Raw genomic sequence first — 54157 nt, 5'->3', positions numbered from 1 at the left:
TTCTCTCCCCGGAACCCATCCGGCCCGTACTACGGGATCATCGGGCGGAATACGCCGGTGCGCGTGTCCGTGCCGGACGGCATGGGCGGAAAGAGCTACCGCATCTGGGGCGAGGCCTCGGAGTGGGTACCGAACTGGGACACGAGTGGCACCGACGTGTGGACGGACCTGTCTGCCAGCGGCATCCTGCGCCGCCTCGCTCAGGCCCCTACCCCGGAGCGGAGCCCCATCTACGAGGCCATCGCCAACCCGCCGCTCAGCGGTCTCGTCGCGTACTGGCCGTGCGAGGACACTTCAGGCGCGACGTCCGTCGCGGCAGCCCTCCCCGCCGGCGGCAGCCCCATGAAGTTCACCGGCAGCCCGACCCTGGCCGCCTACACCGGGTTCGTCGCATCCGATCCGCTACCGACCTTCACCGGAGCTTCCCTGACGGGTGGCGTCTTCAAGTACGGCATCACCACCGTCACCCAGTACCAGATGCGGTTCTTCCTCGCCGTCCCGACCGCCGGGCTGTCCAACGGCGACATCATCGCCCGCGTCCGTGTCACGCCGGCCGTGGTCGGCGACGTGCAGTACTTCGACATCGAGTACAACGACCCGCCGGGTGGCGTGGGTTCGTTCGGTGGGCCGGGCACCATTTCGGTTCTGCCGTACAACAGCGAGGAATCTCTCCTCGGCTACAGCGGCATCGAATCCATCACCATGGACGTGCGCAGCAGGCTGCTCCGCGTGTCCCTGGAGGTCGCGAACAACGGCACCGCCCTGTCGGTGACGCTCCGCACCCTGGACATCAACACCGGCGCTACGGACGCCACCACCATCGGGCTGACCAGCACCAACGTCACCCAGGTCGAATCGATCGCGCTCGCCCCGTCCACGCTGGCCCAGACGGTTGGTGCCACCGGTATGGCGGCCGGGCACGTCACGCTCCAGACCACGATCACCCCGATCAGCGACCTCGGCACCGCGGTGCAGCCCACCGGTGAAACGGCGGGCCGGCGGATCCAGCGGCTGTGCGACGAGGAGGGCATCGCCTTCACCTGGATCGGGGATCTTGACGACACCGTCACGATGGGCCCGCCGGGGAAGGCCAATACGCTCACCCGGATCCAGGAGTGTGTCCTCGCGGACGGCGGCATGCTGTACGAGAACCCAGGAGCGTTGGGTCTCGGCTACCGGACCCGCGCGAGCCTGTACAACCAGGACCCGACGCTCACCCTGGACTACACGGCCGGGCAGCTCGCACAGATTCCGGTGCCGGTCGAAGACGACCGCTACGTGCAGAACAAGGTCACGGTCACCTGCAACGGGGTCTCGGCGACGTACGAGGAGACCAGCGGTGCTCTGGGGACCGCGCTCCCACCGGCCGGGGTAGGCACCTACGGGCAGGATGTGACGCTGAATCTGGCGTCCTCGGACTCCGAGACGCTCCTGAACCAGGCGGCGTGGCGGGTGCACCTCGGCACGGTGGACGAAGCCAGATTCCCGCAGATCAGCGTCAACCTCGCGCACCCATCGATCAGCCCGGACATGCGCCGGGCGATCCTCGGCATGCGGATCGGCGACCGTATCCAGATCACCAACCCGCCGGCCTGGCTGCCGCCCGACACGATCGACCAGCTCGTCCTCGGCACCTCAGAGACGATCACCCACTTCGAGCACCGGCTGACGTTCAACTGCCAACCCGCCTCGCCATACTCAACGATCGGCTACACGGACAGCAGCACCGCGCGCGTCGACACCGACGGCTCAGCACTGCTCTCCGCAGCGTCCTCGTCAGCAACATCACTGGTGGTGGCACCGACCACGACTCCGCCCGTGCTGTGGACCACCGACTCTGCGGAGTTCCCGTTCGACATCCGGGTGGGTGGGGAGGTCATGCGCGTCACCGGCGTGACCTCGTGGCTGTCGGACACATTCACGCGCACAGTCTCCAACGGCTGGGGCAGCGCGGACACGGGGCAGGCGTGGACGGTGGCCGGCGGCGCCACCAGCGACTTCGCAGTATCCAGCGGCGCGGGTACGCACACGCTGACCTCGCTGAACGTGGCCCACCTCTCGCTCACGGACACGAGCATCACGGACTTCGACTTGTACTGCGACGTCGCCGTCTCCGCGACCGCGACCGGGGGCTCGATCTGGGCGGGACCGCTGGGCCGCTACCAGGACTCGGAGAACTACTACCAGGCCAGGTTGGAGTTCGACACCAGCTCGACGCTGCGGCTGGAGATCCGGAAACGCGTCGACTCCGTCGAGGGCGTCATCGGCGTCACCTACGTGATGTCGGCTGCCTACACCGCCGGCGTCTTCTACCGCGTCCGCTTCCAGGCGCAAGGCGCCTCGTTGAAGGCCAAGGTGTGGCGGCCGTCGAACCCGGAGCCCGACTGGCAGGTCACAGGAACTGACGGGGCGTTCTCCACCACCACCTCGTTCGGGGCCCGGTCGATCCTCTCCTCCGCGAACACCAACCCGAGTCCCGTCGTCTCGTTCGAGAACTACCAGGTGGCTTCGCCGCAGACCTTCACGGTGACCCGCAGCATCAACGGCGTCGTGAAAGCACAGACCGCCGGCACCGACGTCCGTCTCGCCTACCCCGCGATCATCGCTCTCTAGGAGTCCTGCATGTCCACCTATCCGCCGATCCGCGCGGGGCAGCGCATCACCTCCACCCTGCTGACGTCCATGCTGCCACTGGAGGCGTACAAGCCTTCGGACACGACACGGCTGGCCACGACGACGGTGGCTGACGATCCGGATCTCACGCTGACGCTGGAGGCCAACGCCATCTACTACGTCGAGATCTTCATTCACTACGCGTCGCCGAGCACCGAGCTTCTCAAGACGCAGTGGACGGTGCCCAGCGGCGCGTCTGGTCTGCGGTCGGCGTGGGGTGTGGCGTCGTCGGTGGTCGCGGCCGACCCGGCTGGTGACGGTCGGTGGGGTGTGCACGCCTTCACGACGGACGTCATCTATGGCACGCGGACGTCAGGGACGAACCAGTCTCAGGCGGTCGAAACCGGGAACGTCGCCACGACGAGCGCGGGCGTGATCGCGCTGAAGTGGGCGCAGAACACGTCGGGTGCGACGGGCACAAAGGTCGCGGCCGGGTCGTACATGCGCGTCAAGAGGATCTTCTAGCAAGGGGGTGGGGCATGCAGGACTATCCGATGTACACGGTGCAGGCCGACGGCGCGAACGAGCGCGGGCTGACCATCCAGTTCCGCGTGGAGCTGGGCGCGGGCGGCGGCTTGCCGGGGCTGGCGTCGGCGGAGGCGGTAGCGCAAACGCTGATGGATGCGGCGGCAGCTGGTGGCGCAACTGCCGTGTCGGCGACACGGACCGACCTGTCCGGCTCAGCGATCCCCAGAACCTAGGAGGACAACATGGCCACTGGCCCTCAGAAGTACCCAGGCGCGTTGCTGTCGTCCTGGTGGCAGACGAAGTGGGGCGGCGACCTCATGGAGGTCAACGTCGCCGTCCTGCACACCACGGAAGGGATCGGGCTGCCGGACTACGACGGCGGTTCGATGGCCCCGAACCTCACCGCCGTCGCAGACATGAAGGCGCAGCGGCTGCGCTGGTACCAGCACTTCGACATCGACCGGTCCAGCCGCGCGCTCCGCAACCTCGCTGGTGGCGTGCAGACCAACACCCTGAACGTGGTCCAGGCGGAGTTCGACGGCACGTGCGACTACTCCAAGCGCGAACGCTGGGGCAGCAAGATCGCAGGCAAGGACTACATCTACTGGGGCAACCCCCCGGACTGGGCCCTGCGGGACATGGCCGACTACCTCCGCTGGCTGAACACCAACCACGGCGTGCCCCTGGTCGGCCCAGAGATGTGGCTGACCTACGGCCCGGACTCCCGCCGGCCCGGCGTCACGCCGGCTTCGTACGGGGCGTCCCCGGCCCGGATGTCGTTCGCGGCCTGGGAGGCGTTCAAGGGCGTGTGCGGGCACCAGCACGTGCCGGAGAACGACCACGGCGACCCGGGCAGCCTGCCGTTCGCCAAGCTCATCGCCCTGGCCAAGGGCACCAACCAACCGTCCGAGGAGGACCCCATGCCCACCCCCAACGAGGTCGCCAAGGCGGTGCTGACCCTCGACGGCGTCATCGCGGTGCCGGGCGCTCCGGCGACGAACCCGACGTGGACGCTGTCGAGTTCCGTCACCGAGATCCTGAAGCGCATCGACCAGGTGAAGACGACGGAGGCCGCACAGACGGCGGCGATCACGAAGCTCGCGAGCCTGGTCGGCTCGGGCGTGGACACGGCCACCGTGGTGGCGGCCGTGGAGAAGGCCATCGCGGACGCGGTGGTGAAGGTGTCGGTCGACGTGACCGGCCCGAAGGGAGTCTGACCATGGCCGAGCGACACCCCGGCACCACCCACCTGTTGCGGTACTTCGAGTACGCGCATCTCCCCGAGCACCTCCGGACCGTGAGCAAGCCGTGCAGTGACATCGCGCAGCAGATGGCCGACTCGCTGCCGAACGGCCCGGAGCTCACGGCTGGTCTGCGGAAGCTGCTGGAGGCCAAGGACTGCTTCGTTCGGGCAGCCCTCGACATCAACAAGAAGGAGAGCTGATCATGGCGAAGGAATCCACGAAGACGACCGTGCGCACGATCCTTCAGACCCTGGTGGGCGTGGCTGTCGCCCTGCCGGGGATCGTCGCGGCGTCCGGGGTGCCCGCCTCGCTGCCGTGGGTAGCCGGGGCTCTCGCGGTCGCGGCGGGTGTCGCGCGGGTGATGGCGCTCCCCAGCGTGCAGGGCCTGCTGCCGGGCTGGCTGCGGACGGGTGATGGTGCGGGGGCTCGCGAGTGACGACTCCGGAGGTGTCTGTGGCGCTGGAGCTGGAGCGGCTGAGGGGGACCTGCGAGACCGGGTTCACTCGGGTGGATGGGCAGCTCGCTCTCCTGGTTCAGCGTGGCGATCAGACGGACAAGGACATCGCCGAGTTGAAGGCGGAGGTGGAGTCGCTGAAGCGTGCTCGCTGGCCTCTACCCTCGCTCGCGGCCGTGGTGTCAGTGGGCGCGCTGGCGCTCACGGTGTGGCAGGCGGCGGGCCGGTGAACGCGGGGGATGTGGTGTGGGGCGGCCTGATCCTGGCTGGGGCGGCGTTCGAGACGTACGCCCTACGGAACGCCCGCGCGGGGGACACCCTGTCGGAGTCGACCCGCCGCTGGTTCCGCGTCCACACGAAGGCTGGCGCGGTCTGCTTCGCCGTGGCGTGGACCGGGTTCGGCGTCTGGTATCTCGACCACATCCTCCGCTGACTGCGCGGTGAGGGCCCCGTCCGCAGCAACGCGGGCGGGGCCCTCTGCTGTACGCCAAGTCATTTGACCACGTCGGCTATCCTGGTTATGTGACTCGAACTCCTTTCGAAGCGACGCCTCTTGGTGATGGTGTACGCGTCTCGGGCTTCATCGAGCGTGACGCCAACGGCGCACCCGTCATCACCACTCTCACCGTGTCCTGCACGACAGAGCACAACATGGGCAAGCTCGTCCGTCGCCTGCGCCTGGGCGAGCTGGTCCAGCAGGCCGCAACACAGGCACCTGACGACGCTGTACATTCAACCCCGCAAGGGCCCCAGCACGGCGGCCGTCGACCGCTGGACGACGACTTGCTGCGGCGCGTCGCGGAGGCGTATCTACGGGAGACCGCACCTGGCCAGCCCACCGGGGCCATGGCCCGGCTCGCTGCCGAGTTCGAACGCCCCGAAGAGACCGTGCGCTCATGGCTCGCCCGCGCCCGTGCACGTGGCTGGCTCGGGCCCAGCAGGAAAGGCAGGCGTGGCGCCGAACCTGGTCCGCGCCTTCTGGACGCGCTCTACGACGTGAAGCCGGGACGCTTCATCCACAGGACGGAGGGGCCCACCGCATGAGCGGCGAGAAGAAGAACCCGTTGGGGCCGACAGGCGAACACCTCCGCCGCCGGATCGCCCAGCTTCGTGAACTCCGGGGGATGACAAAGAAGCAGTTGTCGGATCGCGTCGGGGAACTCGGGCGCCCGATCCCGCCGCTGGGGATCTCTCGGGTAGAGGCAGGCACTCGGCGGGTAGACACTGACGACCTTGTCGCTCTTGCGTCTGCCCTCCAGGTCAGCGTGCCTCAGCTGCTTGGGCCGTCGACTGACTGCGGAACCTGCCAGGGAGCCCCGCCGCCCGGCTTCGCCTGCAAGGAGTGCGGTGCCGGGGAAGAGGTGAGCGCGTGATCGGCTCTGTAGGCCAGCGGGTGGCGGGGAACGTTCGCCGGTTGCGCGCTGCGCGAGGGCTCAGTCTCCGAGAGCTGGCCGCCCGACTGGCTTCGGCCGGGCACTCGCTGAGCGCGGACGCCATCAACAAGATCGAGAACGGGCGGGAGGCAGGCGACGAACGACAGGTCCGCCGCGTAGACGTGGACGACCTGCACGCCCTCGCCGCCGCCCTGAACGTCCGCCCCGAGCAACTGTGGGCCGGGCCTGCCGACTGCCTCACCTGCCACGGCAAGCCACCCACCGGATTCATCTGCGCCACCTGCGGCACGGGCCCTGGCAGCGCTGGCTAGCTCACGCCGCCGCCGTGACGTCCCCGCGCTCGACCCGCGCCAGCTCGGCGCACAGCCGCTCGTACTCCGCCCGCTGCTCCCGCGACAACGGCACCGCCGGATGCGACCACAGAGCGCGGATCGCCGCATTCAGCTCGGCAGCAGACCGCACAGAACCAGGGACGGCAGCTTCGGGGGACATGATCCAAGCCTACGGGCCCGCACCCACAAGGCACAGACGCACCAGAACCCGCACAGCAGAAAGGCCCCGCCCCTACCCTGTTCAGTGACGAGCTGCACAGAGAAGGGGCGAGACCGTGCCATCCGATGCTACCCCCGACCCGTACGCCAACCCGCTCGCATTCGGACAACGGATGCAGATCCTGCGCCAACGCCGCGGCATGAGCCGGCCCGTCCTCGCCGGCCTGCTCGGCAAGAGCCCGTCGTGGGTGAAGCAGGTGGAGACCGGCGTGATGCAACCCCCGAAGCTGCCCATGATCCTCCGCATCGCCGAGCTGCTCCGCGTCCGCGACCTCGCCGACCTCACCGGTGACCAGTCCATGAGCGTCGACCTCTTCACCGGCCCCGGCCACCCGAAGCTCGCCGCAGTGAAGGCCGCGGTGGACGCCTTCCCGCTGACCGGCGACCGCGAGGCACCCCCCACCCTGCACCTGCGGCACCGACTCGACGCCGCATGGGCTGCCCGGCATGAGGCGCCGAACCACCGCGCGGTGGTGGGCTCCCTGCTGCCGGATCTGATCCGGGACGCGCAGCTCGCCGTCCGGCAGGCCGACACCGCGGCCGACCGGCGCGCGGCGCAGGCGGTGCTCTCCGAGGTGTACTCGCTGTCGCAGTTCTTCGTGGCCTACCAGCCCGACGCCGCACTGCTCTGGCGGGTCGCCGAGCGCGGCATGGTCGCCGCCCAGGACTCGGAGGACCCCCACGCGGTAGGCGTCGCCGCCTGGCTCACCGCTCAAGCCCACCGCGACTCGGGTCCCGCGCACTTCGACGCCGCCGACACCGTCACCCTCGAAGCCCTCCGCTACCTCGAACCCCACCTCCCCGACGCAGACGACCGCGTCCTTGCCGTGGCCGGCGCGCTCCAATTCGAGGCCGGGTACACGGCCGCGCGCCGCGGAGAAACGGGCGCAGCATGGGGGTGGTGGGACAAGGCGGAGAAGACCTCGAAGAAGCTGCCCGTCGACTACTACCACCCCGTCACCAGCTTCTCCCGGGCCATCATGGGCGCCCACGCCGTCACCGTGGCGGTCGAGCTGCACCAGGGCCACGAGTCCGTGAAGCAGGCCGCCCGCGCGGACAAGCACGTCATCAAGTCCCGGCCGCGCCGGGCCCGGCACCGCATCGAGGAGGCCCGCGCCTACCAGCTCGACGGACAGCCGGACACCGCGCTCGCCACGCTGGACAAGGCGTGGGAGTCGGCGCCGGAGACGATCCAGTACAACGGCTACGCGCGCAGGATCGTGCTGGAAGAGACGGAAGCCAAGCAGCCTGAGCGCCGGCAGCGGGCGTCTGAGCTGGCAGTGAAGCTGGGCATGTTGGCCGCGTGAGCATGGGGCAGGATTCCTGCCCCTCCGTCAGGTACCAGGCCTCTACGGTCAGTTGCGTGAGACGACACGTGCTGATCGTGGAGGCCTGACGTATGCCCAGCGACACCGTGAGCGCATCCGACAACGCGCTCACCCTGCTTCCGCTCCCGGAATTCAACAGCCTCTCGCAGGCACAGGTCCGCGGTGCGACCTGCGTATGGGACGGAGTCCCCCTGACCGCGGAGACGGCTGTCGACCTGGGCGAGCGCCGCGTCAGGCGGATCACCGAGCGTGTCAGCTGGTTCCCGCGCGCCTGCCGCCCGTGCGCACTGAAGCAGGCGATGGACGCCCTGCTGGAGCACGGCCAGTCCTGCGAGCAGTGCGTCGACGACAGCAGCCTCTGCCCGGTCGGGCTCACGCTGACCCGCGCGATCCGCGAAGCACGCCGCTGAGGCTCACAAACTCCGGCGCTTGAGGTGAGCGCCGGTCGGCCACCCGTCAGGGCCTGCCCGGGTGGCCACGGGTCCGCCGCCGGGCCTCCCCTGGACCGGCGGCGGACCCGGCAGTAACCAGTACCGGTGAGTGGTCGTTGGCGATGTGCCACCCATATGGCCCCATCGAAGGAGATGTGCCGCATGGCCGCCATCTGTCCCAACTGCCACTTGCCGGAAATGATCGCGTACGTCCTCAACGACGATGGACTGCACCCCTTCCCGTGTATGGAGTGCAACGCGGGCACGTTCCGCTCCACTCCGCACGGCCACCTCACTGGAGCAGCCGCCTGCGCCACCGACGGCTGCCAGGGCTCTGTACGCGATGAGTACCAGTACGACGTCAAGGGGCGCCTGACCAAGCTCACCCGGGTCAGGTGCCAGTTCTGTGGAACGGACACAACAGGAGTGATCAAGGATGCCGGAAGTGCGTCAGAACGTGCCGTGCCCGACCCCCGGTTGCCAGGGGTCGAGGGCCGATGTGTACCTCACGGATGATCAGGGCAACATCATCGCCCGCACTGGCAGTGAACCGTGCAGCGTGTGCGGGAGCTGACTACCGGACGAGGTCGGCGAGAGGCATCCCGAGGACATCGGCGACGAGCAGCAGGTCGGTGAGGTTCGGGGGTGTGGTCCCGGCTTCCCATCGGTGGATGGTCTTGTGGTCGCGGCCGACGTGTTCCCCGAGCTGTAACTGGGAGAGGCCGGCTGCCTTGCGGGCGACGCGGATTCGTTCCCCGATCTGTTGTCGGCGGCGTGGTACCCAGTCGGGGATGGGGTCGAGCATCCGCGCATACTGGAATGATCTTGCCGGGAAGTCTTTACCACCTGTGGTAAATCTCGCCCCAGGGGGTACGTCAGAGATATACGTAGAACAGCGTGTAGCGGGAAGCTGTCTGACTGTGCTGGGATAGGCATATGCCAGCTCGCACAAACGTTCGAACTGGCGTGACTAGTCACGCCGCACGCCACCCCCCTCGCGAACCCGGCACGGGATGACCGTCGCCGGACGGGCCGTCCGTCCGTCGTGAGCACCCCCTCGACGACGGGCGGACGGAACCCGACCGGATCAGACTGACTCATGTTCAAACTCGCCCGATCGAGTGACGCACCTGCCCGTGACATGTGCACGGTGCACGCGTTACACAGAGTGGGCCAGGGTGGGGGCGCGTCCCGCCTCCCCGGGTGGCCGGCCCCCACCCTGGTTCCATAAGGATGGCCCTCGGCGCAGCAGACGCCGAGGGCCATCCGGCTCTCGATCCGTTTCCCATGGGAAACGGATGGGGGAAAGATCTTGAGAACCAGGGTCAACTCCGGTCAACTGCGGTCAACCCAGGTCAAGCGCTCTGGGGGTTATCGCAGGACACGTCCCTGACCAGGACGGACGGCAAGGACATGGATGATGCCTGAGATCTCCATGGCCGACCCTCCTTGACGGTCTTGTTGACGATCCCCGTTGATGTGGCATCTGCCCGCTGTAAGCGGAGCCACTCCGTCCCTGTCGCCCCCGGGCGCCTCTGTTCACCGGCCCTTCATGCCATGTACCTTTCAACCGTTCGACGCGTGTAGAACCCTCAAGCGGGCTCTACGCGCGCAGACTTGGCGCCCCCACCGCCCTCTTCCCCACCCCTTCACGGAGGTTCGACGGATGCCCGGATCCGCGAGATCCCGCCGCAGATTCACCACCGCCCTGGCCGGCCTGGGCCTGTTGGTCACCGGAGCCGCCGTCCAGATCGGCACCGGCAGCCCCGCCCACGCGGCGACCACGCACCGCGTCCTGTTCGACAACGCCCACGCAGAGACGGCCGGCAACGCCGACTGGATCATCTCCACCAGCCAGCCCGACCCGCTGGGCCAGGACTCCACCCCGTCCGCCGAGACGGACTGGACCGGCGCCCTGTCCTCCTGGGGCGTGGCGCTGCAGAAGACCGGCAACTACAGCCTGAAGACCCTGCCCTCGGGCTCCAGCCTCGCCTACGGCGGCACGTCCGCGACCGACCTGTCGAACTTCGACACGCTGGTCCTGCCGGAACCCAACACGCTGTTCACCAGCGCCGAGAAGACTGCGATCATGACCTTCGTCAAGAACGGCGGCGGGCTGTTCATGATCTCCGACCACACCGGCGCGGACCGCAACAACGACGGCTACGACGCGGTCGAGATCTTCAACGACCTGATGACGAACAACAGCGTCGACTCCACCGACCCGTTCGGCTTCTCCGTCGACTCCCTGAGCATCAGCTCCGACCATCCGGCCGCGATCAGCGACAGCACCGACCCCGTGCTGCACGGCTCCTTCGGCACGGTCAGCAAGAGCCTGATCGCCAGCGGTACGACCGCCACCCTCAAGCCCGCCGACAACGCGGCCGTCAAGGGCCTGCTCTACCGCACCGGTTACTCCGGCAACACCGGCGCCTTCTTCGCCACCAGCACCTTCGGCAGCGGCCGGGTGGCGTTCTGGGGCGACAGCTCACCCATCGACGACGGCACCGGCCAGTCCGGCAACACCCTCTACGACGGCTGGAACGACTCCAGCGCCACCAACGCGGCCCTCGCCCTCAACGCCACCGAGTGGCTGTCCGGCGCGGGCGGCGGCAGCGGCGGCGGGGGCGGAGGCGGCACCTGCACCGCGGGTCAGCTGCTGGCCAACCCCGGCTTCGAGTCCGGCGCCACCTCCTGGACCGCCTCCAGCGGTGTGATCACCAACGACACCGGAGAGGCCGCCCGCACCGGCTCCTACAAGGCCTGGCTGAACGGGTACGGCTCGGCCCACACCGACACCCTCGCCCAGTCGGTGACCCTCCCCGCCGGCTGCACGAGCGCCACCCTGAGCTTCTACCTCCACGTCGACACCGCCGAGACGACCACCTCGACGGCCTACGACACCCTCAAGGCGCAGGTGCTGGGCAGCAACGGCACGGTGCTGTCCACCCTCGCGACCTACTCGAACCTGAACGCGGCGAGCGGTTACACCCAGCGCAGCTTCAACCTCGCGAGCTACGCGGGCCAGACGGTGACGATCAAGTTCACCGGCACCGAGGGCTCCACGCTCCAGACGTCGTTCGTCCTCGACGACACCGCGCTCACCGTCGGCTGAGCCCGGACAGGGGGTGGGCCGAGCGGCCCACCCCCTGCGGCGTCAGGCCGCCGGCACCGTCCGCTCCGGCGTGTTCCACCCCGAGACCCGCACACCCGGTGCCGAGCCGTGCAGGGCGGCCGTCCGGTAGGTGGCGGTCAGCGTCACCGACTCGCCCGGCCACAGGCTCACCTCGTTGTCCGACCAGCGCACCGGCAGCACGGGCCTGCCCCGCTCGTCCACGAGGTGCACGTCCGTCAGCAGCGCCGGCGTCTTCCCGCTCCCGCTGTGGCGCAGGGTCACCGTCGTGGTCGACCTGCCGTCCGACGAACGCGTGGTCGCCGTCGCCGTCACCGGCACCTGCGCCATCGAGGCGAGCCCCTTCAGGTCGGCGTAGCTCGTCGTCGGCGTGTGGTACCAGGTGGTGCCGTTCCAGTCGAGGGTGTCGGGCCGGGTGGAGAGCCAGTACACGTTCCGGCTCACCTCCGTGCCGTCCGCGTCCGTCAGCACCAGCCGGAGCAGGTACGTCCGTGACAGCCCGCTCACCGAGGACGGCAGGGTGAGCGCCGTGCCGTGCGCCCCGTCCCCGTCCACCGCGACACCGGTGACGGTCTTGTCGTACTTCTGTGTGCCGTCGGGGTTGTACAGCGTGGCCCGCGCGGTGAGCCCCCTGGCGGTCCCGGGCCGGTTGTTGACCACCACGACCGAGCGGTCGTCGTAGGAGTACTGGACGTGGAGCGGCTCGTTCGCCTTCTTCGCGCCGAAGTAGGAGCCGTTCTGGTCGAGATAACGGTCGGTCAGCTGCCAGTGCAGGGACGTCCAGCCGCTGTTGAACATCCAGTGGATCACCCCGGTGGCGGGCCGGTCCCGATCGGTCGCGTTGCGTCCGTACGCCTCGAACTGGGCGCGGACGTTCTCGTACTGGGCCAGCTGGGCCTTGCGGACGTAGTCGGTCAGGCCGGTCGGGGCGCCGTAGCGGCCGGCCAGGGCGTCGTCGTAGATCTTCAGCGTGCCGAAGACGGGGGACGGCGAGCGGTGGTACTGCCTGGCGTCCGGGTCCTTCCACAAGGTGTCGAGCTCGGCGGGCGTCATCATCCGGCGCAGGGTGTCGAGGGTGGGGATGCTCGGGCCCGCGCTGGTCTCGGAGTTGAAGCCGGTCGCCCCGCCCTCCCGCTTGGCGTACCAGTAGCCGGGCGGCACCCAGTCGTAGGGGCCGGTCATCTTCATGCCCGAGCTGCCCAGCCGCGGGGAGGACCGGTCGGAGGCGGAGGACACGACGGGGGTGGGCCAGTCGGCGGCCTCCAGGGCGTCCAGGTAGGTCTTCTCGATCGTCGCGTCGGGGGCGAAGTCGCTGCCGATCAGGAACGAGATGACGCTCGGATGGTCACGCAGCCGGGCGGCCTCGGCGGCCATGGACGCCTTGGCGACCGGGTAGTCGGCGCCGGTCCACCGGTTGCCCTTCTCGTCTCCGTTGAACTCGCCCTCCCATTTGTCGCAGCACTCCCAGCCCGGCAGGGTGAGCAGGCCGTAGCGGTCGGCCAGGCCGAAGAACTCGTCCGGTTCCAGGTGGCCTTCCAGGCGGAGGGTGTTCAGGCCCAGGTCCAGGGCGTACTTCAAGCGGTCCTCGACGTAGGCCGGGTCCCAGCGCAGGAACTCGTCCGGGGACCAGCCGCCGCCCTTGATCAGCAGCTTGCGGCCGTTGATCCGGTACTGCCGGGCGCCGTCGGAGTTCAGCGGGGCCCGCACGTCCCGGATGCCGAAGGTCTCGTGCGCGGTGTCCGAGGTCGTGCCGGCCACCGTGGCGGTGAGGTCCAGGTCGTACAGCGGCTGCCCGCCCATGCCGGCCGGCCACCACACCTTCGGGTCGGTGAGGTGCAGGCCGGGGGTGTCGGCGGGGGAGAAGGTGACGGTCTTCGTCTCGTGCGCGGCGAGCGACACCGTCGTACGCAACCGCGTCCCGTCGACGCTGCCGCCGACCTCCGCCGTGACCGGCGCGTCCGTGTCGTTGCGGGCCTGCGCCTTGACGGTGAGGTCGGCCGTGGCGAGCGACGGCACCGCCAGCCGGGTGACCACGTGCGCGTCGCGCAGCGCGACCGGACCGCCCCGGCGGACCAGGACGTCACGGACCAGGCCCATGTTCTGGTCGGGCGGGGGCTGGATCCAGTCGATCCAGCCCATGGTGAGGTCGTCGAGCGGGTCGTTGGGCCGCACGCGGAAGGCGACCGTGTTGGTGCCGGACCTGACCAGCGAGGTGATGTCCAGCTCGTGGTGGGTGTAGGCGCCGGTGACGTCGGCGGCCTTCGCCACCTGCCGGCCGTTCACGTAGACGTCCGCCGCCGAGACGACCCCGCTGAAGTCGAGAGAGGTGCGCTGCCGGGTGTCCCGGACGGTGAAGTCGGACCGGAACCACCAGGGCACCTCGAAGTCGGCCCGGGGAATCCTCTGCTGGTCGGTGGAGTGGAACGGGTCGGTGTACACCCCGTTCGCCAGCAGCGCGGCGAGCACCGTGGAGCGCGGTCCCGTCGGGTACCAGCCCCGCGCCGGATAACCGGGGGAGGACACGGCCGCCGCCGAGTCGCCGACCTTCGCCGTGGACTGGACGGCGTAGCCGGACAGCGGGGTGCTGGTGCCGGGGGCGGAGGGGACGTGGGTGATCCGGGCGGGCCGGGGGGCCTCCGCCGTGTCCCGGGGGGCGGCCCAGGCGCCGGTGGCCAGGGAGCCGACCAGGGCGAGGAGTGCGGCGGTCATGGGGAGCCGGCGGGCGGGGCGAGGGAACACGGCGGTCTCCAGCCTCGTAAAGTTAGGAAACTTTACTAACCTGGGCCACGCTAGGGCGCGCCTCAGGCCGTGTCAACGACCCTCGCCGTGGTGGCCGTTGAACGGGTCAGGATCCGGCCGTGCGGCGTTCGAACACCAGGTCCCGGGCCGTGCCCAGGGCCGTGGCCACCGCACCCAGCAGGACGGCGTCCTCACCGAGCCGGCTCGGCGCGATCCGGGGCCGCAGCGGGGTCAGCGTGCGCAACCGCTCCCGCACGGGCCGCAGCAGCAGGTCGACGCTGTGCCCGACACCGCCGCCGAGCACCACGAGATCCGGGTCCAGCACGGCGGCCGCCGCCGCCACGGTGTGCGCTATCCGCTCGCCCTCCAGCTCCACCGCCCGCACCGCGGCCGGATGCCCCTGCCGGGCCGCGTCGAACACGGCCTTCGCCGTGAGCTGCCCGCGCATCCCGAACTGCCGGGCGGACTCCACCACCGCCACCCCCGACACCGCGTCCTCCAGCCGCTCCGGCTTCTGCCGGCCGTGCCAGGGCAGGAAGCCGATCTCACCGGCCAGCCCGCGCGCGCCCGTGAACAGCCGCCCCTCGCTGACCACCCCCATCCCGAGGCCGGTGCCGATCAGGATGTACGCGAAGAGCCGGCTGCCCGCGCCGACGCCGTACGTGTACTCGCCGAGCGCCGCCAGATTGGCGTCGTTGTGCACCTCCAGCGGCACACCCAGCTCCGTGCGTATGCCGTCCACGATCCCGGCCCGCCCCCAGCCCGGCAGGTGCATCGCGTAGCGCACCCGCCGCTGCTTCTCGTCGTACACGCCCGGCGTGCCCACCACCCCGTGCACCACCTCCGCCGGGTCCACGCCCGAGTTGGCGATCACCTGGCGGGCGGTGGTCACGACCAGGTCGGTCAGGGTGGCCGAGGCGCGGGCCCGGTTGCGTATGTCGGCCCGCGCCACGACCGTGCCGTCCAGGTCGACCACCGCCACGCGCAGCCAGCCCCGGCCGATGTCCACGCCGAGTGCGTACCCGGCGGCCGGATCGGGGGCGTAGAGCACGGCTGTGCGCCCGCGTTCCGGGGCCTGCGTGCCGACCTCGCGCACCAGGCCGGCCGCCGCCAGCGAGGCCAGCGCGCTGGAGACCGTCGGCTTCGACAGGCCCGTCTCCCGGGCCAGTTGGGCGCGCGAGGCGGCGCCGAGCGCGCGCAGCCGGTCCAGCAGCAGCCGCTCGTTGGTACTGCGCAGACGCCGGCGGCTCCAGGGCTGTTCCGGCTGCTCTACGACGTCGCTGGCGGGCATCGCACCATTCTCGTGCATTCCTGTCGCACACTTGACGCCCCTAGTAAGGCTCCTTAACTTTATCCGCCAGTCACCCTCCGCCGGGCGTCACGCGCCCGTCGCGTCAGGAGTCCCCCATGTCCGGTAGCCCGCCACCCCCGGGTGGTTTCGTCCGCCGTGTCGGCCTCTTCCAGGCCACGGCGATCAACATGAGCCAGATGTGCGGCATCGGGCCGTTCGTGACGATCCCGCTGATGGTCGCCGCGTTCGGCGGCCCGCAGGCGGTCATCGGGTTCGCCGCCGGCGCGGTCCTGGCGCTGTGCGACGGCCTGGTCTGGGCCGAGCTGGGCGCCTCCCTGCCCGGCTCCGGCGGCAGTTACGTCTATCTGCGCCAGGCCTTCCAGTACCGCACCGGCCGCCTGATGCCGTTCCTGTTCGTGTGGACGGCGATGCTCTTCATCCCGCTGATCATGTCCACGGGCGTGGTCGGCTTCGTCCAGTACCTGGGCTACCTCGTCCCCGGCCTCGGGCAGACCGCCGGCGACCTGATCGGGCTCGGTGTCATCGCCCTGGTCGTGATCCTGCTGTGGCGCGGCATCGAGCACATCGCCCGGATCACCGCCGTCATGTGGACCGTGATGATCGCCTCGGTACTGCTGGTGATCGTCGCCGCCGCCACTCACTTCAGCCCACACATGGCCTTCACCTACCCGGCCGGGGCCTTCAATGTGATGAGCAACCACTTCTGGCTCGGTTTCGCGGCCGGCCTGACCATCGGCATCTACGACTACCTCGGCTACAACACCACCGCCTACATGGGCGCCGAGATCAAGGAGCCCGGCCGTACGCTGCCGCGCTCCATCCTGCTGTCGATCCTCGGCATCATGGCGATCTACCTGCTGTTGCAGATCGGCACCCTCGGCGTCGTCGACTGGCACCGGATGACCGACCCGCACGACATCGCCTCCTCCTCGGTGGCCTCCGCCGTGCTGGAGGAGACCTGGGGCAGGGGCGCGGCGGACACCGTGACCGTGCTGATCCTGATCACCGCGTTCGCCTCCGTCTTCGCCGGCCTGCTCGGCGGCTCCCGCGTGCCCTACGACGCCGCTCGCGACCGGGTCTTCTTCCGTCCGTACGCGAAGCTGCACCCGAGGCACCGCTTCCCGACGCTCGGCCTCGCCACCATGGGCGTGATCACCGCCGTCGGCTTCCTGATCGGCCGCCACACCGATCTCGCGACCCTGATCCAGCTGCTCACCACGGTGATGGTCATCGTCCAGGCGCTGGCCCAGATCGTCGCGCTGACGGTCCTGCGCCGACGACGGCCCGACCTGCCCCGCCCGTACCGGATGTGGCTGTACCCCGTGCCGAGCGCCGTCGCCTTCGTCGGCTGGTGCGTGATCTACGGCTACGCCGACAAGAGCTCCCCGGGCCGTCATCCCATCGAGTGGTCCCTGGCCTGGCTGGCCCTCGGCGGCGCGGCCTTCCTGATCTGGGCACGGCTGGAGAAGGTCTGGCCGTTCGGCCCCAAGGAGATCAGCGAGGAGACCGGCGCGGAGCCCGCGGGGGCGGTCACCGCGACTCCCTTGGCGTGAGGTGGAGCCACCTACGTCGAAGCGCACCTCCCCGGCCGGGCTCCCGTCCGCCGGGGAGGCTTCGTTTCATGACCGAGATCATGAACGCGGACGTCACCGTCCGCCCCGCGACCTTCGAGGACCGGCCCGCCGTGGAGCGGCTGTGGCACATGTTCCGCCACGCCCTGTCCGAGTTCACGGCCCCCACGGGGCTTCCGCCCGCCGCCGACGGCACCTTCCGCAGTGAACGCGTGGTGTACGCCTTCACGGAACCGGGCTGGGCGCCGTATCTGCTGACCTGCGCCGAACGTCCCGCCGGGTTCGCCTTCGTCCGGGGGCTGGACGGCCCGGTCCGCGTGCTGAACAGCTTCTTCGTGGTGCGCGGCGCCCGGCGCCGGGGCATCGGGTGGCGAGCCGTGCGCGAGGTGCTCACCCGGCACCCCGGACCCTGGGAGATCGCCTTCCAGCAGGACAATCCCCGCGCGGTGAGCTTCTGGCCGCGGGTCGCCGGGATCTGGCCGGCGGCGCGTGGACCCGCGAGCCACGGCCGGTGCCGGGGCAGCCCGGAGCTGCCTGCGGACATGTGGATCTCCTTCACGGTGGCCGGCTGACCGGCCCGGGTCCGGGTTCCTTGACATGCAAGTAATTGCCTGCATAACGTTGAGTGTGCGATCGGAGGACGACACCGGGATGGACAAGGTCTTCAAAGCGCTGGCCGACGACACGCGCCGGCGCCTGCTCGACCGGCTCCACGAGAACAACGGCCAGACCCTGGGCGAGCTGTGCGAGCGCATCGCCATGACGCGCCAGTCGGTCACCCAGCACCTGGCCGTCCTGGAGGCCGCCAACCTGATCAGCACGGTGCGGCGGGGGCGGGAGAAGCTGCACTACCTCAACCCCGTGCCGCTCCACGAGATCCAGGAGCGGTGGATCGACAAGTTCGAGCGCCCGCGCCTCGCGGCGCTCGGCGCCGTGAAGCGACGAGCCGAGGAAGCCATGACCGACAAGCCCCGTTTCGTGTACGTCACCTACATCGCGAGCACGCCCGAGAAGGTCTGGGAGGCGCTCACCGACGCCGACCTGACGGCCGCCTACTGGGGGCACCGCAACGTCTCCGACTGGCGGCCCGGTTCCCGCTGGGAGCACGTGCGCACCGACGGCTCCGGCATCGCCGACGTGGTCGGCCGGGTCGTGGAGAGCGAGGCGCCGACCCGGCTGGTGACCACCTGGGCGGCGCCGGACCAGGAGGGGCAGGAGGACCGGCACTCCCGGGTCACCTTCGAGATCCGGCCGCACGAGGACATCGTCCGGCTGACCGTCACCCACGAGGACCTCAACGACGAGGGCGAGCGCGCGGACGTCGCGTCGGGCTGGCCGGCGGTGCTGTCCAACCTGAAGTCGCTGCTGGAGACCGGCCGGACCCTGCCGCAGGAGCCGTGGCTGGTGCCGTCCCGCTGAGGGCCGCGGCCGGTGCCGTCCCCCCGTCCGGAGTCGGGCACGCGGAGGCCGGCCCGCCCGGGGCGGACCGGCCCGCGTTCCTTCCTTCCTTTCCTCTGTCTTCTCTTCAGGGTCTTCTACGGCCTGGGGGCGCTCTTCGCCGCAGTGCCGGCGCAGATCAGTCCGAGGACGAGGGCCAGGGCTCCGATGACGATGTTGTTGACGATGACGCCCGCGTCCGGGCGGCTGCCCACGATCCACGGAGCGATGATCATCCAGATACCCAGGGCGCACATGGCCCAGCTCAGGCCGTACATGCGCTCGGGTGCCCTCGTGAATCCCAGTGCCAGCAGCCCTATCGCGATCCCCATGATCAGGTTGTGGGTCATGAGGGCGGGCTGGCTGGCCGTGTAGTGCAGGATCCAGGGGGACGCGGCGCAGTACAGGCCGAGCAGGAACACCGGCCCGTCCACGAGCGCCACATCACGACCGCCGAGCATGCGGGCGTAGCGGTCCCGCATTTCGGAGACATCGGGGTGGCTCGATATGTCACCCCTGTGCAAGTTGGCCATGAGTCGTCTCCTTTGACTGTGCAGGCCAGACCGCGTCTGGTGCGGCATGCGGTAAGCGCCGCATACTCCAGTTTGCCCTTATTTTCTCCTTATGTGTAGGGCCGGCCGGACGTGCGGAGGCGGCCGGGGTGCGCCGCCGTTCAGCCACGGCCCCGGGCTCGCGCGAAGCGGGCCAGCCCGTCGGCGAGGTCGACGATCGGGTCCGGGTACGTGCCGACGGGCGGCGTCCCGCGGGCACCCCGCGGCTTCCACGGCTCGTGGACCGCCGCGCCCGCAACGTCCGCCAGCTCGGGCACCCAGCGCCGGACGTACGCACCGTCGGCGTCGTGCCGCCTGGCCTGGGCGACCGGGTTCAGGACGCGGTTCGGGCGGGTGTCCGTGCCGGTGCCCGCGACCCACTGCCAGTTCAGCTGGTTGTTGGCCAGATCACCGTCGACCAGCAGCTCCAGGAAGTGACGGGCACCGACGCGCCAGTCGACGTACAGCGTCTTCGTCAGGAAGCTCGCGGTGAGCAGGCGAGCCCGGTTGTGCATCCATCCCTCGTGCCGCAGCTGGCGCATCGCCGCGTCGATCACCGGGTAACCGGTGCGGCCCTCCCGCCACGCCTCGATGTCGTCCCGGGCCGCACGCTCGGACCGCCAGCGGTCGTGCCGGGTGCGGTAGTCGGCGCGGGCGGCGTCAGGACGGGCCGCCAGCACCTGGCGGTGGAAGTCGCGCCAGGCGATCTGCCGCACGAACGCCTCCGCTCCCGGACCGCCCGCCCGGCGCGCCCGGTGGACCAGCTCGACCGCGGACAGCGTGCCGAAGTGCAGGTGCGGCGAGAGCCGGGAGGTGGCGTCCCCGGCGAGGTCGTCGTGCCGCTCCGCGTAGGCGGCGACGCCGGAGCGGAGCCAGGCGGCCAGCCGTTTCCGGCCCGCCGCCTCGCCGCCCTCGGCCAGACCCGGCGAGATCCCCGGCAGCGCGGACCGCGACGGCAGCTCCTCGGAACCGATGCCCGGCGGCACAGGGACCGACGGGGGCGCGTCCAGGACGCCCCGCAGCCGCTGCCCCGACCAGTGCCGGAAGTACGGCGTGAACACCGCGAAGTGGTCCGAGGCGGCCGGGGTCACCACGCCCGGCGCGACCGCCGCGGTCACGGCGTCGTGCACGTGCAGCCGACGCCCGTCGGCCTCCAGGGCGCGCCGCAGCCGCCGCTCCCGCAGCTGGGCGTAGCCGCTGACGTCGGCCGCCATGCGCACCTCGTCGGCGCCGGCCTCCGCGGCCACCGCGCACACGGCCTCGACGACGTCGCCGGAGCGCACCACCAGCCGCCCCCCGCGCGTCCGCAGCCCGGCGTCCAGGTCCCGCAGGCAGTCGGCCAGGAACGCCAGCCGGTTGGGCACCGCGAAGCCGGCGGCCGCCACCCCGGGGTCGCGTACGAACAGGGGCACGACCTGGCGGGAGCCGTTCAGCGCGGCCCGCAGGGGCGGGTGGTCGTGCAGACGCAGGTCGGCGGTGAAGAGGACGACCGAGACGGCCATGGCGGGCTCCGGGGGACGCTGTCGATGGGGTGGGTGCGGGCGTCGCGGTGGCTTCGGTGGCTTCGGTGGCCGCGGCGGGTGCGGTGAGCCTGGCGGTTGCGGCGCCGGCGGGGCGGGCGCGGCGACCGGGGGAGGCACGGGACCGGCCGGGTGGCGGAGCCGTCATAGGGGGACATGTCCGCAGCGGTCCGGGGCAGGCGAAGCGGTACAGGATGTACGTCCCCTTCGACCGTACCGGAGGTGTCCGCCCTCATGAGTGCCAAGGTGCTGGAGCGATTCCCCGCAGGTGCTCCGCGTGGATCGTGGCCGGCGGAGGAGTACGCCGCCGCCCGGCGCGCCGAGGGCGAGCCGGCCACCGTGGTGATGGACCTGAAGTCGGACGCCTTTCTCGTCGTGGTCGAGCGACAGGAGGACGACCGCGCCTGAGGCGCCGGTTCCTTCCGCAGGCCGCTGTATTTCCGGGCCTCGTGCCGCACGGTGAAACGCGATTCCATGGCCCGGTGGTCCGCCATACGAGACCGGTCGGGAATTCCTTGACGGCCGTCCGCGGCTGCTGCGACGATCACCGCATGACGATGCGACTGGATCTCACGCGGCGACGCCATGTCGACCTCGCGCGCGTCTCCAGCGCGTCCTGTCGCCCCGCGCTCTGATCCGCGCTTTCCCCGCCGGTCCCGTCGGGCCTTTCTGTACGCCTGTTTCGCCTGCCTTCGCGCCCTGTCAGGGGCGGGAATTCGGCGTGCCCGAAATTCCCGCTCGGCAATTGCGCACCAGCAGTTCCCGGAGTTCTCGGATATCCCGATCTCCCTGGACGACTGCCGGTCCTTCTGGGCCGCGAGCGGGCCCGACTCGGCGCAATCCACCGACATGAGAATCCCAGGTGCCCGACGCACCCCAGAAACGAGGCACGCATGGCCACCGTCCTGTCCGTCTCCGGCAGTCCGTCCGCCTCCTCGCGCACCGGCCGCCTGCTGCGCCACCTGGACCAGCGGCTCGTCGCCCAGGGCCACGAGGTGATCCCGCTCGACGTCCGCACCGTCCCGGCCGAGGCCCTGCTCGGCGCCGACTTCCGGCACCCCGCCGTCGTCGAGGCCACCGAACTGTTCGCCCGCGCCGACGGCGTCGTGGTCGGCACCCCCGTCTACAAGGCGTCGTACTCCGGTGTCCTCAAGGCGCTGCTGGACCTGCTCCCGCAGTACGCGCTCACCGGGAAGACCGTGCTGCCCCTCGCCACCGGAGGCTCCACCGCCCATGTCCTCGCCATCGACTACGCCCTGCGTCCGGTGCTGAACTCCATGGGCGCCGCACACATAGTCCAGGGGTGGTTCACCCTCGACAAGGACATCACCGTGCGGGAGGACGGCTCGGTGACCCTCCCGGCCACCACGGCCGAGGCCCTGGGGCACGTGGTGGACCAGTTCGCCGCGGCCCTGGACCGCACCCCGCTGCTGGCGACGGCGAGCTGACGCCCCACGCCCCACCCCTCGGAGAGGCGCTGCGCGCCGCACCGCGCGACACCCGGCCGCCCGGCACGGCCCGCTCTGATCGCCGACCCCGCGTGTCCCTCACCGGCGGGCCGCGGCGGCCACGGTGCCGGTCAGCCGCGGCCGACGGGCGTGGTGCGCGCAGCCGCCCCCCGCTCCACCTCCTCGAACAACGCTGCCGCACCCGCAGCGGTGCCCGACGCCCACGGGCCCGTGCTCAGCAGGCCCAGCAGCACGATGCCCAGGCCCAGCCCGAGCACCATCCACCACACGCCGTGCTCCGCGTCGGTGAACCGTGTCCCGCCGCCGGGCAGGACCGATCCCGCCACCGTTCCGGAGATCGCCACGCCCAGGGTGGTTCCGGTCTGCCGGCCCGCGGAGGCCAGTGAGGTGGCCACACCGGCCATCGAACGGGGCATGCCGGCGACCGCGGAGTTGGTGATCGGCGGGTTCACGGTGCTCAGGAAGATCCCGAACAGCAGGTAGGTCGTGAGCACGGCCGGCAGTGGGGTGTCCGGTCCGAGCCAGAGCGACGCTCCGCCGCCCAGCGTCAGCGCGCCCCCGGCGACCAGCAGCGGAAGCCGGGGTCCGCGCGTGCCGACCAGCCGCCCGGTGAGCGGGGAGAGCACCACGACCAGTGCCCCGACCGGCAGCAGGCACAGCCCGGTCGCCAGCGCCGACAGGCCGCGTACGTCCTGGAGGTACTGGGTGGTCACGAACAGGAACGCGCCGAACCCGCACAGAGCGAACAGCGCCATCAGGATCGCCGAGCTGAACGGCACGCTGCGGAAGAGACGCAGTTCCAGCAGCGGGTCCGCGCGGCGCGGTTCGTGGCCGAGGATGCCGAGCACGCCCAGCACAGCCACAGCGAGGGGCGCCAGGATGAGCGGCGAGGTCCAGCCCAGCCGCCTGGACTCGATGATCGAGAAGACGACGCAGCCCAGGACCAGCATCACCAGGATCTGGCCCACGGGGTCGAACCGGCGTGCCCGGACGGCGCGGGACTCGGGCACGAACACCGCGGTGCACACGATCGCGACGGCCACGATCGGCACGTTGATCCAGAAGATGGAGTGCCAGCCGAAACCGTCGACCAGGGCGCCGCCGACGATCGGGCCCAGTGTCAGCGACAGCCCGGTCATCGACCCGAACACGCCGATGGCCCTGGCCCGTTCGGCCGGTTCGGGGAACGTCGTCGCGACGATCGCCATCGCCACCGGGTTGAGCATCGTGCCACCCACGGCCTGGAGCGCCCGCGCCGCGATCAGCCAGGCGAGGCTCGGCGCCAGGGCGCACAGCAGCGAGCCCGCCCCGAAGGCGGCGAGGCCCACCTGGAAGACGCGCCGGCGACCGACGCGGTCGGCGGTGGACCCCGCCAGCACCAGGAAGCCGGCCAGCACCAGGGTGTAGGCGTCGACGGTCCACTGCAGGCCGGACACCGAAGCCCGCAGATCGCGGCGAATCGCCGGAAGCGCCACGTTGACGATGGAGATGTCCATCACCACGACGATCACGCTGGCGCAGCAGATCGCCAGCACCAGGAGCCGCCGACGTCGGCTGAGTTCGGGCATGCGGGTTTCTCCCGTCGAGAGGCACTGCGGACGACCGGCAGTGAGGGGTGACGCGACCGACCCCGAAGCTAGGATCTCGAGCGTGGTCGAGGTCAATCCGCAGTCCGAATCCGCGCACCCCCACTGCGACCCGCAGGCGGGCCTGAGCATCGGCGAGGCCGCCCGCCGTACGGGAGTCAGCGTGCACACCCTGCGCTACTACGAACGTGTCGGCCTGGTCGTCACCCCTGTCGACCGCACCCACGGCGGCCGACGCCGCTACCACCAGCTCGACCTCGACTGGGTCACCATCTGCACCAGGCTCCGGGCGACCGGCATGCCGATCCGGGGCATCCGCCGCTACGCCGAGCTGGTCGCGGCCGGCCGGGGCAACGAAGAGGACCGTTTGGACGTGCTCGAGTCGCACCGGGACGAGGTGCTGGCGAGGATCGCCGCACTCCAGGAGAACCTGAAGCTCATCGACCACAAGATCGACGTCTATCGAGGCCGACTCGCCGCCGGTGACGCCGACACGCTGTGGGCGCCCCACCGCGCATCGGGTGCCTCCTGAGCCGTCTCACACCCCGTCCTGCCCGGCCAGGTCAGCGTCCTGTCCGGCCGGGTCAGCGACGGTCATCTCCGGTGGCGGCCGGCGCCCCGCTCAGCGCCCGCAGATGCGCCGCCCGCGATTTTGTCGTCTGGCCCTGCACCAGCAGGAACAGCCCCTCCCGGGCCAGACGCTGGGCGCGGCTCGTCAGCGCCATCGCACGGCCGCCGCCGGCCACCACCGCCGCGGTGGTGGCCGCGCGCAGCACGTCGTACGCCTCCGCACGCACGGCCAGCCGCTCCTCGGCCCAGTCGTCCCACGAGGTCGGCCGTGTTCCCGCTCGGCGGTCCGCTGGAGCCGCCGGGGCTCCGCCCAGGCACCCGGCTTCCGCCGCCCGTTCTCCACCCCGGCGGTCGACTCCAGCCGCCCGCTCCCCGGCCCGGTCCTCCCGCTCGCCCGCCCGGTCCTCCCAGCCCCTCGCGCCCCGCGCCGTCCGGCCGCCCCCGGCCCCCGCTTCCCACCCCGGCAGTCCTTCCCCGGCCCCCGGCCCCCGGTCCGCCACTCCTTCCCCGGCCCTCTCGCCCGGTACCGTCAGTTCATGCCCGGCCCCCTCGGCCTCCGCCATCCCCCGCTCCTCGCCCCACGCCTCCGGAAGCGGAGCGTCGGCCAACGCGTACGCCCGTTCGCGCAGGCCGGTCAGGCGGGAGCGCAGGGGGGCGGCCGTCCCGTCGTCCAGGAGGGACAGCGCGGCCTCCGCCACGCCGAAGACCGCCGGGCTGGTGGCCACGGTCTTCACCCGGTCACCGGCGGCCCACCGGGCGTACGGCGTGTGCAGAGCCACCGCCTCCGCGGGCAGCAACAGGCCGTCCAGTTCCAGCGACACCGTGCGCGCGGCCGTGAGGGCCGCCAGCCGCATCGGAGGCGAAGCCCGCAGCCCCGGCTGCTCGCGTGCCTCGGCGAAGGCGAACAGCACCTCGTCGGAGTCGGTCACCCCGGCCAGCAGCATCACGTCGTTCAGACCCCACCCGGTGTACCAGGGGACGGTCCCGTCGAACCGCCAGCCGGTGCCCTCCCGGCGGACCCGCACCGGGCGGCGCGGATACGAGCGCAGGTGCGCGTACGCCACCCCGGACAGCAGCTCGCCCCGGGACAGCGGTCCCAGCAGCCTCTCCCGCACGGGGAGTTCACTGCGTACCAGCGTCTGCACGGGCGTGTGGTGCTGGGTCTGCACGAACCAGGTCGCACAGCAGGCGCCGGACAGGATCTCCGCGGTCTCGCGCAGCACGGCCGGCGGCGCCCCCGCGCCGCCGTGGTCCGCGGGCGCGGCCACCCCGAGCAGCCCCGACCGCTTCACCGCCTCCACATGGCTCGCGGGCACCCCCTCCTGGTCGACCCGTTCGGCCTCGGGGATCAGCAGGTCCGTGGCGAGCCGGCGGGCGCGGACGACGAGAGGATGCGAGGTGAGGTCCATGCGGAGATTCTTCCGCGATCGCGGCGCGCGGTGTCGATCCGGGGCCCCGCCGTTCGTGTAGGAGGTGACACGGAGCCCGCCCCGGGCCCGACGCCTTGGAGGACGTCATGAAGCACTACCTGCTCAGCGTGGTCCAGCCGGCCGACGCCACCCCGCCCGACCCCGAAGCCCTCGCCGAGATCATGCGCGACGTCGAGGCCTTCAACGACGAACTGCGCGCCGCCGGCGCCTGGGTCTTCGCCGGCGGTCTGCACGGCCCGGAGACCGCCACCATGCTCCGCCCCCGGGACGGTGACGTGCTCGTCACCGACGGCCCGTACGCCGAGGGCAAGGAGTACCTGGGCGGCCTGTGCCTCATCCGGGCCGCCGACCTGGACGAGGCCCTGGACTGGGGCCGCAGGGCCGCCCTCGCGACCACCCTGCCCATCGAGGTACGGCCCTTCGTGGACCAGCACTGACGACGAAGCGGCACCGATGGCCGAGGCCCCCGACATCGAGGCCGTCTTCCGCGCCGAGTACGGGCGCGCGGTCGCCGTCCTCGTCCGCTTCCTCGGCGACATGGACCTCGCCGAGGAAGCGGTCCAGGACGCCTTCGCCACGGCCGTCACCCGGTGGCCGCAGACCGGTGTGCCGCCGAGCCCGGCCGGCTGGATCATCACGACCGCCCGCAACCGGGCGATCGACCGGCTGCGCCGGGAGTCCTCCCGGGACGCCCGGCACGCCGAGGCCGCCCTGCTGCACGCCCCCGACGCACCGCCCGAGGAGGGCCCCGTGCGCGACGACCGGCTACGACTGATCTTCACCTGCTGCCACCCCGCGCTCGCCCCGCAGTCCCGGGTCGCGCTCACGCTGCGCCTGCTCGGCGGCCTGAGCACCGCGCAGATCGCCCGCGCCTTCCTGGTGCCCGAGGCCACGCTGGCCCAGCGGCTGGTGCGGGCCAAGGCGAAGATCCGGGACGCGGGCATCCCGTACCGCGTGCCCCGGGACGCCGACCTGCCCGGCCGGCTCTCCACCGTCCTCGCCGTCGTCTACCTGATCTTCAACGAGGGCTACACCGGCGATCCCGCCCTGTGCGCGGAGGCACTACGCCTCGGCCGGCTGCTCGCCGAGCTGATGCCGGACGAACCGGAGGTCACCGGACTGCTCGCGCTGATGCTGCTGGTGGAGGCCCGGCGCCCGGCCCGCACGGACGCGGACGGCGTTCTCGTGCCGCTGCCCGAGCAGGACCGCGCCCGGTGGGACCGGGCGCTGATCGACGAGGGTCAGGAACTGGTCCGCCGGTGCCTGCGCCGCAACCAGCCGGGGCCCTACCAGATCCAGGCCGCGGTCAACGCGGTGCACGCGGACGCGCCCGGCTCCGCCGCCACCGACTGGCGCCAGATCCTCGCGCTCTACGACCGGTTGACGGCCGTGGCGCCGTCCCCGGTCGTCGCCCTCAACCGGGCCGTCGCGGTGGCCGAGACCGAGGGGCCGGCGGCGGCCCTCGAGCTGGTCGACGCGCTCGGCCTCGACCGGTACCACGTGCTGCACGCCGTGCGCGCCGACCTGCTGCGCCGACTGGACCGGGCCGCCGAGGCCGCGGCGGAGTACGGCCGCGCCGCCGAGCTGGCGCCGAGCGAGGCCGAACGCGCGTACCTGGAGCGCCGGCGCCGGGAGGCCCGACGGCGGGAGACGGGCCGTACGGGGACGTGACCCTCCTCACCCACGCACGGCTCCGCAAGGAACTTCAGGATGTGAAAGGTTGGTATCTACACCTGACAGACCTGAAACCCAGGCCGGGCAGGCACCGGCCCGTGCACCCAGTGAGGCACCCGTGAACGACTCTCTCCCCGAGCGGCCCGCCGACGTCGTGGCCCGGCTGCGCGCCGCCTTCGCCACCGGCCGGACCAAGCCCGTCGAGTGGCGCACCGGCCGGCTGCGCCGGCTGCGGGCGATGCTCACGGAACGCGGCGCCGACCTCGCCGCCGCCCTCGACGCCGACCTCGGCAAGAGCCGCACGGAGGCCTACCGCACCGAGATCGACTTCACGGTCCGGGAGATCGACCACACCCTGGAGCACCTGGCGGACTGGCTGCGCCCCGAACCCGCGCCCGTCCCGGCGCACCTCGGTGCCGACGCCACGGCCTGGACGCAGTACGACCCCCTGGGCGTCGTCCTCGTCATCGCACCCTGGAACTACCCGGCGCAGTTGCTGCTCGCCCCCGTGGTCGGTGCGCTGGCCTCGGGCAACGCGGTCGTCGCCAAGCCGAGCGAGCTGGCCCCGGCCACGTCCGCCGCCCTGGCCGAGCTGATCCCGGCCTACCTCGACACGGACGCGGTCGCCGTCGTGGAGGGCGGCGTCCCGGAGACGACGGCCCTGCTGGCCGAGCGCTTCGACCACATCTTCTACACCGGCAACGGTGCCGTCGGCCGCATCGTCATGCGGGCCGCCGCCGAACACCTCACCCCGGTCACCCTGGAACTGGGCGGAAAGTCCCCGGTGTTCGTGGACCGCGGCACCGACCTGGACACGGTCGCGGACCGGCTCGCCCGCGGCAAGTTCCTCAACGCGGGCCAGACCTGTGTCGCCCCGGACTACGTGCTGACCGACCCCGAGACCGCGACCGCCCTGGAGGCCGCGCTGGTCCGTGCGGTCGAGGGTCTCTTCGGCCCGGATCCGCAGCGCTCCGAGGAGTGCGGCCGGATCGTCAACGAGCGCCATTTCGACCGGCTTTCGGCGCTGCTCGACTCGGGCCGCGTCGTCGTCGGCGGCGTCGGCGACCGGGCGGCGAAGTACCTCGCGCCCACCGTCCTCGCGGACGTCGACCCGGCGTCGCCCGTCATGCGGGAGGAGATCTTCGGCCCGATCCTGCCGATCGTGACCGTGCCCGGCCTGGACGAGGCGATCGCCTTCATCAACGACCGCGACAAGCCGCTCGCCCTGTACGTCTTCAGCGAGTCCGGCGAGACGCGTGACCGCATCGCCGCCGAGACCTCCTCGGGCGGCCTCGGCCACGGCCTGCCCCTCGCTCATCTCACCGTCTCCGACCTGCCGTTCGGCGGGGTGGGAGAGAGCGGCATGGGCAGCTACCACGGCCGCTACTCCATCGAGACGTTCAGCCACCGCAAGGCGGTGCTGTCCAAGCCGCTGCGCTGACGTCCGCCGCGGTGCGGGGCCCGAGCGCGTGCGCGCGGCCGGGCCCCGCGCCTGTGGCTCCAACTCCACGGCACCTCGCCGGTGTTCACCGAAGCAACCGCGCGACGAATGACTGGTCTACACCCTTGACTGGTACAGACCAAGGCGGTTGAGTGTGCCCAACCCCCCACCACGGCCGCTCCCACCTCCGTGGGTGCGGCCGTGCCGCACAAAGGAGTTGGTCCATGCCGAGGCACCGCATCGCCGCGTTCCTGACCTCGCTCGCCCTGGGCACCTCCGCCCTGGTGCTCCAGGCGGCGCCCACCGCCTCCGCCGCCGGTTTCGTGGTCAGTGAGGCTCAGTTCAACCAGATGTTCCCGAACCGGAATTCCTTCTACACGTACAGTGGCCTGACCGCCGCCCTCAGTGCCTACCCCGGCTTCGCGAACACCGGCAGCGACACCGTGAAGAAGCAGGAGGCCGCCGCCTTCCTCGCCAACGTCAGCCACGAGACCGGCGGACTGGTGTACGTGGTCGAGCAGAACACCGCCAACTACCCGCACTACTGCGACTGGAGCCAGCCGTACGGCTGCCCGGCGGGACAGGCGGCCTACTACGGGCGCGGCCCCATCCAGCTCTCCTGGAACTTCAACTACAAGGCGGCCGGCGACGCCCTCGGCATCGACCTGCTCAACAACCCCTCCCTGGTGCAGAACAACGCGTCCGTGGCCTGGAAGACCGGCCTGTGGTACTGGAACACCCAGTCCGGCCCCGGCACGATGACCCCGCACAACGCCATGGTCAACGGTGCCGGCTTCGGGCAGACCATACGCAGCATCAACGGCTCCCTGGAATGCGACGGCAAGAACCCCGCCCAGGTGCAGAGCAGGGTCTCCGCCTACCAGCGCTTCGCCCAGATCCTCGGGGTGTCACCCGGCGCCAACCTGTACTGCTGAGCGCTGAGGCCCGGCCGGGACGCCGTGTGCGAGACTCCGCCGATGACCGCAGACACGATCACCGCGCACGCCTCCGGCACCTGGGAACTCGGCGACCTGCCCGTCCACCGCATCGGCTTCGGCGCGATGCGGCTGACGGGCAGTGCCGCCTTCCACCTGGGCACCCCCAGCGACCGGGAACGCTCCCTCGCCGTCCTGCGCAAGGCGGTCGAGCTGGGCGTCGACCACATCGACACGGCGGCCTTCTACTTCTCGTCGCTGCGTTCCGCCAACGAACTCATCAACACCGCGCTGTCCCCGTACCCCGACGGCCTGGTCATCGCCGCGAAGGTCGGCCCCTACCGCGACCACGACGGCGAGTGGGGCACCTCCGCCCGGCCCGACCAGCTGCGCGGGCACGTCGAGGAGAACCTGCGCCAGCTCGGGCGGGACCATCTCGACCTGGTCTACCTCCGGCGGATGCGCCAGGACTCCATCGCAGAACACTTCGGCGCCCTCGCCGAGCTGCGCGACGCCGGGCTGATCCGGCACCTCGGGATCTCCGGGGTGGAACCGCGGCACCTCGCCGAGGCGCTGGAGATCGCACCGGTGGTGTCCGTGCAGAACCGGTACGCCGTGGACCGGCCCGATCCCGTGGACGACGAGGTGCTGCGGCTGTGCGGCGAGCACGGCATCGCCTTCGTCCCCTTCTACGCCGTGGCCGGGGAGACCGGAGAACGCGGTGCGACCCTCGCCCACGACGACGCGGTGCTCTCCGCCGCCCGCGCCCACGGCGTGAGCCCCGCGCAGATCCGCATCGCCTGGACCCTGCACCAGGGCCCGCACGTCCTCGCCATCCCCGGCACCGGCAACCCCGACCACCTGGTCGAGAACGTCGCGGCCGGCGCGCTGCGGCTGACCGGGGAGGAACTCGCACGGCTCGACGAGGCCCGGCGGCAGGGAGGCTGACGGTGGGGAACGGCCGAGGACGGTGTGCGGTCGGGGCCGGCGCCGGGCTGACTACGATGGCGTAGACGCACTGTTGGGCCGCACACGACGACGACCGCACACGAAGACGGGTGAAGAACCTCCCGATGACCGACGCCAAGGACGAACGCCGGCCGGCCGGCGAGCTCGAAGCGAGCGTCCTGGCCGCGCTCTGGGCCGCCGGCACACCCCAGACCCCCGGCCAGGTCCAGCTGAGCCTGGGTGCGGACCTCGCCCGGACGACGGTGACGACGATCCTCACCCGCCTGCACGACAAGGGCGTCGTCCACCGCCGGCGCCAGGGCCGCGGGTACGCCTACTTCCCCGCCCAGGACGTCCAGGACGCCCACGGCCTCACCGCCCGCAGGATGCACAGCGAACTGGACCGGGACAGCGACCGCGAGACGGTCCTCGCCCGCTTCGTCGCCCAGCTCAGCCCGGACGACGAACGCATCCTGCGCGACCTGCTCGAATCCGACGGCCGATGACCGCCCCGCTCCTGCTGCTCCTGCCGCTGCTGCTGCCGTGCGCGCTGCCGCCCCTGGCCCGCCGGGCCCTGGACCGGCTGGCCCCGGTCGCCGCGCTGTGGTCCGTCACCGGCTGCGCGGTGCTCCTCGCCGGCTGCTCGGCGCTGGCGCTCGGCATGTGCGTCCTGACCGGGCTGCTGAAGCTGCCGCTCTTCGCCGCGCTCGGCGAACTGGTCCACCCGCTGCGCACCGCCTCCGACGCCTTCGTCGTCCCGGCCGCCCTCGCCTCGGCAGGAGCGCTGGCCGTGTGCGGCGGGAGCCTCGTCCGCTCGGCCCTCGGCCAGGCGCGTGCCTTCCGGGCGGCCCGCGCGGAGGTGGCGTGCGGGGCCGTCGCCGGTGACCTCTGCGTGATCGACTCGCCCCGCCCGGACGCGTACGCCCTGCCGGGCCGCCCGCACCGGGTCGTCGTCACCACGGCGATGCTGCGCAGCCTGAACGGCCCCGAACGGGAGGCGCTCCTCGCCCACGAGCGGGCGCACACGGCGGGCCGCCACCACTACGCCCTCGCCGCCGCCGAACTCGCGGCGCACTGCCACCCCGCGCTGCGCCCGGTCCGCGCGACGATCCGGCTGGCCGCCGAGCGCGCCGCGGACGAGGCCGCGGCGGCCTCGGTCGGCGACCGGCGCCTGACCGCCCGCGCCATCGCCCGCGCCGCCCTGGCCGGGCAGGCCGCCCGGCCCGCACGCCCCGGCTTCGTGCCCGGCGCGGCCACGGGCCCCGTCCCCCAACGCGTCCAGGCCCTGCTGACCGCCCCCCGCGCCCGCACGGCTCGCGCGATCTCCGCGCTCCTCATCGCCTGCACGGCCCTCTCCTGCGTTGCCTCGGCCACCGCAACGGCCGACGTCCACCACCGCGTGGAGATCGCGCAGGGCGAAGAAAGTCCGTAGGACCCGCCGTTGGACCGTCACGTCGGCCCGCGGAAGGCGTGCGGGGCGGGGTGGTGCCGCGGGTATGAACTCCGTCCCCCCACCAGCCCTCTGCGCGCCCGGCCACGCGTCGCGACCCGCGCCTCCGGCGCCTCACGCCCCCTCGGCCAACCGTTCCCCGCAACGCGCGTAGACCGGGACTGGCGTCCGGTGGGTTTTACGTATAACCTCACCCGCTAACCACCCCCACCGGAAGGTCGCCATGCGTCGCGTCGCCCTGGTCACCCTCGTCGTGCACGACTACGACGAGGCGATCCGCTTCTACACCGAAGCCCTCGGGTTCCGTCTCGTCGAGGACGCCCCGCGTCCGGACGGCTCGCGCTGGGTCGTCGTGGAGCCCGGAGGCGACGGACCCGGGCTGCTGCTGGCCCGTGCGAAGGGGGAGGAGCAGCGGGCCCGCGTCGGCGACCAGACCGGCGGGCGCGTCGGCTTCTTCCTGCACACCGACGACTTCGCCCGCGACCACGCCCGGATGACCGCCGCCGGCGTGACCTTCCTGGAGGAGCCGCGCCACGAGCCGTACGGCACGGTCGCCGTCTTCCAGGACCTGTACGGCAACCGCTGGGACCTGCTCCAGCCGGCCGGCCACTGACCCACCACCGCACCACCTGCCCGAGGACCCGAGGAAACGAAACGCCCATGACCGCGTCCCGCATCGACACCGAGACCCTCCGCCGGCTCCCCAAGGCCGTCCTGCACGACCACCTCGACGGCGGCCTGCGCCCCGCCACCGTCGTCGAGCTCGCGGCCGCGGTCGGCCACACCCTGCCCACCACCGACCCGGACGAGCTGGCCGCCTGGTACGTCGAGGCCGCCAACTCCGGCGACCTGGTCCGCTACATAGCCACCTTCGAGCACACCCTCGCCGTCATGCAGACCCGCGAGGGCCTGCTGCGCACGGCCGAGGAGTACGTCCTCGACCTCGCCGCCGACGGCGTCGTCTACGCCGAGGTCCGCTACGCCCCCGAGCTGAACACGCGCGGCGGGCTCACGATGCGCGAGGTCGTGGAGACCGTGCAGGAAGGTCTCGCCACCGGCATGGCCAAGGCGGCCGCCGCCGGCACCCCCGTCCGGGTCGGCACCCTGCTGTGCGGCATGCGCATGTTCGACCGCGTCCGCGAGGCCGCCGACCTGGCCGTCGCCTACCGTGACGCGGGCGTCGTCGGCTTCGACATCGCCGGTGCGGAGGACGGCTTCCCGCCCGCCGACCACCTCGAGGCCTTCGAGCACCTGCGCCGCGAGAGCGTGCCGTTCACCATCCACGCCGGCGAGGCGCACGGTCTGCCCAGCATCCACCAGGCCCTCCAGGTCTGCGGCGCCCAGCGCATCGGCCACGGCGTCCGCATCACCGAGGACATCCCCGACCTCGCGGCCGGCAAGCTCGGCCGTCTCGCCTCCTGGGTGCGCGACCGCCGCATCGCCCTGGAGATGTGCCCCACCTCCAACCTCCAGACCGGCTGCGCGACCTCGATCGCCGAGCACCCGATCACGGCCCTGAAGGACCTGGGTTTCCGGGTCACCCTCAACACCGACAACCGTCTGGTCTCGGGGACGACGATGACCCGGGAGATGTCCCTGCTGGTCGACGAGGCCGGCTGGACGGTCGAGGACCTGCGCACGGTGACGGTGAACGCCCTCAAGAGCGCGTTCATCCCGTTCGACGAGCGCAACGCCCTCATCGAGGACGTGGTCCTGCCGGCGTACGCGTCCGCCCTCTAGAGGAGCCCCCTGAGGTAGGCGGCCTGTCCGACGTGCTGGAGGTCGTCGGACAGGACGCTCACCAGGCGTACCCCCAGCGACACCGGGGGGTCCCAGCGCTCGTCCACGATGCGTTCCAGGTCCTTGGCGGCGAGCGCGCGCAGGCAGCCGAGGGTCTGTTCGTGGACGGCGTCGTAGTACCCGGTCAGCAGGTCCGCCGACTCCACCCGCACCTTCGCGACCTTGGCGGGGGTGTGCCCGTACCCGGTGTCGTGCCGGGGCAGGTCGAGGCCGAAACGCTTCTCCCAGCCCTGCGCGAGCCACACCTGGTCCAGGTCGAAGGCGTCGGCGATGTGGTCGTCCTGCACCCGCGTGAGGTGCCAGACCAGCCAGGCGATGGAGTTGGCGTCGGCGGCCGGGCGGTGGTGCAGTTCGTCCGGGCCGAGGCCGTCGAGGGCGGCATGGACTTCTTCCTGGATGCGGCCGTAGCCGTCGATGAGGATGTCCTTGGCATGCATACCGTCCACCATCGCAAATCGCCGCCGCTCACGCGCCCGGAATCCGGCTTTCGCGCGGGCCTCGACGACTCCCGCCCCGGCGGCCGTACCGCGTGATGGGGGCGGGTACGGCCGCCCGCCGGGCGATGACGCTCGCCGGCGGACGTGAGCCGTTCCCCGCCTCCGTCAGCGCGCCCCGTCCGAGGGGGCGGCCAGGGCCCCCGCTTCGAGCAGGGCGACCAGTGCCCGGGCGGCCGGGCTCGTCGCCCGTTCCGGCGGCAGCAGGGCGGCCGTCTCGTACTCCGTCTCGCCCGCGCCCTTCAACGGGAGCGCCGTGAGCGACGGCCGCTTGTGCCGGAAGTGCCGGGGTACGACGGCGATCCCCAGGTTCTCGTCCACCAGGTCCAGCAGGCTGTGCACGTCGTTGACCTCCAGCGCGACCGTGCGCCGGACGCCGGCCGCGGCGAACGCGGCGTCGGTGGTGCGGCGCGGACCCCAGTCGGGGTGGAAGTCGACGAAGACCTCCCCGGCGAGATCAGCCGGACCGAGCACGGCCGGGCCGGCGGCCAGGCGGTGGCTGGGGTGGCACAGCACCGTCATGGACTCGTTGGTCAGCGACACCGAGCGCAGCTGGTCGGTGTCGGCCTGGGTGCGGTAGGCGAAGGCCAGGTCGAGCCGCCCGGCCGCGACCTCCTCGGCCAGCGCGCCGGAGCCGGCCTGCCGCAGCCGGATCTCCACGTCCGGGTGCCGCCGCCGGAAGGCCGCCAGCAGCCGGGCCACGTGCACCCCGGCGATGCACTGCTCGGTGCCGAGGGCCAGGGTGCCCCGCAGCACGCCCTGGACCGCGGCCACCGCCTCGTGCGCGGAGCGCACCTGCGCCAGGATCCGTTCGGCCTCCGCCAGCAGCGCGCGCCCGGCCTCGGTGAGCGTCACCCGGCGGGTGGTCCGTACGAACAGCGGCGCCCGCAGCTCCCGTTCCAGCGCCCGGATGGACGCCGACAGGCCCGACTGGGACACCATCAGGCGTTCGGCGGCCCGGGTGAAATGCTGGTCCTCGGCGACCGCGACGAAGTGCTGGAGATGGCGCAGTTCCATGATTGAGCAGCCTAGTCGCTGAATTCCATCGGATTCTCCTGTTGGACCGCTGCCCACCCCCCGGGGAAGAGTGGCACCGGTAGATCGTGTGCCAACCCCTCTGGAGTCGCGTTGTACACCGCACACCCCGACCGCTACGCCGACATGCCCTACCGGCGCACCGGACGCAGCGGCCTGAAGCTCCCCGCCCTGTCGCTCGGCCTGTGGCACAACTTCGGGCCCGACCGGCCCGTGGAGACCCAGCGGGCCATCCTCCGCCGCGCCTTCGACCTCGGCGTCACCCACTTCGACCTCGCGAACAACTACGGCCCGCCGCCCGGGGCCGCCGAGGCCGCCTTCGGCGAGGCGCTGAAGGCGGACTTCGCCCGCTACCGCGACGAACTGGTGATCTCCACCAAGGCCGGCTACCTGATGTGGCCCGGCCCGTACGGCGAGTGGGGTTCGCGCAAGTACCTGCTGTCCTCGCTCGACCAGAGCCTCACCCGGATGGGCCTGGACTACGTCGACGTCTTCTACTCGCACCGCTTCGACCCGGACACTCCGCTGGAGGAGACGATGGGCGCCCTGCACACGGCGGTGCAGCAGGGCAAGGCCCTCTACGTCGGGGTCTCCAACTACTCCGCCGAGCAGACCCGCGAGGCCGCGCGCATCCTCGGCGAGCTGGGCACGCCTCTCCTCATCCACCAGCCGCGTTACTCGATGCTGGACCGGCGCCCGGAGGACGAGGGCCTGCTCGATGCCCTGGACGAGCTCCAGGTCGGCTCCATCGTGTACTCCCCGCTGGAGCAGGGCCTGCTCACCGGCCGCTACCTCGACGGCATCCCCGAGGACTCCCGGGCCGCGAGCGACAGCCCGTTCCTGAACTCCGACGCGGTCACCGAGGACCTGGTCGCCCGGCTGCGCGCGCTGGACGAGATCGCCAAGTCCCGCGGCCAGACCCTGGCGCAGCTCGCCCTCGCCTGGGTGCTGCGCGGCGGCCGGGTGACGTCCGCCCTGGTCGGCGCGAGCAGCCCGCGGCAGATCGAGGACAGCGTCGCGGCCATCGGCAACCTCGACTTCGACGCCGACGAGCTGGCGCGGATCGACGCGATCGTGCGGCCGTAGCACCGGGGCACCGCTGGTCCGGGGGAGCGTCCGCGACGACCGCGGGCGCTCCCTCCGTCGTACCGTCACCGCTGCCTCGCCCTCCGCGAGGGCGAGGCAGCGGTGACGTCAGGCGCCCGCCGGCACCCGGTCCAGGAAGCCGAGCACCTGCCGGATGCGGCCCTCGTCGTCCAGCGTGACCACGTCGAACCCGGCCACCGGCGCCGAGCCGTCCTGCTCGTTCACCAGCTCCCAGCCGAAGCGCGCGGTGTCGTGGTGGCCGTCGACCGCGCCGAGCGGGCGGAACACGAAGCCCGGGAACTGCTCGTGGACCGCCGCGATCACCGCCGCGATCTGCTCGTGCCCGCGGACGTCCACGAGCGGGTCGGTGTAGCCGCCGTCCTCGGTCCAGGCGGCGGCGACCGCCTTCTCGATGTCTTCCGGCCGGGTGGCGTTCCAGGCCTCGAAGTAGCGGGCGGCGGCGTTCTCGTGACGGCTGGTGTCAACGGCCATGGCGAAGCTCCTCCATCGAGGTCGTCTCTGCTGGTCGGATCCCGGATCCGGGGTTCGCCGATCCGGTGTGACCACCATGCGGGAGGAGCGGGGGCCGGGTCGATTACCTCCGGGGTCATGGCCGGGGCGGGACGGCCCGTCTCCTTTCGGCCAGAACCGGCGCTGAATATGCCAAGAGACTGGCCGGAAAGTCATGGTGACAGTGGTTCAGTAGTGAACATACTCGATGGTGAGGACTTCACTTCCAGCGAGGTTCCGATCACGGACCGCAACGGCCGCACCGCGGACGAGCCGCACCGAAAGCGAGGCCAGCCGGCAGGCGAACGACGCGACGGGGGAGTGCGCATGCACGACGAGTTCCTGTGCCATGTCACCGCGTACGGCACCTGCGGCGGACAGCGCATCGGGGTGCCCCTGGGTACCTACCGGGCGCCCACCCTCGCCCTCGCCCTGTGGTGGCTGCGCGACCGTGCCAACTGGATCGCCGACCGCCTCGACCCGCGGCCCGACGCCGGGCACTTCCCGGCGAGCGCTCTCGTCCCCGTCGCGGACACCGTGCCCGACGTCCCGGCGGTCCTGCGCGCCTGGTGCGGCGACCCGGCCCAGCAGGAGCTGGTAGCCGACGAGTTGGCGGCGGGGAGGCTGGTGCGGATCGCGACCGGCGACGACACGACCGAGTACGAGCTGCTCGCGGAGTCCGTCGACGCGCTGCGCATGCAGCGGACCGTCCCGGCCCTCGTCGTACCCGTCTGCTGACCGTTCGCCCCCTTGCCGGCCGCGCGGAGGCGAACGGGTGAACGGATCGCCCCAAGCCGGGCAAACGCGCCCTGGCTCCTCGCGCCGTCCGTGAGAGCTCGACCGGCCGTCGCCGCGGTCCCTCTCGGCCTCCCGTGACCGGCGTGCGCCGTGACCCTCGCCACTGTGCGCGGTCGGCGAACGGATCCGGTGGACTGGTGAGCCGGGCTCGGGGTACGAGGACTGGTGCAACAGCGACCGGCCGGACCGGGTTTCCGAGAGAGACAGCATGACCAAGCACCTGGACGGGGCAGTGATACCGACTGGTTTCGACGTACCCGTGGAGCCGCTGCGGCGCGCGGCGCACTACACCGGGGAACCCGGATGCATCGCCGAGGCCCGCGCCTTCGCGGCCCAGTTCCTCCAGCAGCTGCGCACCGAGTGGTGCGCCACCGCCGACGGCCGGGCCGACGGCGAGCTGCTGCTGATGGTGAGCGAACTGGTCACCAACGCCGACCAGCACAGCAACGGCCCCTACATCCTGGAGCTGGAGGGTACGGACTCCTCGGTCGCGGTGTCCGTGTACGACAGCAGCACCGCCCTGCCGCGCCGCTACCCGAAGGATCCCCAGCGCATCGGCCGGCACGGGCTGGAGATCGTGCACGCCCTGGCCTCGGAGGTCACCGTCGAGCGGGTGCCCGTGGGCAAACGCGTGCGGGCCGTCTTCCCTCTCCGCCACAACGGCGACGGCCCCTCCCGGACCGACTGAGGAACCGGCCGGGGGATGCCGGGCCGACGCCGGGACGCCGGCCCGACCGGGCTGTCAGGCGCAGCCGAGTTCGCCCAGCATCCCCTGCCGAAGCCGGGTGATGATCCGCTTGATCAGCCGGGAGACGTGCATCTGGGAGCACCCCAGCCGCTCCCCGATCTCCGCCTGGGTGGCCTCCTCCACGAACCGCATGTGGATGATCCGCCGGTCGCGTTCGCTCAGCTCCGCCATCAGCGGGGCGAGCGCGTGGAAGTCCTCGACGAGCCGCAGCCCCTCCTCCTCCACGCCGATGAAGTCGGCGAGCACGGCCTCGCCGTCCTCGGGGCCGTCGCCGGTGAGGGCCGCGTCCAGGGAGGCGGAGTTGTAGCCGTTCGAGGCGATCTGGGCCTCGACCACCTCCTTCTCGGAGATGTTCATCAGCGTGGCCAACTCGGCGACCGTCGGGTCCCGGTCCAGCCGGCTGGACAGCTCCTCACGCGCCTTGGCCAGCTCCACCCGCAGCTCCTGGAGCCGGCGCGGCACATGAACGGCCCACGTGGTGTCCCGGAAGAACCGCTTGATCTCGCCGACGATGTACGGCAGCGCGAAGGAGGTGAACTCGACCTCGCGTGCCAGTTCGAACCGGTCGATGGCCTTGATCAGGCCGATCATGCCGGTCTGGACGATGTCCTCCATGTCGTCGCCGCGGCCCCGGAAACGTCCGGCCGCGAACCGCACCAGCGACATGTTCATCTCGATGAGCGTGTTGCGCGCGTACTGGTACTCGTGCGTCCCCTCCTCCAGCTCGGTCAGCCGGCGGAAGAACTGGCGGGACAGTTCCCGTGCGTCCCGCGGGGCGACGGACGCGGGGTCCGCGATTCCAGGCAGTGATCCCTCGCCCGTCCTGTCCTGCTCGGTCTGCTCGGCGACCTCTGCTTCCGACCGGATCCCGGCGGCGGTGTTCATTGCCTCTCCCACGAAAGTCACGGTACGACGTCTCCCTGTACGGCAGCCCCTGTCGGCCACGGACACAGGTGGCGCACCTGCGGGTACCCGATGTGCGGCGGGTTATTCCTCCCATGGAGCCGCTCACGGCCCGGGTACCCCCGGTGACGGCGCGCATGCGTCCACCGCGCCGCAGTGGCGTGAAACAGCCGCTGCGGACGGGTTTCCCTCAGGGCGGAACGCGGCGCCCTTGTCCCGCACCGTACCGCTCCTAGGCTGACGGGATGAGCAACCCGCTGAGCGAGCAAGCCCGAGTGATCCCCCTGCGGGCGCCCGTCCGCCCGGACGCGCCGGACGGCGAGCCCGTCCCCCGCGAACCACTGTGGCGCGATCTGGTCGGCGAGGTGCTGCGCCGGGAGCGGCGGGCCCAGGAGCGCACGCTCAAGGACGTGGCCGACGCGGCCCGGATCTCGCTGCCCTACCTCTCGGAGGTCGAGAGGGGCCGCAAGGAGGCGTCGTCCGAGGTGCTGGCCGCCGCGGCCCACGCGCTCGGGCTGGGCCTCGGCGACCTGCTGTCGCGGGTGCACGGTGAGCTGACCCGGCGCACCCGGCCGACCACCGCACTGCACCGGCCCGCCCCCGCACCGAGCCGCTCGCACCAGGGGCTCTGCCTGGCCGCCTGACCGGGTGTCTGGGCGCAGTCGTCACCGGGGTCACGGTCCGCTCCGCCTCGCGCCGCAGCCGGATCCGGGGTTCCGGCGGCTGCGGAGACGTGACCCCGGAGGACCGTGCCGGGCGCGGGTCAGGCGCGGGCCTCCTCACCCGTTCGGGTGAGGAGGCGGGTGGACCGATGAGTTTCGGGTGGGGGAGCGGTCGACACACATGACGGCGTTCCCACGCCGGGTTCCGCATCCACGCCCACCACCCAGGAGGCGCTCATGACCACCGCCGGATTCGTCACGTGTCTCTGGTTCGACGGCCGGGCCGAGGAGGCCGCGCACCACTACGTGTCCGTCTTCAAGGACGCCGAGATCGGCCGCGTCGTCCGCTGGCCCGAGGGCGGCCCCGGACCGGCCGGCTCGGTGCTGACCGCGGAGTTCACGGCCAACGGCCAGAAGTTCGTCGCGCTCAACGGCGGCCCCGAGTTCACCTTCAACGAGGCGATCTCCTTCCAGATCCTCTGCGCCGACCAGCAGGAGATCGACCACTACTGGACGAAGCTCACCGAGAACGGCGGCGAGGGCGGACCCTGCGGCTGGCTCAAGGACAAGTACGGCGTCTCCTGGCAGGTCGTCTACGCGCCGCTGCTCGACATGGTCGCCGACCCCGACCCGGAGAAGGCCGCGCGCGCCACCAGGGCCATGATGGGGATGGGCAAGCTGGACGCGGCCGCGCTGGAGAAGGCGTACGCGGGCGAGTAGCGGGATGCCCGGCCGGCCGCCGTCACCGTCACCCGGCCTCGGCGAGGATCTCGGCGATCACGTGCCGGGAGTTCTCCGCCAGGGCCGGGTTGGTGTGCCAGTAGTACGGCAGCTGGATCAGCGAGATGGACAGCGCCCAGCCCCGCCCGCGCGCCCATTCCGCGTCGTCGGCGCCGACGGCCTTGCGGAAGGTGTCCCGGGCGGACACGGGCAGCAGGTTCCAGGCCACGATCAGGTCCACGGCCGGGTCGCCGACGCCGGCGCAGCCGAAGTCGATGACCGCGCTCAGCCGGTCCCCGTCGACCAGCACGTTCCCCGGGGAGAGATCCCCGTGCGCCCAGGCCGGCGGACCGCCGTGGGCCGGGGCCCGCAGCGCCTCCTCCCACAGGGCCGTCACGGCCGCGGTGTCGATCCGGCCGGTGAGAGCGGTGAGCCGCGCCAGCGCGGCCCGGGTCGGCTCGTCCCGGGTGGCGAGCGGCAGACCCCGGGAGGCGGGCGGCCCGTCGTGCGGGTCGATCCGGCGCAGCGCGGCGACGAACGCCCCGAGCCGCTCGGCGAGCCGCTCCGGCTCCGCGACGGCACCGGCGACCGGGTTCCGCCCGGCCAGCCAGCGGTACACCGACCAGGGCCACGGGAAGTCCTCGTCCGGCGTGCCGAGCCCGACTGGTTCCGGCGTGGCCACCGGCAGCAGCGGGCCGAGACGTGGCAGCCAGCGCTGCTCGTGCGTCACGTCGGCGACGGCGCCGGGATGCCGGGGGAGCCGTACCACCAGGTCCGTGCCCAGGCGGAACATGACGTTCTCCGTGCCGGAGGAGTCGACGCGCCGTACGGGCAGCCCGGCCCACTCGGGAAACCGCCGGGCGATCAGCCGGCGGACCAGCGGCGGGTCGACGTCGACCTCGCCCTCACGCATCTTGACCGTGTTCATCGGGCTCATCACAGCGGGACACGGGCCTCGCTGTCGACCGATTTACGGCTCCGGCTCGGCGCGCGGGCCGGACCCCGGATGGCTAGCGTGAACGAACGGGACACACCACCTCAGGAGGGCCGCCAGCATGGCCGTGCAACCCGAAGGAACGCCCTGTTGGGCCGATGCGATGTTCAGTGACGTCGAGGGAGCCAAGCGCTTCTACGGCGACGTCCTCGGCTGGACCTTCGGCGAGTCGTCGTCGGAGTACGGCAACTACACCCAGGCCTACGTGGACGGCAAGGCCGTGGCCGCGGTCGTCCCGCCCATGCCCGGCCAGGAGGGCCAGTCGCAGTGGTGCCTGTACTTCGCCTCGCCGGACGCCGCGGCCACCGCGGAGAGGATCCGGGAGAACGGCGGCGAGGTGCTGATGGAGCCGATGCAGGTCGGTGAGTTCGGCACGATGTGTCTGGCCCGGGAGCCCAGCGGAGCCGTGTTCGGCGTCTGGCAGGCGGGCACCCACGAGGGCTTCGAGGCGGTGGCCACGCCCGGCGCCTACTGCTGGGCCGAGGTCTTCACCAGGGAGCCGGAGCAGGCGGACGCCTTCCTCTCCGCGGTCTTCCCGTACCGGATGAAGGAGATCGAGGACGACGCGGTGGACTTCCGGATGTTCGACGTCGGCGAGGACACCGTCCTCGGCCGGATGCGGATGACCGACGACTTCCCGCCCGAGGTGCCGTCGTACATCAACGTGTACTTCACCGTCGACGACTGCGACGCGGCCGTCGACCGGGCCGTCAAGCTGGGCGGGATCCTCCGTTTCGGGCCGATGAGCAGTCCCTTCGGCCGGTTCGCGGCGCTCAGCGACCCGCAGGGCGCGAACTTCTCGGTGATCGACATCACCACCACCGAGGGGGAGATGCCGAAGGTCAAGGAGGTCTGACCGGTCCCGGAACGGCGCTCCGTACGGTCATGGCATGATCGGGCCCATGCGTGAACGTGTGGTGGCCGCGTGCGACGGGGCTTCGAAGGGGAACCCCGGGCCGGCCGGATGGGCGTGGGTGGTCTCGGACGACGACGAGCGGACCCCCGCCCGCTGGGCGGCGGGCCCGCTCGGCCGGGCCACCAACAACGTCGCCGAACTGACCGCCCTGGAGCGGCTGCTCACGGCCGTGGACCCGGACGTGCCGCTGGAGATCCGGATGGACTCCCAGTACGCGATGAAGGCCGTCACCACCTGGCTGCCCGGCTGGAAGCGCAACGGCTGGAAGACCGCCGCCGGCAAGCCCGTCGCCAACCAGGACCTGGTGGTCCGCATCGACGAACTGCTCGGCGGCCGGTCCGTCGAGTTCCGCTACGTCCCCGCCCACCAGGTCGACGGCGACCCGCTGAACGACTTCGCCGACCGCGCCGCCAGCCAGGCGGCCTCCGTCCAGGAAGCGGCCGGCAGCGCGCTCGGCTCGCCGGAGCCGCCGCCGTCGCCCGACACCCCGGCGGGGGCCGGGGCAGTGCGCAAGAAGGCGCCCCGCCGCACCGGCGGCACCGCTTCCGCGCGCACCGGCGCCGCGTCGTCCCGCACCATCAAGGCGAAGTTCCCGGGCCGCTGCCTGTGCGGCCGGTCCTACGCGGCCGGTGAGAAGATCGCCAAGAACGCGCAGGGCTGGGGACACCCGGAGTGCCGTACCGCCGAGGCCTGATCAGGCGTCGAACGTGTAGTACCGGGTGTGGTCCAGCAGGTCCGCCGGGCGCACGGTGTTCCACGGCTTCATCGTGTCGTCCAGGTCCACCACGTCCGGCGTGCCGCCCGTCGGCGCGTAGCCGGCGTCCGGGTGCCGCCGCTGCCACTCCGACCACAGCTTGTCGACGTAGGCGTGGTGCAGCCAGAACACCGGGTCGTTGGGGGAGACCCCGGTGGCCATCTGCCCGCCGACCCACACGTGGACGCGGTTGTGCAGGTTGACCCCGCGCCAGCCCTCCAGGTGGTTGCGGAAGCCGTCCGAGGCGCTGTTGTACGGCGGCAGGTCGTACGCCGCGAGCGACAGCACCGACTCCACCTCGGCGCGCGTCGGCAGCTCCCGCACGCCCGCGCCGAGCGAGCGGCGCAGGAAGGTGCGGCCGTCGACGCGCACGTTGATCGGCCAGTTGCCCGTGGACGCGGCGAACGGGCCGTCCATCACCCGGCCGTCGGTGCTGCGCCCGGTGCCGCCGAGGAAGTCCGGCGCCCACAGGGAGGCCCGCACCGTGCGGTCGGTGCTCCAGTCCCAGTACGGCAGCGCGACCGAGGAGTCCACGGACTGCAGCGCCTGCTCGAAGTCGAGCAGGAATCTGCGGTGCCAGGGCAGGAACGAGGGGGAGCGGTGGCCGGTCCGCTCGCCGCTGTCGGTGTCCGCCATGATGAACGCGCTGTGCGTGCGGACGAAGTCGTCGTAGCGCCCGCTCCGCTTGAGTTCGAGGACGGCGGCGACGAACCGGCGTTTCTCGTCGGCGGTCAGGGTGGCCTGGTTCTTGCGTACGGTCATGGTGCGCGGTGCTCCGTATGTCCTTGCGGGGGCGGTCAGTTGGCGGGGAACGGCAGCAGCGGCGCGCCCTGCAGCTCGTCCACCGCGGCACGGGCGGCGGCGCGCGGGGTGGCCACCGGGTCGTAGTGGCTGACGACGCTGATCCAGCTGCCGTCGGCGTTCCGCATCGTGTGCAGCCGCACTCCGTCGACGAACACCGCGTAGCCGCCGCCGTGTTCGTGGTGGTGCCCGCCGCCGCCGGCCGGGCGCCCCTGTATCCGGCGGCCCTTGTAGACCTCGTCGAAGGAATCGGGCGTGGCGGGCGCGTGGTGGCCGGCGGCCGACGCGGCGGGCGCGGCGAGGGTGGCGGCCGAGGCCGTGGCGGCGACGGCGGCTGCCGCGGTGAGCGCGCGGCGCCGGGTGATGTCGGGCATGCGGGTCCTCCTGAGGAGTGGTTCGGGGATGACGACGCATGCCTATCGGGAGGCCGGGGAGCGTAAGAAATCGGTCGGAACCGGTTGGCTGCGATCCGGACAATTGGCAACATGTCGTACAGGGTTGAACTAAGATGATCTTGCTGTGACGGCGGTCCGATCCGCCCCGGAACGGGGAATTCCTTGCCGGGTCCGCCCGCTGCCCGGTGATCCTTTCCGGCTGCCGCCCGTCCGAGTGGCCCGGCTCACCGCGCCAGACTGACGCGATCGGACCCGCCCGCACCCTGCTACCCTCCGATGCCGATCGACCACGTCCGGTGACTGTCAGGGGGATGCGCGTGAAGGTCGTCTGTGTCGGAGGCGGGCCCGCCGGCCTGTACCTCGCCATCCTGCTCAAACGGCAGGACCCCGCCCATGACATCACCGTCCACGAACGCAACCCGCAGGGCTCCACCTACGGCTGGGGCGTGACGTACTGGCGCGGCCTCCTCGACAAGCTCCGCGCCCACGACCCCGCTTCGGCCCGGGCGGTCGAGGAGCACTCCGTGCGCTGGAGCGACGGCGTCGCCCACGTACGGGACCTGACCACCCGGCACCGCGGCGACGAGGGCTTCGGCATCGGCCGCCACCGCCTGCTCGACCTGCTCGCCGCCCGGGCCCGCGCCCTGGGCGTCCGCCTGGAGTACGAGAGCGCACTCACCGACCCGCCCGCCGACGCCGACCTCGTCGTCGCGGCCGACGGCGTGCACAGCGCCCTGCGCACCCGCCGGGCCGGCCACTTCGGCACCCGGATCACCTCCGGCCGCAACCGCTACATCTGGCTCGGCACCAGCAAGGTCTTCGACGCCTTCACCTTCGCCTTCACCGAGACCGAGCACGGCTGGATCTGGGCCTACGGCTACGGCTACAGCGCCGACCGCAGCACCTGCGTCGTCGAGTGCTCCCCGGAGACCTTCACCGGCCTCGGCCTGGACCGGGCCGACGAGGGCCAGGGTCTCGCCCTGCTGGAGAAGCTCTTCGCCGGTGTCCTCGACGGCCACCCCCTGACCGCCCGCTCCGGCGCCTCCTGGCTGACCTTCCGCACCCTCACCAACGAGACCTGGCACGACGGCAACCTGGTCCTGCTCGGCGACGCGGCCCACACCACCCACTACTCCATCGGCGCCGGCACCACCCTCGCCCTGGAGGACGCCATGTGCCTCGCCGGCGCCCTGCGCGCACACTCCGCCCTGCCCGACGCCCTCGCCGCCTACCAGCACCGGCGCCAGGCCGAGCTGCTCTCCGTGCAGAGCGCGGCCCGCTACAGCGCGCAGTGGTACGAGAACCTGCCCCGCTACATCCACCTGCCCCCGCACCGGATGTTCGCCCTGCTCGGCCAGCGCCACTCGCCGCTGCTGCCGTACGTCCCGCCCCAGCTGTACTACGGCCTGGACAAGGCGGCCGGACAGCTGGAGGCGCTGCGCCGGCTCAAGCGCTGGCTCGGCCCGCGCGCCGCCCGCGCCCTGCACGCCCGCGCCACGGCCCGCCGGGACTAGACCCCCCTCCCGCACCCGAGGAGCCCCATGGCCGTACCCGTCGCGTTCGACCACACCTCCACCGGCTACAGCCTCCGGCGCGCCTACTGGCTGGCCCGCGCCGCCCACCTGGCCTACCAGGACCGGGCTCCCGTCGAGGAACAGGCCGCCCGGTGGGGCTTCGGGGAGGTGCGGCACCACCACACCCGGTTCACCCCGCCCTTCCCGCTCCAGGACACCCAGGCCTGCACCCTGGCGAGCGACCGGATGATCGTCACCGCGTTCCGCGGCACCGAGCCCGACCTGATCAAGGACTGGCTCTCCGACGCCACCACCCCGCCCCGGCCCGGCCCCGGCGGCCACGGCTACGTCCACCACGGCTTCGCCGAGGCCCTCGCGTCGGTCTACCCGGCGGTCCACGACACCCTCACCGCACTGCGCACCGACGGCCAGGCCGTCTACTTCACCGGGCACGGCCTCGGCGGAGCGCTCGCCATGCTGGCCGGCGCCCGCCTCTACCTGGAGGAGCCGCACCTGTCCGTGGACGGCATCTACACCTACGGCCAGCCCCGCACCTGCGACCGGCTGCTGGCCGACGCGTTCCACGAGGGATTCGGCGGCCGGATGTACCGCTTCGTCAACAACAACGACATCGTCGCCCAGCTCCCGCCGGAGCCCGCCTACACCCACGTCCGGGCCCTGCGCTACTTCGACTCCAAGGGCCGGCTGCACGAGTCGATGCCGATGCTCTCGGTGCTGGGAGACCGGGCCAAGGGCCCGACCGCGGACCCGTTCGCGCCCGCCTCCGACGGCATCCGCGACCACTGCATGCGCACCTACCTCGCGGTCCTGGAGCGGAACCTGGCCTGATCCCCCGCCTTCCCGCATCCGGCCGTCGCGCACCACCCGTTCGGGCCTGCAAACGTTGGTGAATAGCCATTCACTCGATAAGGTGAATGCGTATTCACCTCGTCACCGTGACGCCGCAGGAGCGCCGATGGACCAGCCCGCCCCGATACCCCAGCCCCGGCTGCGCGACCGGCTCACCATCCCGGTGCTGGCCTTCGGCGGCATCCTGATGGCGGTCATGCAGACCGTGGTCGTCCCGCTCCTGCCCGACCTGCCCCGGCTCACCGGCGCGTCCCCCGCGACCGTCTCCTGGACGGTCACCGCGACCCTCCTCTCCGGCGCCGTCCTCACCCCCGTCCTCGGCCGGGCCGGTGACATGTACGGCAAGCGCCGGGTGCTCACCGGCGCGCTCGCCCTGATGACCGTCGGCTCCGTGATGTGCGCGCTCTCCTCCGACATCGGCGTCCTCATCACCGCCCGCGCGCTCCAGGGCGCCGCCGCCTCCGTGGTCCCGCTGTCCATCAGCATCCTGCGCGACGAACTCCCGCCGGAGCGGCGGGGCTCGGCGGTGGCGCTGATGAGTTCCACCGTCGGCATCGGCGCCGCCCTCGGCCTGCCCCTGGCCGCGCTGGTCGTGCAGTACGCCGACTGGCACACCATGTTCTGGCTGACCAGCGTCCTCGGCGCGGCGGGCGTCACGGCGACCTGGTGGGCGGTCAGGGAGTCGCCGCTGCGGGAACCCGGCCGATTCGACGTCCTCGGCGCCCTCGGCCTCGCCGCCGGACTGGTCTGCCTGCTGCTGGGCGTCTCCCAGGGCGGCACCTGGGGCTGGGGAAGCGCACGGGTCCTCGGACTGTTCCTCGGCGCGGTCGTCGTCCTCGCCCTGTGGTGCCGGCAGCAGCTGCGCACCGCACGGCCGCTGGTCGACCTGCGGCTGGTCGCCCGGCCCAGGGTGGGCCTGTCCCACGTGGCGGCCCTGCTGACCGGGTTCGCCTTCTACGCCAACTCGCTGGTCACCGCCCAGCTCGTGCAGGCACCGAAGGCCACCGGATACGGCCTCGGGCTGTCCATCGTCGCCACCGGGCTCTGCCTGCTGCCCGGCGGCGTCACGATGCTGCTGTTCTCCCCGCTGTCGGCCCGCATCTCGGCCGCGCGCGGCCCCCGGATCACGCTCGCGCTGGGTGCCGCCGTCATCGCCTGCGGCTACGCCCTCCGCATCGCCGACAGCCGTGACCTGTGGATGATCATCCTGGGCGCCACCGTGGTGGCGACCGGCACCACGCTCGCCTACTCCGCGCTGCCGACCCTCATCCTGCGCGCCGTTCCGGCCGCCCAGACCGCCTCCGCCAACGGCGTCAACGTCCTCATGCGGACCATCGGCCAGGCCGTCTCCAGCGCGGCCGTCGCCGCCGTCCTCGTCCACCACAGCAGCCCCCTCGGCGGCGTCCCCGTGCCCAGCCTGCACGGCTACCTGCTCGCCTTCGGCATGGCGGGCACCGTCGCGCTCGCGGCCTGCGCGGCGGCCCTGACCATCCCCGGCGACGGCCCCGCGCCCGGCACCCGGCGGACCCGGAGCGGCACCCCGGGCGCCCGCGACGAGGCGATGGAGGGAGCATGAGGACCATGACCACGCCACCCGGTCGGGCGCCCGCCCCCGCACGCCGGGACGCCGAGGCCACCAAGGCCGCCATCCTGAAGGCCGCCCGCCACCTCCTGGCCCGGCAGGCGCACGCCGACATCACCCTCAAGGCCGTCGCCGAGCGCGCCGGGGTGAGCCCGCCGCTGGTCCTGAAGTACTTCGGCAACAAGGACGCCCTGTTCGCCCGCGTGATGTCCTTCGACACCGACGCCGACGCGCTGCTGGACGCGCCGCTGGACGAACTGGGCCGGCACATGGTCCGGCACGTCGTGTCCAGCCAGCGGGAGCGGGGCGCCGACCCGCTGCTGCGCATCGCGTTCGCCCCGCTGCACGGCGACCACGGCGACGTCCTGCGGGCCAACTTCCGCGCCCAGGTCACCGAACGCCTCGCGGCCCGGCTCACCGGCCCCGACGCCGGCCTGCGCGCCGAACTCGCCGTCGCCGCCCTGATCGGCCTCGGCGTCATGTACGGCATCGCCCGCGGCCCCCACCTGCGCGACACCGACGCCGACGCCCTCGCCGACCGCTACGGGCCCGCCGTACAGGCGCAGCTGACACCCGGTTCCGGCCTTCCACGGTGATCTTGCCGACCCGGTCGCGGCGGACCCGGCGGCGCGGGTCCATCCGGCCGGGGGCCCCGGGGAGTTCCGCGCGGGCCACCGCCGGGCCGGCGGCGACCGGCACCCGTCCGGCCGCCTGCGCGGCACTCCGGGCAGGATGACAGACTGACGCCATGGACGAACGTGTCATCGGCAGGTCGGGTCAGTGGGCATCGGTGGTCGGGCTCGGCACATGGCAGCTGGGCGCCGACTGGGGCGACGTGGACGACAAGGAGGCGCTGTCCGTCCTGGAGGCGGCGGCCGAGGCCGGCGTGACCTTCTTCGACACGGCAGACGTGTACGGCGACGGGCGCAGCGAGGCCACCATCGCCTCGTTCCTGCGCGGCCGGCCCGATCTGCACGTGCTGGTGGCCACCAAGATGGGCCGCCGGGTCGAACAGGTCCCGGAGAACTACGTCCTCGACAACTTCCGCGCCTGGAACGACCGCTCGCGCCGCAACCTCGGCGTCGACCGCATCGACCTGGTGCAGCTGCACTGCCCGCCCACCCCCGTCTACTCCTCGGACGCGGTGTTCGACGCCCTGGACACCCTGGTCGAGGAGGAGCGGATCGCCGCCTACGGCGTGAGCGTGGAGACCTGCGCCGAGGCGCTCACCGCCATCGCCCGGCCGAACGTGGCGAGCGTGCAGATCATCCTCAACCCGTTCCGCATGAAGCCCCTGTACGAGGTGCTGCCCGCCGCCCGCGCGGCCGGCGTCGGCATCATCGCGCGCGTACCGCTCGCCTCCGGGCTGCTGTCCGGCAAGTACACGAAGGACACGGTGTTCGCGGCCAACGACCACCGCACCTTCAACCGGCACGGCGAGGCCTTCGACCAGGGCGAGACCTTCTCCGGGGTCGACTACGGCACGGGTGTCGAGGCCGCCGCCGAGTTCGCCGCGCTCGCCCCGGAGGGGTACACCCCGGCCCAGCTGGCGCTGCGCTGGATCATCGAGCAGGACGGCGTGACCACGGTGATCCCGGGCGCCCGCAACCCCGAGCAGGCCCGCGCCAACGCCGCCGCGGCCAAGCTGCCGCCGCTGCCGCCGCGGACGTTCACCGCGATCCGCGAGCTGTACGAACGCCGGATCAAGGACCAGGTCGAGTCCCGCTGGTAGGGACGCGGACCACGGGCGAGGCGACCCCGGCCGTTTGAACGAACGGCCGGGCGGTTACACGCACCGCATGACGGCGGAAGGACGGCGCAGGGGGCGCGACGAGACCGAGGAAGAGCGGGCCGACCGGATGTGGGGGGAGCTCATCCAGGAGGTCCGGGTGGCCCAGACGGGCGTGCAGATCCTGTTCGGCTTCCTGCTGACCGTCGTCTTCCAGCCGAAGTACGGGAAGCTCGCCACCGTCGACCAGGCGATCTACATCGTGACCGTCGTCCTCGGCGCCTGCGCGACCGGTGCCCTCATCGGACCGGTGTCCCTGCACCGCCTGGTCGCCGGCCGCCGGGTCAAGCCACAGGCGGTACGGCTGGCCTCCCGGATGACGTTCGTCGGCCTGGTCCTGCTGCTCGCCACGATGACGTCCTCCCTGCTGCTGATCCTCCGGGTGGCCACGCACGACAGCTATGTGCCGTACCTGGTGGCGGCCGTCGTCGCCTGGTACGTCGTGTGCTGGTACGGCCTGCCCCTGTGGGCCCGCCGCAAGCACACGGCCCGCTCCGGCGACTAGGACGGGGCCGATCCACCCGTCAGCCGCGGACCCGGGCGACGCCCTCCAGCGTCCGCAGCTGCCGGTCGTGGAGCCGGGTGAGCAGCAGCAGGGACAGCACCGAGCCGATCAGGGCGCAGAACATGTCCCACTGGGTGTCCCACACATCGCCCTGTGTCGCGAGGAACGCGTCCGCGCCGTGCCCGCCGATCTCGGCCGCCAGCCACTCCAGCAGCTCGAAGCAGGCGCTGAACGCCAGGCAGGCGCACACGGTGAGCGGCGCCAGCCAGCGGCTGCCGCGCAACGGCGAGGTGCGGCTGAGCAGTTCGCGGACCAGCACGGCCGGGACGAAGCCCTGCATCAGGTGCCCGAAGCGGTCGTACGGGTTGCGCTCCAGGCCGAAGGTGTCACGCACCCAGTCGCCCACCGGGACCTGCGCGTAGGTGTAGTGCCCGCCCACCGCCAGGACCAGCGCGTGCGCGGTCAGCAGTCCGCACAGCAGCCCGGTCAGCGGGAAGCGCCGCCAGAGCAGCACCACCAGGGGCAGCCCGGCCAGCGCCCAGCACGTCTCCAGGAACCAGGTGGTGCGGTCGCGCGCGCCCCACGCCGAGACGGCCAGTCCCGCGGCCGCCACACCGGCGAAGAGGGCGGGCGGCACGCGGCGCGGCGCGCGGAGCGGGGCGGGGTGCACTGCGGTCACGGCGGGGCTCCTTGCCTGAGGGCGGCCTGGGGGTCGTAGGAGCCCCATCGTGGTGCCCGGCCGGGCCCGCGGGCATGAGTACGGCTACTCAGCCGCGGAGAGGATCTCCGCCAGCAGCTCGTCCACGGCGACGCGCTCCCGGCCCGGCGGGACGACCTGGTGGGTCTCGCGCAGGAACGCGGCGATCGCGGGCGCCCAGGCGAACACCACCGCATGGTGCCGGCCGCCGTCCGGCCGGGCGTCCCCCAGGAATTCCAGGCGCAGCTCGTGCCACAGGCCGGTGGCCTCCGGCCGCATCCGGACGTCACCTTCACCGACCGGCCCGGCGAGCCCGTCGGCGAGCATCTGGCGGTCCAGCCGCCAGCAGGCCAGCACCCGGCCGTCGTGGGCGAAGGCGGCGGTGACGGCGAACGGGTCGTCGGCGTCGTAGCTGAAGTGGGCCAGCACCGGACACCGGCCGGTGCCGTGCGCCAGGAGCTGCACCACCAGGGTCTTGTGCACGAACGACTTCACGCGGGGGCCTCCGGGACGATCGGCGTAGGGCCCTCTAGTACCCCCGCATCGCCCGGAATGCTCACCCGAGTGACTGAATCCCGGCGGCAGCTCCCCGAGGCCGGGCAGCCGCGGCGCCCCGGGGCCGGCCGTACGGCGTCAGGCGAACGCCTCCCGCAGGGCGGGCAGCAGCGTCTTCGCCGACCAGTCCAGGAACTCGGGCTGCGTGTCGCCGCCGATCTGGACCAGGGCCACCTCCCCGAACCCCGCCTCCGCGTACGGCCGTACGGCTTCCACGAACGCGTCCGGGTCGTCACCGCACGGGATGGAGGAGGCGATGTCGTCCTCGGTCACGAACTGGGTCGCGGCCTCGAAGGAGTCCGGGTGCGGCAGCTCGGCGTTCACCTTCCAGCCCAGCCCGAACCAGCGGAACTGGGAGTGGGCGCGCTTGATCGCCGTGTCCCGGTCCGGGTCGTAGCACACCGGCAGCTGGCCGACCCGGGGCTTGCCGGCGCCGCCGTGCCGGTCGAACGCCTCCAGCAGGCCCGCCTTCGGCTCGGTGGCGATCACCAGGTCGGCGAGACGCCCGGCCAGCTTGCAGGACTGGTCGCCGGAGACGGCGATGCCGATCGGCGGCGCCTGCTCGGGCAGGTCCCAGAGCCGGGCGGACTCGACGTCGTAGTGCTGCCCGTGATGCGTGACGTGGCCGCCCTCGAACAGCGCCCGGATGATCTCCATCGCCTCTTCGAGCATCTCGTGGCGGACATCCACCGGCGGCCAGCCGCCGCCCACGACATGTTCGTTCAGGTTCTCGCCGGCGCCGAGGCCGAGCCGGAACCTGCCCTCCGACAGCAGCTGCACGGTCGCCGCCTTCTGCGCCACGATCGCCGGGTGGTAGCGCAGGACGGGGCAGGTCACATACGTCATGAGGGGGATCCGCGAGGTGGCCTGGGCGGCGGCGCCCAGCACGCTCCACGCGTACGAGGAGTGCCCCTGCGAGCGCAGCCACGGGAAGTAGTGGTCGGAGATCACCGAGAAGTCGAAACCGGCCTCCTCGGCCTTGACCACGTGATCCACCAGGTCCCGGGGACCTGCCTGCTCGGTCATCATCGTGTATCCGATTTGCACCATAGGTAGCGAGTCCCCGGGTGCGCGCCCGGAAAACGGCCGACGGGCCCGGCTCACTCCTGCGGTGGGCGGAACGTCCTCAGGAACGTCTTCAGCGCCAGCCGGTTGGCCGCGTCGTCCCAGGTCCCGGCCGGGGTGGTGAAGCGCAGCGAGAAGCCCCGCGTCCCGCCCAGCAGGAAGCCCCGGCCGAAGGTGTGCACCCGGGTGTCCCCGGAGCCCGCCAGCCACTCCAGGTCGGCGGCCCTGCGGCCCTGGTACGTGGTCGCCCGCACGGCGCCGACGCGGTCGTAACCGGGCAGCTTCCGCAGCCCGGGCTCGACGTCGTCCCGCCAGACGGCGACCGGGTCGGGGCCGACGCGCTCGCTGTAGGTCACGGCGAGCGTGGGCGAGTCACCGCCCCGGCCGAAGGTGACGCGGTAGGCCAGGCCGGACACCCGGGAGGTGGCCAGCCGCTTCCAGCCGTCCGGCAGCGCCACCGAGAAGCCCTCCGGGGCGGTGTACCGGCGGTAGCCGGCCGGCAGGGCGGCGGTCGGCTTCGAGGAGGGCGTGGAGGGGGGTGCCGAGGTGGGTGTGGCGCCGCCCCCCGAGGGCCAAACCCCGGGGCAGGACCTCCGATTGCCGAGCAGAAAACCCCACTCGGTCAGAAAGCTCCAGACCGGCAGGTGAGGACGTC

The 54157-nt window shown here is 72.0% G+C and carries 59 protein-coding genes and 2 pseudogenes (1 of these 61 cut by a window edge); 42 read left to right on the top strand and 19 right to left on the bottom strand.

Annotated features, from left to right (window positions below):
* From ABZV94_RS05050 to ABZV94_RS05000, 11 genes are all read left to right on the top strand, one after another.
* A protein-coding gene (locus ABZV94_RS05050) for a hypothetical protein (RefSeq protein ID WP_356337270.1) crosses the window boundary here: on the top strand, positions 1 to 2613 show its 3' portion. It extends 279 nt beyond the left edge of the window; only the last 2613 of its 2892 coding nucleotides appear in the window; the start codon falls outside the window, past its left edge; it ends in the stop codon at positions 2611 to 2613.
* Positions 2614 to 2622: 9 nt separating this feature from the next.
* Positions 2623 to 3138: a hypothetical protein gene (locus ABZV94_RS05045; protein WP_356337268.1), complete on the top strand. Its 516-nt coding sequence runs from the start codon at positions 2623 to 2625 to the stop codon at positions 3136 to 3138.
* A 14-nt stretch (positions 3139 to 3152) separates the two neighbouring features.
* Positions 3153 to 3374 (top strand): hypothetical protein, encoded by a 222-nt coding sequence (locus tag ABZV94_RS05040; protein ID WP_356337266.1) that lies wholly within the window; start codon positions 3153 to 3155, stop codon positions 3372 to 3374.
* Between the two features lie 9 nt (positions 3375 to 3383).
* The gene (locus tag ABZV94_RS05035) at positions 3384 to 4358 is read left to right on the top strand and encodes a hypothetical protein (protein WP_356337264.1); all 975 of its coding nucleotides are present in this window, start codon (positions 3384 to 3386) and stop codon (positions 4356 to 4358) included.
* A gap of 2 nt (positions 4359 to 4360) precedes the next feature.
* Positions 4361 to 4585: a hypothetical protein gene (locus ABZV94_RS05030; RefSeq protein WP_356337263.1), complete on the top strand. Its 225-nt coding sequence runs from the start codon at positions 4361 to 4363 to the stop codon at positions 4583 to 4585.
* 2 nt (positions 4586 to 4587) lie between these two features.
* Positions 4588 to 4821 carry a hypothetical protein gene (locus ABZV94_RS05025; protein WP_356337260.1) on the top strand — a complete coding sequence of 78 codons (234 nt, stop codon included), beginning with the start codon at positions 4588 to 4590 and terminating at the stop codon, positions 4819 to 4821.
* Between the two features lie 11 nt (positions 4822 to 4832).
* Positions 4833 to 5069, top strand: coding sequence for a hypothetical protein (locus ABZV94_RS05020; RefSeq protein WP_356337258.1), 237 nt, complete (start codon positions 4833 to 4835; stop codon positions 5067 to 5069).
* Positions 5066 to 5272, top strand: a complete 207-nt coding sequence (locus ABZV94_RS05015; RefSeq protein WP_356337256.1) for a hypothetical protein — start codon at positions 5066 to 5068, stop codon at positions 5270 to 5272. Before ABZV94_RS05020 ends, ABZV94_RS05015 begins: the two co-directional genes overlap by 4 nt.
* 89 nt (positions 5273 to 5361) lie before the next feature.
* Entirely contained in the window at positions 5362 to 5883 is a 522-nt protein-coding gene (locus ABZV94_RS05010; protein WP_356337254.1) for a hypothetical protein, read from the top strand.
* Entirely contained in the window at positions 5880 to 6212 is a 333-nt protein-coding gene (locus ABZV94_RS05005; protein ID WP_356337251.1) for a helix-turn-helix transcriptional regulator, read from the top strand. Before ABZV94_RS05010 ends, ABZV94_RS05005 begins: the two co-directional genes overlap by 4 nt.
* Before the next feature lie 41 nt (positions 6213 to 6253).
* Positions 6254 to 6544 carry a helix-turn-helix transcriptional regulator gene (locus tag ABZV94_RS05000; protein WP_356337249.1) on the top strand — a complete coding sequence of 97 codons (291 nt, stop codon included), beginning with the start codon at positions 6254 to 6256 and terminating at the stop codon, positions 6542 to 6544.
* A 1-nt stretch (position 6545) separates the two neighbouring features.
* On the opposite strand, the gene ABZV94_RS04995 is transcribed toward ABZV94_RS05000, so the two are convergent.
* The gene (locus tag ABZV94_RS04995) at positions 6546 to 6725 is read right to left on the bottom strand and encodes a hypothetical protein (protein ID WP_356337247.1); all 180 of its coding nucleotides are present in this window, start codon (positions 6723 to 6725) and stop codon (positions 6546 to 6548) included.
* 115 nt (positions 6726 to 6840) lie between these two features.
* On the opposite strand from ABZV94_RS04995, the gene ABZV94_RS04990 reads away from it, so the two are divergent.
* Both ABZV94_RS04990 and ABZV94_RS04985 read left to right on the top strand, forming a co-directional pair.
* On the top strand, positions 6841 to 8091 hold the full coding sequence (locus ABZV94_RS04990; protein ID WP_356337244.1) for a helix-turn-helix domain-containing protein: 1251 nt from the start codon (positions 6841 to 6843) through the stop codon (positions 8089 to 8091).
* A gap of 92 nt (positions 8092 to 8183) precedes the next feature.
* Positions 8184 to 8522 (top strand): hypothetical protein, encoded by a 339-nt coding sequence (locus tag ABZV94_RS04985; protein WP_356337242.1) that lies wholly within the window; start codon positions 8184 to 8186, stop codon positions 8520 to 8522.
* A gap of 595 nt (positions 8523 to 9117) precedes the next feature.
* Here the strand turns inward: ABZV94_RS04985 and ABZV94_RS04980 are convergent.
* Positions 9118 to 9348, bottom strand: coding sequence for a helix-turn-helix transcriptional regulator (locus tag ABZV94_RS04980; protein WP_356337240.1), 231 nt, complete (start codon positions 9346 to 9348; stop codon positions 9118 to 9120).
* Between the two features lie 861 nt (positions 9349 to 10209).
* Here ABZV94_RS04980 and ABZV94_RS04975 point away from each other — a divergent pair.
* Positions 10210 to 11658, top strand: a complete 1449-nt coding sequence (locus tag ABZV94_RS04975; RefSeq protein WP_356337238.1) for a hydrolase — start codon at positions 10210 to 10212, stop codon at positions 11656 to 11658.
* Between the two features lie 42 nt (positions 11659 to 11700).
* Here ABZV94_RS04975 and ABZV94_RS04970 read toward each other — a convergent pair whose 3' ends face one another.
* Positions 11701 to 14385, bottom strand: a complete 2685-nt coding sequence (locus tag ABZV94_RS04970) for a sugar-binding domain-containing protein (RefSeq protein ID WP_356337236.1) — start codon at positions 14383 to 14385, stop codon at positions 11701 to 11703.
* 136 nt (positions 14386 to 14521) lie between these two features.
* A complete protein-coding gene (locus ABZV94_RS04965; protein ID WP_356337234.1) occupies positions 14522 to 15706 on the bottom strand; it encodes an ROK family protein in 1185 nt (394 codons plus the stop codon).
* 116 nt (positions 15707 to 15822) lie between these two features.
* Between ABZV94_RS04965 and ABZV94_RS04960 the strand changes: the two genes are divergently transcribed.
* From ABZV94_RS04960 to ABZV94_RS04950, 3 genes and pseudogenes are all read left to right on the top strand, one after another.
* The gene (locus tag ABZV94_RS04960) at positions 15823 to 17280 is read left to right on the top strand and encodes an APC family permease (RefSeq protein ID WP_356337233.1); all 1458 of its coding nucleotides are present in this window, start codon (positions 15823 to 15825) and stop codon (positions 17278 to 17280) included.
* A 68-nt stretch (positions 17281 to 17348) separates the two neighbouring features.
* Positions 17349 to 17870: pseudogene (locus tag ABZV94_RS04955) on the top strand (GNAT family N-acetyltransferase).
* A gap of 79 nt (positions 17871 to 17949) precedes the next feature.
* On the top strand, positions 17950 to 18717 hold the full coding sequence (locus tag ABZV94_RS04950) for a metalloregulator ArsR/SmtB family transcription factor (protein WP_356337231.1): 768 nt from the start codon (positions 17950 to 17952) through the stop codon (positions 18715 to 18717).
* Positions 18718 to 18833: 116 nt separating this feature from the next.
* Here ABZV94_RS04950 and ABZV94_RS04945 read toward each other — a convergent pair whose 3' ends face one another.
* Complete coding sequence (locus ABZV94_RS04945) at positions 18834 to 19268, bottom strand: SPW repeat protein (RefSeq protein ID WP_356337229.1); 435 nt, start codon at positions 19266 to 19268, stop codon at positions 18834 to 18836.
* A gap of 140 nt (positions 19269 to 19408) precedes the next feature.
* Positions 19409 to 20788, bottom strand: coding sequence for a deoxyribodipyrimidine photo-lyase (locus ABZV94_RS04940; protein ID WP_356337227.1), 1380 nt, complete (start codon positions 20786 to 20788; stop codon positions 19409 to 19411).
* Between the two features lie 252 nt (positions 20789 to 21040).
* Here ABZV94_RS04940 and ABZV94_RS04935 point away from each other — a divergent pair, with 252 nt between their 5' ends.
* Positions 21041 to 21214, top strand: a complete 174-nt coding sequence (locus ABZV94_RS04935; protein ID WP_356337226.1) for a hypothetical protein — start codon at positions 21041 to 21043, stop codon at positions 21212 to 21214.
* Positions 21215 to 21699: 485 nt separating this feature from the next.
* Complete coding sequence (ssuE, locus tag ABZV94_RS04930; protein WP_356337223.1) at positions 21700 to 22254, top strand: NADPH-dependent FMN reductase; 555 nt, start codon at positions 21700 to 21702, stop codon at positions 22252 to 22254.
* A 131-nt stretch (positions 22255 to 22385) separates the two neighbouring features.
* On the opposite strand, the gene ABZV94_RS04925 is transcribed toward ssuE, so the two are convergent.
* On the bottom strand, positions 22386 to 23843 hold the full coding sequence (locus tag ABZV94_RS04925; protein WP_356337221.1) for an MFS transporter: 1458 nt from the start codon (positions 23841 to 23843) through the stop codon (positions 22386 to 22388).
* 82 nt (positions 23844 to 23925) lie between these two features.
* On the opposite strand from ABZV94_RS04925, the gene ABZV94_RS04920 reads away from it, so the two are divergent.
* Complete coding sequence (locus tag ABZV94_RS04920) at positions 23926 to 24393, top strand: MerR family transcriptional regulator (protein ID WP_356337219.1); 468 nt, start codon at positions 23926 to 23928, stop codon at positions 24391 to 24393.
* 52 nt (positions 24394 to 24445) lie between these two features.
* On the opposite strand, the gene ABZV94_RS04915 is transcribed toward ABZV94_RS04920, so the two are convergent.
* Positions 24446 to 25840 (bottom strand): acyl-CoA dehydrogenase family protein, encoded by a 1395-nt coding sequence (locus tag ABZV94_RS04915; RefSeq protein WP_356337217.1) that lies wholly within the window; start codon positions 25838 to 25840, stop codon positions 24446 to 24448.
* Between the two features lie 107 nt (positions 25841 to 25947).
* On the opposite strand from ABZV94_RS04915, the gene ABZV94_RS04910 reads away from it, so the two are divergent.
* The 9 genes from ABZV94_RS04910 to ABZV94_RS04870 all read left to right on the top strand — a co-directional run bounded on the left by ABZV94_RS04910 (position 25948) and on the right by ABZV94_RS04870 (position 34049).
* Positions 25948 to 26298, top strand: coding sequence for a YciI family protein (locus tag ABZV94_RS04910; protein ID WP_356337214.1), 351 nt, complete (start codon positions 25948 to 25950; stop codon positions 26296 to 26298).
* A 16-nt stretch (positions 26299 to 26314) separates the two neighbouring features.
* Positions 26315 to 27532: an RNA polymerase sigma factor gene (locus ABZV94_RS04905; RefSeq protein ID WP_356337212.1), complete on the top strand. Its 1218-nt coding sequence runs from the start codon at positions 26315 to 26317 to the stop codon at positions 27530 to 27532.
* 121 nt (positions 27533 to 27653) lie between these two features.
* Positions 27654 to 28976: an aldehyde dehydrogenase family protein gene (locus tag ABZV94_RS04900; RefSeq protein WP_356337210.1), complete on the top strand. Its 1323-nt coding sequence runs from the start codon at positions 27654 to 27656 to the stop codon at positions 28974 to 28976.
* A 224-nt stretch (positions 28977 to 29200) separates the two neighbouring features.
* Positions 29201 to 29911: a chitinase gene (locus ABZV94_RS04895; protein WP_356337208.1), complete on the top strand. Its 711-nt coding sequence runs from the start codon at positions 29201 to 29203 to the stop codon at positions 29909 to 29911.
* Positions 29912 to 29953: 42 nt separating this feature from the next.
* A complete protein-coding gene (locus tag ABZV94_RS04890) occupies positions 29954 to 30859 on the top strand; it encodes an aldo/keto reductase (RefSeq protein ID WP_356337205.1) in 906 nt (301 codons plus the stop codon).
* 125 nt (positions 30860 to 30984) lie between these two features.
* Positions 30985 to 31365, top strand: coding sequence for a BlaI/MecI/CopY family transcriptional regulator (locus tag ABZV94_RS04885; RefSeq protein WP_356337203.1), 381 nt, complete (start codon positions 30985 to 30987; stop codon positions 31363 to 31365).
* Entirely contained in the window at positions 31362 to 32291 is a 930-nt protein-coding gene (locus tag ABZV94_RS04880) for a M48 family metalloprotease (RefSeq protein ID WP_356337201.1), read from the top strand. Before ABZV94_RS04885 ends, ABZV94_RS04880 begins: the two co-directional genes overlap by 4 nt.
* 241 nt (positions 32292 to 32532) lie before the next feature.
* Positions 32533 to 32922, top strand: a complete 390-nt coding sequence (locus ABZV94_RS04875; protein ID WP_356337199.1) for a VOC family protein — start codon at positions 32533 to 32535, stop codon at positions 32920 to 32922.
* A gap of 47 nt (positions 32923 to 32969) precedes the next feature.
* On the top strand, positions 32970 to 34049 hold the full coding sequence (locus ABZV94_RS04870; RefSeq protein ID WP_356337196.1) for an adenosine deaminase: 1080 nt from the start codon (positions 32970 to 32972) through the stop codon (positions 34047 to 34049).
* Here the strand turns inward: ABZV94_RS04870 and ABZV94_RS04865 are convergent.
* Both ABZV94_RS04865 and ABZV94_RS04860 read right to left on the bottom strand, forming a co-directional pair.
* On the bottom strand, positions 34046 to 34546 hold the full coding sequence (locus ABZV94_RS04865) for a DUF664 domain-containing protein (protein ID WP_356337195.1): 501 nt from the start codon (positions 34544 to 34546) through the stop codon (positions 34046 to 34048). The two genes, ABZV94_RS04870 and ABZV94_RS04865, sit on opposite strands and share 4 nt — an antisense overlap.
* A gap of 165 nt (positions 34547 to 34711) precedes the next feature.
* Positions 34712 to 35620 carry a LysR substrate-binding domain-containing protein gene (locus ABZV94_RS04860; protein WP_356337193.1) on the bottom strand — a complete coding sequence of 303 codons (909 nt, stop codon included), beginning with the start codon at positions 35618 to 35620 and terminating at the stop codon, positions 34712 to 34714.
* Positions 35621 to 35731: 111 nt separating this feature from the next.
* Between ABZV94_RS04860 and mgrA the strand changes: the two genes are divergently transcribed.
* Positions 35732 to 36724 carry an L-glyceraldehyde 3-phosphate reductase gene (mgrA, locus tag ABZV94_RS04855; RefSeq protein ID WP_356337191.1) on the top strand — a complete coding sequence of 331 codons (993 nt, stop codon included), beginning with the start codon at positions 35732 to 35734 and terminating at the stop codon, positions 36722 to 36724.
* Between the two features lie 108 nt (positions 36725 to 36832).
* On the opposite strand, the gene ABZV94_RS04850 is transcribed toward mgrA, so the two are convergent.
* Positions 36833 to 37216, bottom strand: a complete 384-nt coding sequence (locus ABZV94_RS04850) for a nuclear transport factor 2 family protein (RefSeq protein ID WP_356337189.1) — start codon at positions 37214 to 37216, stop codon at positions 36833 to 36835.
* A 345-nt stretch (positions 37217 to 37561) separates the two neighbouring features.
* On the opposite strand from ABZV94_RS04850, the gene ABZV94_RS04845 reads away from it, so the two are divergent.
* Together ABZV94_RS04845 and ABZV94_RS04840 are read left to right on the top strand one after the other, a co-directional pair.
* The gene (locus tag ABZV94_RS04845; protein ID WP_356337186.1) at positions 37562 to 37972 is read left to right on the top strand and encodes a hypothetical protein; all 411 of its coding nucleotides are present in this window, start codon (positions 37562 to 37564) and stop codon (positions 37970 to 37972) included.
* 268 nt (positions 37973 to 38240) lie between these two features.
* A complete protein-coding gene (locus tag ABZV94_RS04840; RefSeq protein ID WP_356337184.1) occupies positions 38241 to 38720 on the top strand; it encodes an ATP-binding protein in 480 nt (159 codons plus the stop codon).
* Positions 38721 to 38774: 54 nt separating this feature from the next.
* Here ABZV94_RS04840 and ABZV94_RS04835 read toward each other — a convergent pair whose 3' ends face one another.
* Positions 38775 to 39665, bottom strand: a complete 891-nt coding sequence (locus ABZV94_RS04835; protein WP_356337437.1) for an RNA polymerase sigma factor SigF — start codon at positions 39663 to 39665, stop codon at positions 38775 to 38777.
* A 263-nt stretch (positions 39666 to 39928) separates the two neighbouring features.
* Between ABZV94_RS04835 and ABZV94_RS04830 the strand changes: the two genes are divergently transcribed.
* Both ABZV94_RS04830 and ABZV94_RS04825 read left to right on the top strand, forming a co-directional pair.
* Entirely contained in the window at positions 39929 to 40327 is a 399-nt protein-coding gene (locus tag ABZV94_RS04830; RefSeq protein WP_356337182.1) for a helix-turn-helix transcriptional regulator, read from the top strand.
* 255 nt (positions 40328 to 40582) lie between these two features.
* Positions 40583 to 41065, top strand: a complete 483-nt coding sequence (locus tag ABZV94_RS04825; protein WP_356337180.1) for a VOC family protein — start codon at positions 40583 to 40585, stop codon at positions 41063 to 41065.
* A 28-nt stretch (positions 41066 to 41093) separates the two neighbouring features.
* On the opposite strand, the gene ABZV94_RS04820 is transcribed toward ABZV94_RS04825, so the two are convergent.
* Positions 41094 to 41993, bottom strand: coding sequence for an aminoglycoside phosphotransferase family protein (locus ABZV94_RS04820; RefSeq protein WP_356337178.1), 900 nt, complete (start codon positions 41991 to 41993; stop codon positions 41094 to 41096).
* 127 nt (positions 41994 to 42120) lie between these two features.
* On the opposite strand from ABZV94_RS04820, the gene ABZV94_RS04815 reads away from it, so the two are divergent.
* On the top strand, positions 42121 to 42915 hold the full coding sequence (locus tag ABZV94_RS04815; RefSeq protein ID WP_356337176.1) for a VOC family protein: 795 nt from the start codon (positions 42121 to 42123) through the stop codon (positions 42913 to 42915).
* A gap of 34 nt (positions 42916 to 42949) precedes the next feature.
* Positions 42950 to 43669 (top strand): ribonuclease H, encoded by a 720-nt coding sequence (locus ABZV94_RS04810; RefSeq protein ID WP_356337174.1) that lies wholly within the window; start codon positions 42950 to 42952, stop codon positions 43667 to 43669.
* On the opposite strand, the gene ABZV94_RS04805 is transcribed toward ABZV94_RS04810, so the two are convergent.
* Positions 43670 to 44491 (bottom strand): tyrosinase family protein, encoded by an 822-nt coding sequence (locus tag ABZV94_RS04805; protein WP_356337172.1) that lies wholly within the window; start codon positions 44489 to 44491, stop codon positions 43670 to 43672.
* 35 nt (positions 44492 to 44526) lie between these two features.
* On the bottom strand, positions 44527 to 44904 hold the full coding sequence (locus tag ABZV94_RS04800; RefSeq protein ID WP_356337169.1) for a tyrosinase cofactor: 378 nt from the start codon (positions 44902 to 44904) through the stop codon (positions 44527 to 44529).
* Positions 44905 to 45236: 332 nt separating this feature from the next.
* Here ABZV94_RS04800 and ABZV94_RS04795 point away from each other — a divergent pair, with 332 nt between their 5' ends.
* The 6 genes from ABZV94_RS04795 (at position 45237) to ABZV94_RS04770 (ending at position 51185) form a co-directional block, all read left to right on the top strand.
* Positions 45237 to 46439: an FAD-dependent monooxygenase gene (locus tag ABZV94_RS04795; protein ID WP_356337167.1), complete on the top strand. Its 1203-nt coding sequence runs from the start codon at positions 45237 to 45239 to the stop codon at positions 46437 to 46439.
* Between the two features lie 27 nt (positions 46440 to 46466).
* Positions 46467 to 47288: a lipase family protein gene (locus ABZV94_RS04790; protein ID WP_356337166.1), complete on the top strand. Its 822-nt coding sequence runs from the start codon at positions 46467 to 46469 to the stop codon at positions 47286 to 47288.
* Between the two features lie 127 nt (positions 47289 to 47415).
* Complete coding sequence (locus ABZV94_RS04785; protein ID WP_356337164.1) at positions 47416 to 48885, top strand: MFS transporter; 1470 nt, start codon at positions 47416 to 47418, stop codon at positions 48883 to 48885.
* Entirely contained in the window at positions 48882 to 49487 is a 606-nt protein-coding gene (locus ABZV94_RS04780; protein ID WP_356337161.1) for a TetR family transcriptional regulator, read from the top strand. The genes ABZV94_RS04785 and ABZV94_RS04780 overlap by 4 nt, the downstream gene beginning before the upstream one ends.
* A gap of 152 nt (positions 49488 to 49639) precedes the next feature.
* Complete coding sequence (locus ABZV94_RS04775) at positions 49640 to 50623, top strand: aldo/keto reductase (protein ID WP_356337159.1); 984 nt, start codon at positions 49640 to 49642, stop codon at positions 50621 to 50623.
* 67 nt (positions 50624 to 50690) lie between these two features.
* Positions 50691 to 51185: a DUF6328 family protein gene (locus ABZV94_RS04770; RefSeq protein ID WP_356337157.1), complete on the top strand. Its 495-nt coding sequence runs from the start codon at positions 50691 to 50693 to the stop codon at positions 51183 to 51185.
* A 19-nt stretch (positions 51186 to 51204) separates the two neighbouring features.
* Here the strand turns inward: ABZV94_RS04770 and ABZV94_RS04765 are convergent, their stop codons facing one another.
* The 4 genes and pseudogenes from ABZV94_RS04765 to ABZV94_RS04750 form a co-directional block, all read right to left on the bottom strand.
* Complete coding sequence (locus ABZV94_RS04765; RefSeq protein ID WP_356337435.1) at positions 51205 to 51822, bottom strand: DUF2238 domain-containing protein; 618 nt, start codon at positions 51820 to 51822, stop codon at positions 51205 to 51207.
* A gap of 126 nt (positions 51823 to 51948) precedes the next feature.
* Positions 51949 to 52377, bottom strand: a complete 429-nt coding sequence (locus tag ABZV94_RS04760) for an SsgA family sporulation/cell division regulator (protein ID WP_356337155.1) — start codon at positions 52375 to 52377, stop codon at positions 51949 to 51951.
* Positions 52378 to 52515: 138 nt separating this feature from the next.
* Positions 52516 to 53487, bottom strand: a complete 972-nt coding sequence (locus tag ABZV94_RS04755) for an LLM class F420-dependent oxidoreductase (protein WP_356337153.1) — start codon at positions 53485 to 53487, stop codon at positions 52516 to 52518.
* 50 nt (positions 53488 to 53537) lie between these two features.
* Positions 53538 to 54157: pseudogene (locus ABZV94_RS04750) on the bottom strand (serine/threonine protein kinase); the annotation flags it as partial.

This window comes from Streptomyces sp. NPDC004658, from assembly GCF_040609555.1.
Taxonomy (GTDB): Bacteria; Actinomycetota; Actinomycetes; order Streptomycetales; family Streptomycetaceae; genus Streptomyces.
Note: the sequence above shows the minus strand (reverse complement) of the source record. Positions and strands in the feature narration are given on the sequence as shown.

What these genes read in the sequence shown, in the direction of transcription:
- ABZV94_RS04825 (WP_356337180.1), top strand. Translation starts at nt 40,583, where the DNA reads ATGACCACCGCCGGATTCGTCACGTGTCTCTGGTTCGACGGCCGGGCC.
- ABZV94_RS04895 (WP_356337208.1), top strand. Translation starts at nt 29,201, where the DNA reads ATGCCGAGGCACCGCATCGCCGCGTTCCTGACCTCGCTCGCCCTGGGC.
- ABZV94_RS04885 (WP_356337203.1), top strand. Translation starts at nt 30,985, where the DNA reads ATGACCGACGCCAAGGACGAACGCCGGCCGGCCGGCGAGCTCGAAGCG.
- ABZV94_RS04940 (WP_356337227.1), bottom strand. Translation starts at nt 20,788, where the DNA reads ATGGCCGTCTCGGTCGTCCTCTTCACCGCCGACCTGCGTCTGCACGAC.
- ABZV94_RS04925 (WP_356337221.1), bottom strand. Translation starts at nt 23,843, where the DNA reads ATGCCCGAACTCAGCCGACGTCGGCGGCTCCTGGTGCTGGCGATCTGC.
- ABZV94_RS04960 (WP_356337233.1), top strand. Translation starts at nt 15,823, where the DNA reads ATGTCCGGTAGCCCGCCACCCCCGGGTGGTTTCGTCCGCCGTGTCGGC.
- ABZV94_RS04785 (WP_356337164.1), top strand. Translation starts at nt 47,416, where the DNA reads ATGGACCAGCCCGCCCCGATACCCCAGCCCCGGCTGCGCGACCGGCTC.
- ABZV94_RS04780 (WP_356337161.1), top strand. Translation starts at nt 48,882, where the DNA reads ATGAGGACCATGACCACGCCACCCGGTCGGGCGCCCGCCCCCGCACGC.
- ABZV94_RS04890 (WP_356337205.1), top strand. Translation starts at nt 29,954, where the DNA reads ATGACCGCAGACACGATCACCGCGCACGCCTCCGGCACCTGGGAACTC.
- ABZV94_RS04945 (WP_356337229.1), bottom strand. Translation starts at nt 19,268, where the DNA reads ATGGCCAACTTGCACAGGGGTGACATATCGAGCCACCCCGATGTCTCC.
- ABZV94_RS04755 (WP_356337153.1), bottom strand. Translation starts at nt 53,487, where the DNA reads ATGGTGCAAATCGGATACACGATGATGACCGAGCAGGCAGGTCCCCGG.
- ABZV94_RS04805 (WP_356337172.1), bottom strand. Translation starts at nt 44,491, where the DNA reads ATGACCGTACGCAAGAACCAGGCCACCCTGACCGCCGACGAGAAACGC.
- ABZV94_RS04850 (WP_356337189.1), bottom strand. Translation starts at nt 37,216, where the DNA reads ATGGCCGTTGACACCAGCCGTCACGAGAACGCCGCCGCCCGCTACTTC.
- ABZV94_RS04965 (WP_356337234.1), bottom strand. Translation starts at nt 15,706, where the DNA reads ATGCCCGCCAGCGACGTCGTAGAGCAGCCGGAACAGCCCTGGAGCCGC.
- ABZV94_RS04985 (WP_356337242.1), top strand. Translation starts at nt 8,184, where the DNA reads ATGCCCAGCGACACCGTGAGCGCATCCGACAACGCGCTCACCCTGCTT.
- ABZV94_RS04820 (WP_356337178.1), bottom strand. Translation starts at nt 41,993, where the DNA reads ATGAACACGGTCAAGATGCGTGAGGGCGAGGTCGACGTCGACCCGCCG.
- ABZV94_RS05025 (WP_356337260.1), top strand. Translation starts at nt 4,588, where the DNA reads ATGGCGAAGGAATCCACGAAGACGACCGTGCGCACGATCCTTCAGACC.
- ABZV94_RS04845 (WP_356337186.1), top strand. Translation starts at nt 37,562, where the DNA reads ATGCACGACGAGTTCCTGTGCCATGTCACCGCGTACGGCACCTGCGGC.
- ABZV94_RS05030 (WP_356337263.1), top strand. Translation starts at nt 4,361, where the DNA reads ATGGCCGAGCGACACCCCGGCACCACCCACCTGTTGCGGTACTTCGAG.
- ABZV94_RS04835 (WP_356337437.1), bottom strand. Translation starts at nt 39,665, where the DNA reads ATGAACACCGCCGCCGGGATCCGGTCGGAAGCAGAGGTCGCCGAGCAG.
- ABZV94_RS04800 (WP_356337169.1), bottom strand. Translation starts at nt 44,904, where the DNA reads ATGCCCGACATCACCCGGCGCCGCGCGCTCACCGCGGCAGCCGCCGTC.
- ABZV94_RS04995 (WP_356337247.1), bottom strand. Translation starts at nt 6,725, where the DNA reads ATGTCCCCCGAAGCTGCCGTCCCTGGTTCTGTGCGGTCTGCTGCCGAG.
- ABZV94_RS04775 (WP_356337159.1), top strand. Translation starts at nt 49,640, where the DNA reads ATGGACGAACGTGTCATCGGCAGGTCGGGTCAGTGGGCATCGGTGGTC.
- ABZV94_RS04815 (WP_356337176.1), top strand. Translation starts at nt 42,121, where the DNA reads ATGGCCGTGCAACCCGAAGGAACGCCCTGTTGGGCCGATGCGATGTTC.
- ABZV94_RS04840 (WP_356337184.1), top strand. Translation starts at nt 38,241, where the DNA reads ATGACCAAGCACCTGGACGGGGCAGTGATACCGACTGGTTTCGACGTA.
- ABZV94_RS04915 (WP_356337217.1), bottom strand. Translation starts at nt 25,840, where the DNA reads ATGGACCTCACCTCGCATCCTCTCGTCGTCCGCGCCCGCCGGCTCGCC.
- ABZV94_RS04770 (WP_356337157.1), top strand. Translation starts at nt 50,691, where the DNA reads ATGACGGCGGAAGGACGGCGCAGGGGGCGCGACGAGACCGAGGAAGAG.
- ABZV94_RS04795 (WP_356337167.1), top strand. Translation starts at nt 45,237, where the DNA reads ATGCGCGTGAAGGTCGTCTGTGTCGGAGGCGGGCCCGCCGGCCTGTAC.
- ABZV94_RS04980 (WP_356337240.1), bottom strand. Translation starts at nt 9,348, where the DNA reads ATGCTCGACCCCATCCCCGACTGGGTACCACGCCGCCGACAACAGATC.
- ABZV94_RS04860 (WP_356337193.1), bottom strand. Translation starts at nt 35,620, where the DNA reads ATGGAACTGCGCCATCTCCAGCACTTCGTCGCGGTCGCCGAGGACCAG.
- ABZV94_RS04975 (WP_356337238.1), top strand. Translation starts at nt 10,210, where the DNA reads ATGCCCGGATCCGCGAGATCCCGCCGCAGATTCACCACCGCCCTGGCC.
- ABZV94_RS05035 (WP_356337264.1), top strand. Translation starts at nt 3,384, where the DNA reads ATGGCCACTGGCCCTCAGAAGTACCCAGGCGCGTTGCTGTCGTCCTGG.
- ABZV94_RS04910 (WP_356337214.1), top strand. Translation starts at nt 25,948, where the DNA reads ATGAAGCACTACCTGCTCAGCGTGGTCCAGCCGGCCGACGCCACCCCG.
- ABZV94_RS04830 (WP_356337182.1), top strand. Translation starts at nt 39,929, where the DNA reads ATGAGCAACCCGCTGAGCGAGCAAGCCCGAGTGATCCCCCTGCGGGCG.
- ABZV94_RS05005 (WP_356337251.1), top strand. Translation starts at nt 5,880, where the DNA reads ATGAGCGGCGAGAAGAAGAACCCGTTGGGGCCGACAGGCGAACACCTC.
- ABZV94_RS04875 (WP_356337199.1), top strand. Translation starts at nt 32,533, where the DNA reads ATGCGTCGCGTCGCCCTGGTCACCCTCGTCGTGCACGACTACGACGAG.
- ABZV94_RS04870 (WP_356337196.1), top strand. Translation starts at nt 32,970, where the DNA reads ATGACCGCGTCCCGCATCGACACCGAGACCCTCCGCCGGCTCCCCAAG.
- ABZV94_RS04865 (WP_356337195.1), bottom strand. Translation starts at nt 34,546, where the DNA reads ATGCATGCCAAGGACATCCTCATCGACGGCTACGGCCGCATCCAGGAA.
- ssuE (WP_356337223.1), top strand. Translation starts at nt 21,700, where the DNA reads ATGGCCACCGTCCTGTCCGTCTCCGGCAGTCCGTCCGCCTCCTCGCGC.
- ABZV94_RS05045 (WP_356337268.1), top strand. Translation starts at nt 2,623, where the DNA reads ATGTCCACCTATCCGCCGATCCGCGCGGGGCAGCGCATCACCTCCACC.
- ABZV94_RS05040 (WP_356337266.1), top strand. Translation starts at nt 3,153, where the DNA reads ATGCAGGACTATCCGATGTACACGGTGCAGGCCGACGGCGCGAACGAG.
- ABZV94_RS04905 (WP_356337212.1), top strand. Translation starts at nt 26,315, where the DNA reads ATGGCCGAGGCCCCCGACATCGAGGCCGTCTTCCGCGCCGAGTACGGG.
- ABZV94_RS04790 (WP_356337166.1), top strand. Translation starts at nt 46,467, where the DNA reads ATGGCCGTACCCGTCGCGTTCGACCACACCTCCACCGGCTACAGCCTC.
- ABZV94_RS04810 (WP_356337174.1), top strand. Translation starts at nt 42,950, where the DNA reads ATGATCGGGCCCATGCGTGAACGTGTGGTGGCCGCGTGCGACGGGGCT.
- ABZV94_RS04935 (WP_356337226.1), top strand. Translation starts at nt 21,041, where the DNA reads ATGAGTGCCAAGGTGCTGGAGCGATTCCCCGCAGGTGCTCCGCGTGGA.
- ABZV94_RS04970 (WP_356337236.1), bottom strand. Translation starts at nt 14,385, where the DNA reads ATGACCGCCGCACTCCTCGCCCTGGTCGGCTCCCTGGCCACCGGCGCC.
- ABZV94_RS04950 (WP_356337231.1), top strand. Translation starts at nt 17,950, where the DNA reads ATGGACAAGGTCTTCAAAGCGCTGGCCGACGACACGCGCCGGCGCCTG.
- ABZV94_RS04880 (WP_356337201.1), top strand. Translation starts at nt 31,362, where the DNA reads ATGACCGCCCCGCTCCTGCTGCTCCTGCCGCTGCTGCTGCCGTGCGCG.